Source organism: Methanospirillum lacunae, assembly GCF_003173355.1.
Taxonomy (GTDB): Archaea; Halobacteriota; Methanomicrobia; order Methanomicrobiales; family Methanospirillaceae; genus Methanospirillum; species Methanospirillum lacunae.
Window position 1 is genome coordinate 1 of record NZ_QGMY01000015.1, and the last position, 42873, is coordinate 42873.

Here is a 42873-nt window from a genome sequence, read left to right on the forward strand (position 1 = left end):
GAAAGGTTCACGTACGGTTCTTAGAAGGGGGGAAGAGAGTAATCTCTTCTTCCTATTCGACTAAAACAATCTTCAAATGATTACTTTAAATTATCAGAATATCTATATGATCATAATTATGGGGATGAATGATAGTTTTAATGATGAAAAGATTCAGCTCTCTCATATTTCAATAAAAGATCTATTTGGAATATTTAACCATGAAATACCAATAAACACTCGAGATCATATAACGATAATAATTGGCCCAAATGGCGTCGGGAAGACTATAATTCTTAAAATATTAATCTGGATATTTAAGTTCAATTTTGCTTCATTAATGGAAATTCCATTTACTTCTCTAAAACTTGATTTTAATCCAAATTATTCACTTACAATTAAAAAAGAGAGAATAAAAATCAATTCTGAAAAAGAAGTCCATACAATTCTAAATTTTTACTTAAATTCTCCAGATAGTAATAGTCCTCGTCATTGGCAATATAATCCATCATCATTACTAGAATCAAATAGATATATTAAGGTCTTTAATGGTTGGGAATTCTCAGATGAGGATATTGATGATAATATTGAATGGATCGGTTTAAATAATAAAAATTCAGGTCGGCACAGAGTTGTTCATACACGAAGAAAAAAAGAATCACAAATTGAACCTTGGCTCATCTCTTTTTTACAAAAAATAGACATTCACCTAATAGAAACTCAAAGATTGTTAATTATTGATCGGGGTTCAGATAATGAATATAATCAATACAAGAACGTTACCTCGAAGCGCAATTTAAAATATGTGGTAGAAGCTAATTCTCAGGATTTAGTAGAAAAAATAAAAGAGATTAGTTTAGAGAACAATGCGATCTCACAATCACTTGAAAGGACATTCCCAATTAGATTAGCAAAATATCATAATGAAGGGAATATATCTGTATCTGACATTCAAAGAGAACTGGTTAATCTCGAGCAAAAAAGAAATGAACTTGCAAAAGTAGGGTTAGTTAAAAAAGAAGAGATTAATCTTGAAGAATTATCGGAAATTAATCCTGAAAATATTTCGATCTTATCTGTGTATATTTCTGATGTTAAGGAAAAATTAAAAATATTAGATAAATTTTATGAAAAAGTACATCTTTTTACTGACATCATATCTAGTCGATTTTTATTTAAATCAATAAGTATCGACCAGAAATTGGGCTTCTCATTTAAATCAAAAAATGGAGCCTCGATCCCTTTATCGGCATTATCATCCGGTGAACAACATGAATTAGTTCTAATTTACAATCTATTGTTTAAAGTAAATAATAATGCATTAGTTTTAATTGACGAACCAGAATTATCTTTACATGTATGCTGGCAAGAACAATTTATTAATGATATTCAGAAAATTGCCGATATAATTGGTTTTGACATAATTATTGCAACCCATTCTCCCGAAATTGTCAGTAATAAACTGAATCTAACTGTTCAATTAAACGGTGATTAGGTTGGCATCTCGTCAAAATGCTGAAGTGATTTACACTTCACTTGTAATGAAGAGACAAATTGATAAAAGGGCGATAATCGTTGTTGAAGGAACAACCGATGAGAGAGTTTTCTATCGGTTTTTTGGAGATGAAAAAGTTCGATATGAGATTACTTATAATAAGGAAAAGGTTATTGATGTCGTAAATTTTGCTAATAGAGATTCATTTTGTGGTTTATTTGGTATAATTGATTGTGATTATGATTTTATATTGAATATGTGTAAAAATATTCCCAATTTACTGTATACTGACTCTCATGACATCATAACAATGATTTTTTATTCTAATGCATTTGATTTATTTTTAAGGGAATATGGATATGATCCTGAAATTCTTAAAATAAATCCAAATGTTCTAATTACTCTTTTAAACATTGTTATGCCTTTAGGGATATACCGACTATTAATTGAACAAAATAAGAGTTCCATCCAAGTTCAAATTAAAAATGCAAAAATTGAAGATTTTCTAGACTTTAACAATTTTTCTTTCAAGATAGAAGAATTTATTAACAATACATTAATTCCAAATAATGATGAAGGAATTAATACTATCTCAATAATGAAGAAAATTAATGAAAACCTTAAAAACACATCGGTAGATATTTGGCATATCTGTAAAGGTCACGATCTGATTGTAGTATTATCTCAATTTTTAATCTTGAAAATTGGAAATAATCGAAAAGGAAAAAAACTGGATAATGACTTAACAGAAGCAGCACTAAGGGCTTATTATGAAATGAATTTTTTTATCTCAACTAAATTATTTAAGTCTATAGTTGATTGGAATCTTAAAAATAGGGATTATTTATTTATAAATAATATTGAATGAGTGAAATAAATCTATTGTAATGGTAATAATGAAGATATGTGTTTGAAATATTTTATTTAGAATATCCATCTAAAATGAAAAATTACTTAATATTTTTTTACCTATTTTAACATAAAAATGGCTAAATATTGAATACATTATTTACTTTATCTGAACTTTGTTCTATGAATAGGTTCTACAAAAAAATGGACAAATAATCACAAAATAATTAATTTTTTTGAGAAATTTATATATTATTATGCAGGCATTTTAAATAAAACAAGATTTCTATTTGTAACCAATTCAAGACTGATTTTTGTTTATTGTAGATATTAACAAATATTTGCATTTTGTGGTTAAAACGCTATTCCCATATGTTTTATTATTCCTGATGTATTAGAGATTAAAATTCAAGAATTATATTTTTCCATGCATGCATATACACGTCATAAACATATTCAGGGAGAGGTGACTTGTAATGAGCCCATTGAACTCCTGATACTCCGTGGGTGAGGATATATGATCGGTTAGAATCATTCCAACAGATAGCATCACCATGTTGTTCCGCAAACTTTCGTAAATCCCCAAGAATGAAATGATGCTGACATCGGGATAAAGGAAATTTTTTATGTTTAAGCCACATGTTGATGGAATGATAACTAGATAGCAACTCATCATTTTCCCTCCCTGATATTAAACAAGACAGTGGCTCTATCAAATGAGGATGAATGGGAACATAATGAGCCATCCTGATTTTATCCTTGTCCGATGGAATAGACATGCATGGCTTATCTGTACCTAATGCTTTCCTAACATCACCAACTGTAATTTTTGATAACGTGGCCTCACTCCTTTGACCTGTGTATGCTCCAAGCAGAATTACGGTCCGATATTGCATAGCGCGGTCTGAACTAATCTCATCAGTTCTTTCAGCTTCATTGATCCTCTCAATCATTGTACTGATATCGTCAAGGGTTACAATCCGAGATGTAACACATTTCCGAGTTTTTTTAGTTTTTGGTAGTTCAAGATATACTGTAAATGCAGAGTATTTCGGATTCATCGTTACCCTTCCAAGGTGATTGAGAAAAGATATAGCAAATCCCAAGGTTTTCACATGAGAGTCATAGGATTTGTATAAATTTAAGACAAAATTTCGATATTCACACAACGACGTATCGTTTACCATTCCTTGCGTATGATCCCAAAATTGCTTTGCAGCCCTATCAAGCCAGTCTATCGACTTGGGTGATAACCCGTGACATCGATTATCAAGATATAAAGAGAGATCTTCTTGCAAATAATATAATTCAGATCTAATATTATCCTCGTGCGCCTTATTTTTTAAAATAGGCTCAAATTTTACACGGCGGAGGTCCGGAGTTCGAATCTCCGTGGGCCCATAAAATTCTTTTTTATAGAAAAGTATACGTTTGTCTTCCTGTATTTTTATCGAAGATTTTTTTAATCAACGAATTTATTTACCTCATTACTCCCTACTGAATTATATGACTCGATGGATTGTTGTGTTATTATTGTTTCTTCTTTTTGTGGGAATAGCATTCGCTGATAGTGATAATAATACACCTACGACTTCAAATGCATGGAATCAGAAGGCCTTTTCATTACAAAATTTAGGAAAATTTCAAGAAGCTCTGAATGCTTCTAACCAGGCAACTCAACTGAATCCCAACAGTACCCAAGCTTGGAATACTCAAGCGTCAATTTTGATACATCTTGAGCGATATGAGGAAGCTCTTGCTGCAATAAATCAAACACTTCAATTGAACCCAACAAATGCCTATGCTTCCACAACAAAAGACATGCTACTTGAGAAATTAGGTATAACTGATGAATCATCAGATACCGATCTCGTCCAAAAAGCAATAAAATTGTCAAATACAAAGAAAATGGATGAAGCATTAACAACGATTAATGAAGCAATAGCGCAAGATCCCAATAATATCAAAGCATGGGATGCTAAAGCAACAATAATGTTAAAATTTGGAGATCGGGAAAGAGCGGTTGATGCACTTAATCACTCTGTCCAACTAAATCCAGATAGCACATTTGCATGGCATACCCTGGGTTACACGTACATTAATTTAGACAGATATGAAGACGCTATTAAAGCATATGACGAAGAATTGCGATTAAATCCAACATCAGGTGATACTTTAAATAACAAAGCATATGCTTTACAAAAACTTGGGAAATATAACGAAGCGCTAGAAGTAATTAATCATGCTCTTGAGTTATATCCAAATGCATCTATTGAGTTACAAACGAAGAACAGTATATTGTCTCACTTAAAATGAGAACCCGGTCTATTTTTTTAACATCTCATCAAGGATCTCTGCCGCTCCCCGGACCAACTCCGGACACACCTTCTTTGCAGCTCCAACCCTCTTTGATTCTGCCAGTTCTTCCGGGATCGCCATATTATACCCCAGGAGATCAGGACACTGAATAGATCCAAATCTAGAGATAAACTTCTCTATAAACTCTTTATCAAGAGAATAACTCTTCTCTCTCCATTCTGGCTCCTGGAGAGAATTCATCCCGTTAGCCAGACCAAGAACCAGTATGGCACCACTGACTGCCCCACACATATTCCCGGTCCTGCCAATGCCTCCTCCAAAACCAGTCGAGATCTTTCGTGCCAGAGCCGGGTCGAGTCCATATTCTTTTGCATACACTGAAAAGACTGACTGGGAACAGGAATATCCTTCAGCTAGCAGATCAACTGCCTCTTGTGCATGATCCATATTCATGTATCCTCTCATACCGGGATATCAATATCGAATAGGTCCGAAATATTCTTATCTCAAGAATTAGGACAAAATGTCAATCTAAATCTGATAAAAAACCTGGGTCTCTGATAGATCCATAGACTTAACTTCTTTTCAGATACATACTCACGAGCGCTATAGGGTAGATTTTTTACATTCTCTCCGTTGCCGAATTTCCAGGATATTCCCGTCCTTTGAGAGACTGGCCTTTCTATCTGGTAGTGCAGGAGAGTGGAATCACATGAAACAATTTCTGACAATCCTTTCTATCCTGATAGCCTGCCTGGTAATTATTGGGATATCTACCGGATCATCACAGAATGAATCCCCATCGGCAATAGTAAAGACAGACGCCGGTTTGATATCAGGTGTTCAGCAGGATAATCTCCGTGTTTTTCACGGCATCCCATTTGCTGCACCACCAACCGGAGAACTACGATGGAAACCGCCAGCACCCCCGATACCCTGGGATGGTGTGAAAGAGACAAAGGAATATTCTGCAACCTGTCCACAGCGGGTTTCCACCGGTAAGACTCCCTCATCAGGATCACAGCCGCTCAACATGAGTGAAGACTGCTTGTGTCTCAATGTCTGGACCCCGGCACAGAGTGATGACGAAAAGCTACCGGTTATGGTCTTTTTCTATGGAGGGGGATTTGCTGATGTGGCTGGATCCATGCCGGTCTATAATGGAACCACTCTGGCAGAAAAGGACGTCATCGTGGTCACTCCAAATTACCGGCTTGGAGCGTTGGGTTTCCTTGCCCACCCTGAACTTGATGCCGAATCTATCCATAATAGTTCAGGAAATTATGGAATCCTCGATCAGATCGCTGCCTTGCAGTGGGTCCAGCGTAACATCGAATCGTTTGGAGGTGACCCATCCCGGGTGACACTATTTGGGCAGTCAGCGGGAGCGGAAAGTATTCTCGTACATCTGGCAAGCCCGGAGAGTAAGGGTCTTTACCAGCAGGCAATTGTTCAGAGTGGTCCTTTCTGGGCGGATGGGGCGATTATCAATGCCACCCATTCCAAAGCGGATGCTGAACAATTTGGTGAATGGTTTGCACAAAAACTCGGATGCTCCGGGCCTGATGCCATTAAACAGATGCGAAATATCAGTCCAGAAGACCTGATCAATGCTACACCCTGGACACCGTCCTCATTCTGGAGTACCCACACGGTCATGTTTGAGCCAACGGTTGACGGTTGGATTCTCCCTGACACCCTGGATACTGTGTTCCGTCTCCACCAGGAAAATCCGGTCCCTCTCATTATCGGAAACAATGCCAATGACGGAACAACCCTTTCGGCTGATGCCAATATGACGGTTGATGAGTACATAACGTTCCTTACAAACCGGTTCGGGGATAAAGCAGGTGCGGTTCTTGAAAAATATCCTGCTAATACAACTGCTGACGTGCAGCTCAGACTGGCAGAGATCATGACTGATTACGATTTCAGTGACTCGGTGAAGTTTGCAGCTGGATCCATGGGAGATATCAGCCCTAACACGTTCATGTACCGGTACTCGTATGTCCTTCCCGGGCAGCCATTAGGTGCTTTTCATGGAAGTGAGACGTTACTGTTGTTTAATGTTCCAGGAGTTCAATCCGATCCGGCAGTGGCCGCGAATGTAGTAGATCTCTGGACACGGTTCGCGAAGACCGGAGATCCAAATGGTGGAATGAATATTACCTGGCCGAGTTACACCCTGAAGAAAGATCAGTACCTTGATATTGATACGGTCCCGGTAGTGAAAACCGGGAATTCAACGATTGCTCTATTACAAGACCTGGAATCATAACCTGATCTCCGGGACTTTTTTTTACACATTATTTCTCCGGCATAATTTATTGAGATCATACGATTATCTGCGATTTAAAGGCGAATCCGGTATGAGTATATGAAAAATCGGGAACATGAGTAGTACATCATTTTAAATAGAGATTGTTTCAAGTAGAAACATGAAACCATTGGTGGTACCAGGAATAGTGCTTGTATTATTCCTTATTGGCGGCATCGCTGGAGCCTATCCTATAGATTCCACGGTTGTTACTACCCTGAATCGTACTATCATTCCCGTTGCCGTGCCTCTGACATCACCTCAGATCCTTCCTGATGATGTCTCCAACTACTCGGTATATGGATATGGGGTATGGAAGTTCGGAGATGGACTTGGTTATGAAAAAAGGATTGACCTGATGCCAACCGGTTACTCCTATGCATCGGAGAACGGTTCTGCAAAACTGCTCCGGTTTTTTGACATGACAGATGTTCACATCACTGACAAAGAGACTCCCACACAGGGTATCTATTTTGGGTACAAAGGGGGTCAGTCATCAGGGTATTCACCGGTAATGCTCTCATCCACTCAGGTTCTTGATGCTGCTATCCAGACCGTGAACGCCCTCCATACTGAAGATCCGTTTGACTTTGGTATCGCTCTTGGTGATGTTGCCAACAACGAACAATACAATGAAATCAGATGGTTCATTGATGTCATGGACGGGAAAAGAATAAACCCTGATTCAGGTGTCAAGGATGACCCGGTTCCCGGACCACTGAATGATTACCAGGATGTGTACCAGGCAGCAGGACTGAATAAGTCGATACCCTGGTATGAGGTTCTTGGCAATCACGATCACAACTGGATCGGAACAAATCCCCCTGATGGTTACCTGAAATCGAACTATACCGGAGCCTACATCCTGAATATGGGTAATATTTTCACCAATCCTCTTGGTATCAAGAGCCGTGGATTCTATATGGGTGCAATCGATGGAAGAACGGTGAATGGAGATATCATCGGAGTTGGGAATGTATCTGATTTCAAAACACCTCCAAAAGTTCTGGCTGCCGATTCAAAACGCCGTGTCCTCACAGTTCCTGAATGGATGGGTGAATTTTTCAATACGACTTCAAACCCGAAAGGTCATGGGTTCAATAAATCTGACGCAGATTCAGGTTTTGCATGTTATTCGTTTGAACCTAAATCAGACATTCCGATAAAGGTCATTGTGCTTGACGATACCCAGAATGCGAACGATACTGATGTTGGCGGGTACGGGCATGGTTCACTTGATAATGAACGGTTCACCTGGCTTGTAAACGAACTGGATCAGGGTCAGGCTGAAGGCAAACTGATGATCATTGCTGCTCACATCCCGATAGCAACAGAGGCAAGTGGTTCTTCTCTTGATGAATATACCGGATGGAGCTCGGTTGCTGAGATATCAGAGCAGCAGCTGCTTGATACTCTGCATACCTATCCAAACCTGATCCTGTGGATAGCAGGACATCGACATGTCAATGCCATTACTCCGCAGATATCACCGGATCCTGATCACCCGGAACTCGGATTCTGGGAGGTTGAGACCTCATCATTGCGTGATTTCCCACAGCAGTTCAGGACTTTTGATATTGTCAAAAACAGCGATAATACGATCTCTATCTTTGCAACAGATGTTGATCCGGCAGTAAAAGATGGAACGATTGCTGCAAAGTCACGTTTCTACGCCGTGGCAGCAGATGAAATATTTAACAGTTCTATTCCGTATAAGCCAAGCGGGTCATATAATGCAGAGCTCGTTAAACAAGTAACTCCTGATATGCAGGAGAAGATTCAGAATCTGGGAACCCCCCAACTCTCCTGATTTTTCCGAAAATGTATCATACCTCTTTTTCACGGATGAAATGGTCTATGGGTGAAGTTCTGGTATAACTGATTGTCAGGCAACAGGCTCCCTGTTTCGGCCAGTTCAAAAGGAAAGCAGTACGTACATTCATTCACTCTCCAGAATGAACCGATGAGAGAGAATGAACTGAATATGAAAAAGAAGAGAGTGTTACAAGTCACTTTACAATTGGAGCAGCCCCGATATCAAGATAGGCTCCATCTTCGGTGTACTTCGGCCAGGAGACATTCATTCCACCATTCGGATCCCCGGTCTTTGCAAACCGGGTCCAGAGATCGATCATGTTCTCTCTGACTGAATCAGTTACCGGGTTTTCAGGTAATGGGACACCAAAGAGGAGCATGGTCTCGCTGCCATGGAATGCTCCGTAGGGTTGCCCGGGAAGGACATACGAGTACTGGTACCGGTATGTATCTGGGCTTATATTTGCCATGGATCCTGCTACAAATTTAACCGGGTCAGTAAAGTCATAATCTGTCATGATCTGTTCCAGTCTGAGCTGTACTTCTGCGGTTGAATTTGCAGGATATTTCTCTAAAACCACACCGGATTCATTCCCAAACCTGCTCTGAATAAAGGTGCTGTACTCCTGGACACTCATGTTGGCGCCAGCTGCAAGGGTTGTTCCATCATTAGCATTGTTTCCGATGATGAGTGGAACCGGATTCTCGCGATTTTCACGAAATACTGTTTCCGGTGATTCCGGTATAACCGAGCCGTCGATTGTCGGCTCAAAATGCGGAGTATTCACCATCTTAAACGAAGAATTCGGCCAGGGTGTTGCATTGGTGATATCCTGGTAACTCAGGGTACGCATCTGCTTTATCGCATCAGGGCCTGAGAAACCAAGGCTCTTTGCATATGCCTCTCCAAGCTGTTCAGCATCAGCCTTGGTGTACAGGGCATCAATCTCTGCTCCCTTTGTCCAGAAGGTGCCACTCTCTACGATTGCCTGTTGATAAAGCTCTTTCGTCTCTGGATTTGCCAGATGAATGAGAATACTTTCTCCTCCGGCAGACTGCCCAAATATTGTCACCCTGGATGGATCACCGCCAAAAGATTCGATGTTTCTCTGCACCCACTCCAGAGCAGCAATCTGATCAAGGAGCCCGTAGTTACCAGAACTATTCTGTGAAGACTCTGCATCCAGTTCAGGGTGAGCAAGGAATCCGAGAGCTCCTACCCGGTAATTGGGAGTGACCACAATGACACCCTTTTGTGCAAGAGCCGTCCCGTTATAGAGAGACATAGAACCTGCAATCTTTCCAAATGCTCCACCATAGAAAAAGACCATGACCGGGAGCTTTTCGTTGTCACTCTTTGCCGGGGTCCAGACATTGAGATACAGACAGTCCTCGCTCATGGAAAGATTCGGATCTGCAGCAATCGGCTGGGGACATGCCGGTGAAAAAGCCGTTGTTTCCTTGACCCCTTCCCATGGACTCACCGGCTCTGGTGCTCTCCATCGAAGTTCTCCGGTAGGGGGAGCAGCGAATGGAATTCCAAGATATACCCTGAGTCCATCCTGTACTAATCCTGAGATAAGACCAGCATCGGTTTTGACCACCGCTGATGGCGTCTCATTCATGGATGCTCCTGCAGAAATCCCGATAAATAACAGGCAGATTACCAGGAAAAAACCAACGTTCTTGTGTATGTTCATATGATCCTCCACTTTTTCCCGTCTGTAATTGGTCTTCCTTCATCTGAAAAGGATAGATTACTGAAAAACATCGGGATTTCTTTACAATAATGCCAGAAACCAGAGCACTTTTGATATCTATTCGGCTATGAACGATTAAGACTTTGTATCACAATGATACAGAAATCTAAAGGTTATGAAAATGAAGTTCAAGACCGTAATGTGCTCAGTCAAACAACAGAACGTGGAATGTCAGGGATACCTAAGCAACTTAACCGAAGTTTTCAGAAACTTTTTTTTATACTCCATGGCTAAGTACCAACCATGAGAAAAATTCTCATTGTCGTGGGTATCGTAATGGTACTTCTTCTTCTGGTGACCGGGTGTACAAGTCAGACTGAATCAAAACCAGTTTCCACCCCGGCCACAACAGCCCCTACAGCAACAATCACTCCAAGTCAGACTGAAATCGTTTCTGCTCCGGTTAAGGCTGCAGCTTCAGACTCTTCCCTCCTGGGAACATGGTATCTGAAACTCATGTCTGATCAGAATGGTACCGCTCTGGTTCAGACGATAAATCCGGAGACAACAGTCATCTTTGAGGATAATGTAAACCTGACCGGGTATTCTGGCTGTAACAATTACATGGGCAGTTATACTCTGACTGGGAAACCAGACGCAGATGGAAAAGGAATAACCATTGGCCCTCTTGCGTCAACGAAAAAATACTGTCAGGATGGAGCCTCTACAGAAACAACCTATCTGCAGATCCTTGAAGGTGCAACATCATACCTGGTAAATGAAAACAAGGAGTTGTCGATTACTGACAATGCTCAAAATACACTCGTATACCAGAGGACCCCGTATAGCACTACATCAGTGCCAATGGGCTCCTAATATTTTTGAATAGATTATTGATTTACCGTCCTATTCAAAAAAGGACGTTCGGTTTCTTTTTTCCTATCGATTGAATATCAACACAAACTATTCCTTCAGATTGCTTGTAGCATTTATACGATGAGAAAAATCCTTTTATTAACATTCACAGTTTCAGCGTAAGCATTACATGTTATGCTCATCTTTTTGACATAGTTTTCCGTACCCATAATGTTTTATAAAAAAAGACCGGACTTTCTCAGACTCCACCCATCCATGATCGAGCCGGGATACAAGGTTGTTGATATGATCTATTTGCTCTAATACAATTCTGCTCTCCTCGTCATCATGAAGGGATATAATTGACATAATGACTGCAAGAGGGTTCCTGATTTCATCATTTAGTATCTGGAATTGCTCCATATTTTTCTCAATCTGAATTATCCCCTGCTTTTCCATCTCTTTATCAAATAAGACCTGTATGGTAATATCCCGTGACAAGGCGATAATCTGAGTTATATTATTTGTGCGGGATAAAATTGGAACAAAGATAGTATCCAACCAGAACTCATCTGAATCAAGTTTACCCTGCAGAGTAATGCGCTGGTACCTTCCTTCACTGAGAATTGAATCAAGAGATCGTTGTACCTGATCTACCAGTTCCTGTGGAAATATATCAGATAACTCAATTTTGGATTTTCCAATTCTCTCTTTCTTGAAGAATTGGATTGCATAGGAGTTTAAATATGCAATTGAATAATCACGGTCAAATATTATTATAGAATCCTGGGCGAGTTCAGCAATAGCCCGATATCGTCTCTCACTTTCCATCAGTTTCTGATCCAACTCATGTTTGTAGAGAGCCATCATGATACTGGTTTTCAGGTTCTTTTCTTCAAACGGTTTGATGATATACCCGAAGGGTTCACTCTCTATCGCCTGAAATATGGTACTGTCATCTGCCTGTCCGGTGAGATAAATCACAGGAATATTAAATTGCTCTCTGATATGGGTTGCAGCAGTAATGCCGTTCATCTCTCCGTTGAGAACAATATCCATCAGAACGATATCAGGCTTTAATTGTTCTGTTGCCTTTATTGCTCCCTCACCAGTATCTTCAACTCCAACAATCTCAAATCCCATCCCCCCAAGAAGAAGATTTAAAGCTGAAGCGGTGATAAACTCATCTTCAATAATGAGGATTTTTTTATTCTGTGGTATTAAATTCACAATGAATCCCTTTTAAGATCAATTGATGGAAATGAGATAATAAAGTGTGTACCATTATCTTTTATTCTAGTAACTGTTCCTTTCAATTGTTTGGTCAGGCCATATATAAGTGATATCCCAAGAGTCGCCGGGTGGACAACGTCTACATGTTCAGGAATTCCAACTCCATCATCCCGGTAATCAAGAGTATATAATTTATCAGCAGTATTAAGGCTAAACCCGATTTTTATCTCACCTTTTTGATTATTTGGAAATGCGTATTTTAATGAGTTAGAGATCAACTCATTTACAATCAAACTGCAGGGCACGGCTTTTTCTATTGATATCATTACCTGATGTGCATCAATAATCATTATTACTTGTCGAACATCTACTTTATACGATTCAAAAAGAGAACCAAACATCTTTCGTAAATAATCTCCATATTCGATCAAACGTAGATTATTAGAACGGTACAACTGTTCATGTACCAGGGAAATTGATCGAATTCTATTCTGACTTTCATTAAATAAATGACGAGTGTACTCATCTTTCACGGTTTGTGACTGAAGATAAAGGAGACTTGAGATCACCTGCATATTATTTTTCACCCGGTGATGTATCTCCTTGAGAAGCATCTCTTTTTCTTGTAATGACTCAACGATATGGGCCTCCATCATGGTACGTTTCGTCACATCACGAAAATTCCATACTCGCCCACTCACAATACCTCCAATCTTATGGGGTTTAGAATACCATTCAAAAATCCTGCCATCACTTAACTCAATACGATCAAAGCCATCTGTATCAGATTCACAATTCTCACTTTTGATATGAGAATTAATCTGGTCTATATCCTTTACCAATCTGAAAACAGAATCTATTGCAAGAAAGGATTGATTTGGGAGAAGTATGGATTCAGGTATTTTCCACATTGATACAAACTGATGATTATATTTAATTATTTTACCTGTTTTATCCAAAGCGAGTATCCCATCATCGCTTGATTCGATAGTAGCATCGAGAAGGGAAACCGTCTGTAGTATTTTATCTTCAGCGATGCTACGTTGATCGATCTCTCTTTTAAGCTCACTATTGATATCTGATATTTTTCGGGCTTGATCTTCTGTTCTTACTCGTAATTGGTATAACTCAAGATGAGTTCTAACCCTGGCTAATAAATCTTCTTTCTGAAATGGTTTGATTATAAAATCGACAGCTCCGTCTTTTAATCCTTTTACCCGAAGATCCACATCGATAACTGCACTGAGAAATATTACTGGAATACTCTTTGATTCTTCTGATGACAATAATTGTTTTAAAACTTCAAATCCATCCATATCAGGCATTCTGATATCCAGGAGAATCAGTTCAGGCGGCGATCTCTTCACAGATCTGAGGGCAAGTTCTCCACTATCTGCTGATCGAACGGTATATCCTTCAATGGTAAGGAGTTCGGTCAGGAGTTTTAAGGAAGCGTGGGTATCATCAACCACCAATATTGTTCCTTTTCTACTCATGATTTTTCATCTTGTGCATGCTGATCACTACTATTCAGAGCCCTGAAAATAACGGTATAACTGAATCTGTCCGCATGATTCTTTAGAACAGAACCCAAATCAGGATTTATTTCAGATATTCTGGTTATTACATCTTTGATCTGGTATGCGTCCAAATTTTCTATAGCAACGAGTAATTCTGCCTTGATATTATCTGGGAGAGTCTGGATATCTGAAGGATTGAGATGATGATAGGTTTCTTTCTTATCTGGTGTAGAAGACTCTTCGACTATAAATTGGACTCCAAGGAGGCTGGTTATACATGTAAAAACCTCTTCCGGACGATAGGGTTTTCGAATAAAATCATCCATACCAGCAGCCATTACATTGTCCCGTTCCTCTTTGAAGACTGATGCAGTGATGGCTACTATTTTTACGTCCTTGCCTCCTTCCATCGCACGAATATTTTGGGCTGCTTCAATGCCATCCATTACAGGCATTCGTAGATCCATAAAGATCAGGTGAGGGTGCCATTTAGAAAATAATTCAATGGCTTCTTTTCCGTTTCCGGCTACCTGTATTGATAGTCCTACATCTTCCAGAATTCGCCGCAGTAACAACCAGTTCTCGATCTGATCCTCAACGATAAGTATCCTGCATTCATCCTGACCAGGCTCCATTCCGATAACACGGCCGTGATTAATATTTGTTGAATCAATATCTGATTCGTTTGCAATTTCTACCGGTATCTCAACAGAGAAGATGGATCCCTCGCCTGGACTACTTTCAACCTGTATTGTCCCATTCATCAGTTCTACATATTGTTTGGTAATTGTAAGGCCAAGACCGGTCCCTTTTTGATATGTGAGATTGTTTACCTGAATAAAGGGTTCGAAGATACGTTTTTGATCATCGTGGCTGATACCAATTCCTGTGTCCTGAATTTTAAAAATGATAACACGATTTTTAGAATCATCTGATGGTTTTGCATTCAAGAATAACGTTACTTTACCTTTCAGTGTAAATTTTATTGCATTTCCAATGAGGTTGATTAAAATCTGCCGTATTTTTGTATAATCTCCCCTGATAAACCGGGGAAAATCTGATGTCTGGTCAAGAGAAAGGATAATTTTTTTTTCATCTGCCCTGACATGCATCAGATCCAGTACATCGTTAACCATCCCTCCCAGATCAAAAGGGCTGATATCTGTGACGATTCCACCAGCTTCTATCTTTGACATATCAAGGATATCATTAATGAGATTGAGAAGATGTTCCCCACTTCGACTAATAATATCAAGAGTAATCCGTTGATCTGGTGAGGTGTTGATGTCATTTCGCATGAGGTTTGAAAACCCCAATACCGCATTCAGCGGAGTTCGTAGTTCATGGCTCATATTTGCGAGAAAAACACTTTTTGCATTATTAGCACTTTCTGCTTCTTTTTGGGCCTCTTTAGCGCGAATGTTCGCCCTTCTCATTGCTTCAGCGACCCCGGATATCATAACACCGGTCACAAGAAATACTACCAGCCCAAGAAGATCGGCAGAATCATAAATAAAAGGTTGAGTAACGATGAATGGCCAGAAAAAAAATGCTAATATACAGGCCATCACTGATGCCATCAATCCAGCAGAGAATCCCCCATAGATTGCAGAGATCATAACGGCTGGATAAAAGGTTAACCACACAAGTCTGGATTCGAGAATTTGAAGAGGCCATATCCGAAGAGATGCAGCCAGAGTTGTTAAAATAAAAGAAACTAGAAATCTATTCCATTTCCATGGAATGAGACGAAATTTCTTCATCTCACCGACGCCTCTTCATTTTTTATTCCCTCCACAAAACTATTAGTTAATGCACTAAATTATTGGCGTTTCAGGTTACTTCTTCAATAAGTTATTGAACTGGCAGTATCCCATTTCAGTAAAAAGAAACAAAATAATCTCCTGATAATTTAGTGCCTGATCGCACCATTACGATTCAGATACGCAGTTTGTATATGACATCGATGGTACTTTCAAATATAATAGTGTTTCGTAAGAAGTTTGAAGATGAATGAATCTGATGCAAGATAATTCTGAATTATAAAAATGGGTGATTGTCGTTGAACTCCTCTATACAGGAAACCTGATCCGGTATGTTGTCCCTTCCCGCTGGTCCAATTCAATAGTCCCTTGTAATTGTTTGGTTAGCCCTTTGATCAGTTCAACCCCGAGAGTGGTTGGATGTGAAAGAAAATCTTCTTCAGATATCCCTGTACCGTTATCTGAATACACAAGGAGATATTCATTGTCTGTGCTTGAGAAGGAGATAGTAATAGTTCCTTTTCGTTGATCCGGAAATGCATGTTTGAGAGAGTTTGAGAGTAATTCATTTATGATAAGGCCACAGGGAACAGCTTTAGAGATCGTAATCAGAACATCTTCATGAGATAATTCAAGTTTGATCCGGGAACTATTGACCTGGTAGGAATCAAACATATTTTTGGAAATTTTTCGCAAATAGTCAGAATAGTTGATACTGTTCAGGTCCTGAGATTGGTACAACTCCTCGTGAACGAGAGCAATAGATTTTACCCGGTTCTGGCCTTCCTTTAGTATTTCTTTCAGTTTCTCATCTTTCGTAATATTTGATTGAATATAAAAGAGGCTTGAGATTACCTGCATGTTGTTCTTAACACGGTGGTGAATCTCTTTGAGTAATATCTCTTTCTCACGAAGAGAACGTTCTATCTCATTCTCCATCTGGGTTTTCTGAGTGATATCCCTAAAACTCCAGACCGTTCCAACAATCTCTTCTCCGACCTTTTGAGGCTTGGATACTCTTTCAAAGAGTTTACCGTCTAAAAGTTCTAATACGTCACATGTTTCCCGGGAGGGATCCTTATAGACTTGATTTATTTTTTCAAGAAACTGATCCGGATTTTTGACCAGATGGAGCACTGATCCTAATGTAGTGATATCATCATCTGTTTTTATAATCGAATCAGGAATATTCCACATGCTGAGAAATATCTTATTATATGTAACGATTTTTCGTGATTTATCTACTACTAACAGGCCATCCGCTGTAGATTCCAATGCTGCTGTGAGTAATGATAATGCCTTTTGAATTTCTTCTTCTGCTAATATCCTCTCTTCAACTTCTTCCTTGAGCTCAATATTCATCGATTCAAGTTGATTTGTTCTTTCAAGGATTTTCTCTTCGAGTGATTGGTTAAGCTTCTGGATCAGGTCTTCTTTCTCTTTAACCCTTGAGATATCGAGGATAAATGCAACAGATTCGTCCTTTCCTTCTCCTGTGAGGACGTATCCTATTAAAACCCAGATTCTGGCTCCATCTTTTCTGAAGTACTGTTTTTCATAAGGAGTACAGCTTCCCTTCTCCTGAGCTTCAATTATTGAACTCTGATCCAGTTGCAGGAATTCAGGAGGTGTAATATCATCCCATCTGATTAACCCTTTTTCGAGTTCATACCGGGAATATCCAATAATTCTCAGGAATTCATCATTTGCCTGGAAAATATTTCCATAAATATCACCCATCAATGTTCCAAGAATAGGAGAATGGAAAAAAGCAGATAATTTCTCTTCCTGTTTTCGTAATTGAGATTCAATATGTTTTCTTTCTGTAACATCCTGAAAGATCCCGATTACTTTTATTGGATTTTTTTCTTCGCCTTGAATCAGTTCAGCTATTGATGATAAAATACGGGTCTGCGAACCAATTGGTTGTATGGTGAATTCAAGTTTAAATGGAACTTCATGTTCAATCAGGTCCATAAGCGCCCGATATACATGATCCTTATCAGGCACACATGAGAGTACCTTTTCCAGCTCAATGAGCCCCTCCGGATTTACATCCAGTCCAAATAACCGGAACCCTTCATCAGATAGCCAGACTTGCCCTGTATTGATATAATACTCCCAGGATCCAAGGTGGCCTACTTTTTGGGCTTCAATAAGGCGGTTTTGTAACTCCTGCATCTGGATTTCACTCTGTTTAAGAGTATCCATCTGATGCCGTAGTTCTTCTTCCTGTGATGATAATTCCTCGAATGAAGCACCTAATTCCTCATTCAATGAGTAGAGATCTGAGTTCCTCTTTTCCAGTTCCGTCTCAAATATTATTCTTTCAGTATAATCCCTGATTATTGCCTGATGATATGTTGCACCGTCAATATTGATAGTCCGAATACTACTTTCCGTGGGGAAGACAGATTTATCCTTTCGGCGGTGTTCGGTGTGTACGATTGAGCCGAGAGGATTATTCATACGTTCCAAATCTTCTGAAAGGGTGGCCTTCCCCTTGTCAGATCGAAGATCAGCAAGACTCATTTGCCTGAATTCATCAAGGCTATATCCATACTGTTCCGATGCCCGGTCATTAGCTTCAATTATCTTCCAATTAGAATCAAAAATAAAAATTGCATCATTTGCCTGTTGCATCAGAAGACGGACACGATCAGCAAGAATGAGTTCCTTTTGTTTTAATTCAAAATTCTGGCTGATAAAGTCATTTTCCCGTTTTACCCAGACAGCCCAGATTGCGATTCCTGATACCGCAAGAAGAAGGAGGAGTATAGCCATGACCAGGGATACAAAGAATCTGAACGGTGCATAGATCTCATTCTGATCTATTTTCGCGACAAGATACCAGGGAGTGCCATTTATTCTCAAGATATCTGCTATGACCGGAACACCCCGGTAGTCATTCCCATAAACAATGCCTACCTGCCCTTTCACTGCCATGACCGCAGGTACGTCATCCTTACTTAATGGGATCCGTAACGAGAGACTTGCATTCGAAACGTGTCGCAGGTCATTAATAAATAAAACATAGTTATCCTCCGGACGAATGAGGAGTGATTCTGAAGTCTCACTATTCGTTGGCCACGATTGGATTAAAGGAAATAGGTAGCGCTTTGGGTCTATCTGATATACCAGGACTCCAATAACGGGCCCATCTGTTTTTTCTTTGATCGGACACCAGTATTCCATGACCGGGTTATGTGTATCAGGATCCCGGAATAGATCAGTATTAATTGGATCTGAAGAGTTCAGGGCAGGAGAGAGATATTGGTGTATGCTGTCCTGACTTATCAAGGCATTTTGAGGCTCTTTAAGCAGGACTTCACCGGTTGGTGAGAGAAGGATGATCCCCTGATAATCATATTTTTCTAATGTGGTATTCATCCACTCAAGTAAAGATACCTGGATGTAATCTGATGAGCCAGGGTTATTTCGAGAATTGATATATACTGGTATAACCAGGTCTTTTGCCAAAATTTCCGCATCTAAGTCCCGTTCATGATACCATACCGATATCTGGGATGACTTAAGGTCTGCGATAGCGCTTAACTGGCTTTTTATCTCCTTTTCATTAATATTTTGCTGATAATTAACAGCAAAATATCCAGTTCCAATGATAAGGCATAGAATTATCAGGTAAATGAACAAGGGAAGACGGAAATTTTTTGGGATATATTCATCGAGTGTTTTCATACCATCGACTCGTACTGGATATTTGTTGAGAAAACAGGCATAAGACACTCTGGTCCTGAATCAATTCTTCGTAAGGAACGGAGATTCATGGAAAAATCCTAGCCTTTTGGACATCATATGCTATCGGCGCTAGAGTATAAGTTTGCTTCTACAGGTTCAAAGATATTAAACAAGAATAAAATTACTCTTCACATTTAAACTCTATATCTTCATTCATATGCTCATACCCCCAATCACAGAGTTGGTCAAGAATCGGCATCAACGAATCCCCTTTTTCAGTGAGGGTATACTCCACTTTCGGAGGGATTACTGCGTACACCTTTCGTGTTATGAGGCCATCTTTTTCAAGTTCCCGAAGTTCCCTGGTCAGCATTCTCTGAGAAATTTTGGGTTTTACTCTCTCCATTATCTGACTGAACCGCATTGTTCCTTCTTTAAGCTGATAGAGGACCAGAGGTTTCCATTTACCACCAATCACATCCAAAGCCGCATCAATTCCCCAACTATATTTGAATGTAGCAGTATTCTCCATTAGTTTCATCTATGTAAGTTTGTATCATATATGTTTGAACTCCCTATTTAGGTCATACCTGCGCTATGTATATTTGAATTATTACTGTATCCTTCGCTTGAAAGATGATAATCCTGAATCTGAATTCAAGTATCAATACTCAAAATTTGAGTAAATAACCCTGAAAAACGCTGAATCTACAATACGTTTGAAACTAAGGTGAACGAGATGTTATATAGAAAAGTACCTAAAACCGGAGACGAATTATCGATCCTCGGATTCGGATGCATGCGTCTTGCATTGAAAGAAGATGGTTCGATAGATGAGGAGCGAGCTGTAAGACAGGTTCGGTATGCAATCGATCATGGCGTAAATTATCTTGATACAGCCTGGCCGTATCATATGGGCGAGAGTGAACCGTTTGTTGGTCGTGCTCTTTTAGATGGGTATCGCAAAAAAGTGAAAGTGGCAACAAAACTCCCATCATGGCTTATCGAGAGTCGGGAAGATATGGATAAAATCCTGAATTCTCAACTCGAAAAACTCCAGACAGACCATATCGATTATTATCTCGTTCATGCTCTTGTCGGCGATCTGTGGGACACTGTGGAAAAACTGGGTATTGCTGATTTTCTTAATGAGGCCAAGGCTGATGGCCGCATAGTGTATGCGGGTTTCTCTTTCCATGGTGATGGAAAGGATTTCAACCGGATTGTAGATGCATATGACTGGGATTTTTGCCAGATTCAATACAACTATCTGGATGAACAAAACCAGGCCGGAACAGCGGGACTTGAGTATGCTGCATCAAAAGGCCTTGGTGTCGTTGTTATGGAGCCTCTTCGTGGAGGGAACTTAACAAACTCTGTACCTTCTTCTATCAAAGAGATCTGGGATATGGCTCCGGTAAAACGAACTCCGGCGGAATGGGCTCTTCGCTGGATCTGGAACCGCCCTGAAGTCACTGTAATTCTTTCAGGGATGAATGAGGAGGCTCATATCGAAGAGAATCTCCGCATTGCAGACCAGGCATATCCAAATTCCCTTACTGATGAAGAACTTCAACTGGTGAAAAAAGTTGAGAAGAAGTACCACGAGTTGATGAAGGTTGGGTGCACCGGATGCAGGTATTGTTTGCCATGTCCGGCAGAGGTGAATATTCCACTCTGTTTTGAAATGTATAATAATAAATATTTAAGCGGAAATTCAGAAGAATCCAGATTCTATTATGCAGTTCGGCTCAGTGGTCTGCTCACTACAGGAAAACCTGAGTTTGCATCACAATGCATTCAGTGTGAGAAATGCCTTGAACAATGCCCTCAGCATATTGACATACCAACCATGCTCAAAGCTGTTGAAGAAGAACTCGGAGGACCAGATATGGATCAAAGAATTGCAATGGCCCGGGAAGTCTTCAAGAAATCATAACATAACCACTAATAGTTTTGATTATCCCTGCATTGTTTGTATAAAACTCTAACTCCTTTTTTGGGTTCTGGTTAAGAGTCAGATACCGATTTGGCTCTTGCCACACAAGAAATTCGGTTTTTATTAACTGTTGAAGAGTAAAAATGGGAATTGAAAGATATTTTCCCAATCTTCTTATTCTGAAGCCGTGTTTTAGTATGTCGAGGGTTGATATCGTAATGCAATTTCTCTCTTTTCAGATTCATCTGTAAATGCTTTAAAGTAGTCGAGAATTTCTATTGAAAAGTCGATAAACGCGACTCCTTTCGCTGTAATAACCGTCCCGTCTCGTACAACCGGTTTCTCGATATAGGTTTTTTCAGGAAAGGGAAATTCCCCGGAACCAGAAAACAACTCCTTATGAGATTCTTTTGTCATTGTGGTTGTGTAATGCGTATTTTCAAGCAATCCAGCCCGGGCCAGATATTGTGGGCCGGCACATATTGCCGCAGTTAATTTTCCGGTGTGATAGTAAGCCTGTATGAGATTGGTTAACTCTTCCCGTTGTTCAAAGTGAAATCCACCCGGGATTATGATACCATCTATATCTGAATCCTGTGAGATTTCAGAAATAGTGAAGCGGGGAACGTATTGAAGACCTGATGATGCTGTTATAATGGCATTTTCATATGCAACAGGGATAATCTCCCAGCCATATTTACCAAGGAGATTACATGTTAAACTGATCTCAAAATCAGCCATTTTGTCAGCTATGTATACTAGCATTTTTCGCATTATTTCACACCTCACTTTGTATCCAGAGCAAACTTTGCACCCATGGAAAATGCATTCTGGCAATCTATTGGGAATACTTCTTTTTTTCTCTGGTGTTTCCCGACACTATCGAAGTACTTCATTCTGTACTTTGAATAATCATCAACATGGACCGTGTTGGTTACGTAGAGCGATTCGCATGTACCAAAAATATCTCTGATAAATTGTTCGATTAAGCGAAGATGTGGTTCATATGACATCAGTTTCATCTGCTCTTCTGTTGCACCCATGTTGAAAATGACCCCTACCGGGATCTTTCTCTCAACCAATGAAGACCAGGTGTCCCAGGATTTTCTCGGGAAAAGAAGCCGTTCTAAAAAGGATCTCATCTCTCCGGTTGCTGAGCCATAATAGATAGGTGTTCCAAGGATGAGTGCATCTGCATTCGTGATTCTGTTTAGAATTGGTTCTAACTCATCATGTATGGCACATCTTCCATATCCCGGTCCATCACGTTTACAGGAAAAACAACTTCTGCATCCTTTATAATCAAGTTGATAGAGATTGATACATTCAGTATGTGCACCATGAGATCGGGCTCCCTCAAGTCCATGTTCAAGAAGTGTTGCAGTATTCCCATGTAATCTGGGACTTCCGTTTATTCCAATTATATTCATAGAAGACCACTATCGCGTTTTCTGAATAATTTCTGAAGCATCTTTGATACGTCCGGGATTTTAATTGATCAGATTATGTTGAAGAGTAATTTCTCACTATAAAATAGGAAGTAGTTTCATTAATAATGCACAGATACTTTATGTAAAGTATTGGTGAATTTTGCATTATCTCCTTGAATGGGGATTTAAAATACGTATACTATCTTCAACTGAAGGTCTGGATATCCGGTGATGTATAGGATGAAACAGAAAAAAATGAGATCCCAATTAATCCTGTAATATTATTGCCAGGATGCAGTTTCAATTCTTTAATGGATGGAATTCTTGACGGGAAACATCAAATATGTACAGAAGAATGTGGAAATGAGCTTACGTTTTCCATTTCTTCTCCGGGAAATAGTATGTGTTATCCGTTCAATCGAGACATTGACTCCTCAATCCGGGTAGCAATCACTGAAAGATCGCTGATTATCGTAGAGACTTGATTTAACGCTGCTGAAGATTCTTCTGAAGCTGATGCAGAAGATATTGCTTCTTTGGCAGTCTCCACAGCCATGGTTTTGACTTCAGACACATTCGACGTAATCTCCTCCACCGCTGCTGCTTCCTCTTCTGAAAGACTTGCAATTTCAGTCATGTGTGTAGAAATTTCCTCAACCTGGTTAGCAATTGAATTGAAATACTGAATCGTTTCAGTTATTGCGGTTGAGCCTCTTGACACTTCATTGGTAGCCTGATTCATTGCTTCTCCGGCCCTCAATGCCTGACTCTGGAGGGAGTTGATGATTTTTGCAATATTATCAGTAGATCCTTGTGATTCCTGTGCCAGGGTCTTTACTTCTTCAGCAACAACCGCAAATCCCCTTCCTGCATCCCCGGCACGTGCTGCCTCAATTGCAGCATTTAATGCCAAAAGGTTGGTCTGGTCTGCTATTCCCCCGATAATCTCAACGATCTTGCCAATCTCCTTCATCTGGTCATTAATTTCAGAAATGATTACCCCAACGTCATGTACTGACGTGTTAATAGCGTTAATCCCATCCTCTGCAACAACTGCCTTCTTGACACCATCACTCGAAATGGCATTTGCCTCAAGTGAAAGTCTGTTTACCATATCCACCTTGGTAGCAACCGTTGTGACTGATGAATTCAACTCCTGCATGGCCACCAAAACCTGCTCAACTGCCTGAACACTATTATCGGCATTTGCACTCACAATGTTTGAACTTTGAGCAATTGATGCTGAACCTGCTGTAATCTCCTCAACACTCGCTGCTGCTTGCTCTGAAGAAGCAGTTAGGGTGGCTACTTGTTCTGAAACATTAGTTATCGCAAGAGAGAGTTCAGAGCCGATCGTATTGAGTCCCTGTTTAAGAGCAATCAAGTCTCCGTTTGTCATCACATTCTCATCAAAGCGGGCCGAGAATTTCGCATGTGAGAAGAGATCTGCAACCCGGAGTGCCTCATTAAGGGGAGTTGTAATTGCGTCAAGCATATTATTAATTCCTACAATAATATGCTGATACGCTCCAACAAACAAGGTTTCATTTCCGCGATTCTGGAGCCTTCCTTCTTCTGCTTCGGTAATGAGATAACTAATCTCCTGGATGATATTTTGGAGGCTGGAGATCAATTGTATGAGAGTAAGCGATATCTCGTCCTGTTCATCTTTTGGAGTGATTGTAACTGAAAGATCACCCTGAGAAATCTGCTTTACTGATGCAACTACTGAATACTGGAGATCATCTGAAAATGTATCCATCACTGATGTCAGTTCTCCAATCTCATCATTTCTGGTATAATTAAGCCGGTTCCCGAGATGACCAAGACTCATTTCTCTCATCATCAGGACTGCTTTTGCTAGAGGGATGGTTATACTGCGACTTATGAGAAATCCAAGACTGATAGCGATGATAGCTCCAATAATTATGGCACTAACAATTACTACCAAAATAACGAGCACAGTTTTCTTTGTGTTTTCAGCAAGGGAATTAGCGTATTGTATTTTATATGCAACTAGGTCCTGGATTGCCGTTGAGGCCTCAGCACGAGAAGTAATCAGATCCCCTGTTGTCATGGTGGTAACTATTTCTTCTGCGTTTCCGGAATCTATTACCCTGTTAAATGTATCTATTGCGGCCAGATACCGGTGCCAGGAATCCACAAAGCGTGCATAGATAATTTTTTCTTCATCAGTTTCTGCATATTTCTGATAATCGGTTATGTTTGCATTCATTGATGCAATGAGTGCTTCACTTTGCTTGCGAAGGTTTTCCCGGTTCGTTGGTAATGCAACATATCCTGCAGTATTCCCCCGAAGACGCCAGATATCCGCATTTATTATTCCGAGTTTCTGAGTTGGAATGAGTTGATTCTCGTTGATCTGATCAAGGTATGAACTCAGGGTAAGTACACTGTATACCCCGATTATCCCAACGACCAATAAAATTCCTACAATCAGGAGAAAGGAGCCGGTCAATTTCGTTCCAACCCGGATATTATCTAAAAAATTCAACCCAAACAACTCCTAAAATGTGATCTGGTTTGTATCTTCCCTTCAGCATTTCAATGTATGGTTGAGTTTTATGGGTGTACCCGTATTGAAATAAAAATATTGAAAAGTCTGAGCAATAAAATGAGTCCTGAATTTATCACATGAAACCTGATAATCCAATTCGAAGTTCATTCACTAACGGCGTGGCATAATCGAATAGAATTTGAGATACTCTCCAGGCTTATAGCCAATCTTCACTCTTACCCCTTGAGTAAAAGCTCCAGGGTATTTCAATCTGTTTTACCTGAAGCAATCTGGCTAATTGAGACTAATAGGACAGCCATCCGGTTTGAGAAGATAAGCCGTATACTGACGTGATGATTGGCCTGAATACCTGGGTGCTGGAGTAAATTATCCCGGAACAGTGAATATACCTGAACAATAATCCTTAATTCTTGGTTACATAACCGAGAAATCTGCTGTTGATCTCGAATTTAGGATTATTTCTTGAATTCAACACTTATCCCGTAGTGTTTTTGCAGGAAACGGATAGTTTTTTCTGATTCGACCCATCTTTTATCCAGATTATTGATGATATCATCAATATCCTTCACACAGCGATTGACAGGCTCTTCAATCTCCGGAGCATGCATATCAACGAGTGATGCGATAATAGCAAGAGGATTTCGGATTTTATCATTTAAATATGCCAGTTCAACCAGATTCTTTTCCAGCTGGATGAGAAGGTTTCTTCGCTCCGTCTCTAATGTTTTTTGTTCGGTTACGTCTATGGCGATACCAATCGTACCTGTGATCTTTTCTTTTGCATCACGAATCGGAGATGCATAGAGCAGGAACGTCCTGTCATGGTAATATCCTTCTATGGTTGAAACCTCTCCCTGTAATGCTTTTATATGAGCATCCAAAAGGCTAGCATCAATAGATTGAAAGATATCCTTTATGTTATGGCCAATTCCCGTATTCGGGGAGAGACCCATCTTTGCCAGCACAGCACCAAAGATACTCTTCACGTTCAGGTCGGCATCTGTTGTTATAACAAGACCCGGGATATGATCTACAATTATTTTGAGTTTCTTTTCATTCTCAAAGAGGACATGTTCCTGCTCAACGAGTTTTTCATAATTCTGTCTGAGTTCTTCTTCTGTTGAGATTATCTCCTCATATGCTGCAGCGATATCATCATTCTTCTTTAATAATTCGCGTTCTGCTTTTTTCCTGTCAGTAATATCTGTCAGATATATTCTCGCAGTATGATACTGGTTTGTAACATAGATATATTCAATAAAAATCCTATCTTCAATATTTATTTCCCGATAATATGTCGTTTCTATACTATTGTGAATGGCATCCAATATCTCATTGAGATCATCAGGAATAAACCGGTAAATGTCATCAGTTCCTGTCAGATCCTGAATGACCTTCACTGTTGAGTCATTACACAGCGTAATGGTTCCTGATTCATTTATTTCAAATATCGGATTTGGGTTTAATTCAATAAATGAGGCTAGGGATTTTAATTTTTCTTCATATTGCATAAGTTGGGTTACATCGAAAGGAATTGATAACATGTAGGGAGAATTATCTATGGAAATTATCCGGGCCGAAAAGAGGATATCTCTCACGGCCTTATCTTTCCTTTTCATTTTTACAGGTACCAGGTAGCATGAACCTTCACGTTTTAACAGGTTCATTATCTTGATCCTTTGATTTATATCGACCCAGAAGTCCAGGTCAATCGCACTTTTTCCGATTACTTCTTCGCGGGTATATCCCCACCATTTGTTGAAGTGTGCATTTACTTCGTAAAATGTACCTGTTGTGAGGTCTGATATTGCAATACCTTCAGGAATCAGATCAAATATGGTCTTAAATAACCGTTCTGATTGTTCAGAGCGGTCAATGGTTGAAACGAGTTCTGAAATGCCCTTACATATCCAAATTCTTCCAATGCACTCGTGATTTGTATTTGTTATCGGCCTGGAATCAAGGTTAACAACATGTCCATCAGGAAACCTGAGATCCATCGACCCGGTCCAGGAGGGTTCTGATCTGATTCTTGTCAAGGTACTCAGGAGAGGTTCTGTTTCAACACGACTTTCAGAAAGAGATTGGATAAATTCATTAAAATGTGGACACGTCCAATCTACAGAAATATTGAAGTATTGTTTCCATGCCTTGTTGCATGAGAGGACAGAGAGGTTGTTATCAGTGATTAGCACCCCCTCGGTGAATGATTCATAACCGAAAATGAAAATATCATTCTGTTCTGACATAATTACCTGAATTCACTGAATATGTAGACATATGCCCACACAGGTATTAGAATATTAGCTCAAAATAATCATCTGTTACTGGATTATGAAGATATTTAGTATTAAATAAAAGAGAGGGACACCTGACTGAATTGAATATCCGGTACCACTGAATTGATGAAAATATGAGTAGTCGGGGATTTTAAACAGGTTATGAGTCCTGGTCACTGAGAATATTGGTCTTGGATCAGCATTACGATGATCTAGGGTCCACTCGGTACTATCTCCTGTTAATTATTGGCTACATGATGTTTCTGATGATATGTATTGATGGGATTCCTCGATACTTCTCACAAACAAAAACTCAGATCGAAATTCTAATCAGTGTCAGAGATTGAAGGTGGATTATACCACTGATCCTGTTCTAATAGGGCATTTTCCTGTGTGCTCACATGAGCGGATATCCCAATATCTTAAATTATGTCCAATGCCGTGATATCGTATATTGATACAATTTTTGGTATTGCTGCCAAAGGGAGCAATATCAGGACCGAGATACTGGCTGGTCTGACAACCTATCTCTCAATGTGTTATATCATTGTAGTAAATCCGACCATTCTTGTAGTGGCCGGTGTCCCTTTTGAGGATGCATTCTGGGCAACTATTATTTCAGCATGTGCCGGTACCCTTATTATTGGGCTATATGCCAATCGTCCGTATGTCATAGCTCCCATTGTGAGTCAGAGCACCCTCGTTTCCTATGTTCTCTGTGGGGTTCTCCATTACCCATGGCAGAGTGTCCTTGGAGCGAGTCTTATTGCCGGGTTCCTCTTCTCTCTCTTCGTCATTTCTGGTTATTGGGAGATTTTTATCCTGAGTATTCCAGGTACCATCAGTCGTTCCTGTACACGAGGCATCGGGTTCTTTATCGCTTTTCTTGGATCATCCAATTCCGGAATCATTCTTGTTGGAGTTATGACGGTTTCGTCCCCATATCTTCGTGATATTCAGCCATATAATCTCTTTGTGCTGTTAGCCGGGATTACTGTGATTGGGTGTATGATGATCAGAAAGAGAAACGGAGCTCTTATCTGTGGTATCCTTACCTGTGCCATACTCTCTTATGCCCTTGGAATAGAAGACCTGCCAACTGCAATATTTGCGGCTCCTCCGGCATTTCCTGGTTTTCAATTTCATCCTGATATTGAAGCTGCCCTTACCCCCACAATGGTACCGGTTGTAGCAGTGCTCTTCCTGTTCACGTTGTTTGACTCGATTGCATCAATCCTCGGCCTGTCAAGCCTGATTCATCGTGATGGATATCCTGAGAAAAGTACGGAACTTCGCAAGTCATTTCTCACCACTGGCATCTCAATGATGATCTCTTCTCTTGTCGGATGTTCCACTTCAGCGATATTTATTGAATCTGTTGCCGGTGTTCAGGAAGGAGGAAAAACCGGACTTGTGGCCGTGGTCGCAGCCGTACTTATCGCAGCCTCCCTTTTCTGTCTCCCTCTTGTGACTGCATTCCCAAATGTTGCTACCTCTGCCGTTCTGCTTGTGATCGGACTTCTTATGCTCGCACAATTCAGAATATTGTCTTTATCCAGCCGCGAAGAGATGCTGACAGCATTTGTTCTGATGGTCACCATGAGCATCACTCAGAATATCGGCCTCGGTCTGAGCATAGGGATTATCGTTTACCCGGTATTCATGCTTGCAGCTGGAAAACTGGCAGAGATTCCAAAAGCATTCTGGGCTCTCGTTGTATTTGCTGCGATATTTCTCATGATTTTTCCATACTGAAGAGATACTCAATATGAGAACTGCGTTTATGATGGTGGTGTTCGGTAGGGTGGCTGATGTTATCTCGTGTCAGTAAAAAAAATCCGAATGTTCAGTCTGTGCAGCATGAAAAATCCAGGAACTGAAGTTGTCACATTTTTGTTTCCTGTCCTGAAATGCGGAGCAAAGCCTGTCGGTCTATTATTATCGGAAAGTGAGTTCTCAAAAAAATAAATCGGCGCGATTTTTGAATTAGTGAATAATCTCTCCTGTAAAAGGAGTCGAAGTTATGAACACTGAAATCTCTCGTTTCAGTTTTTGTCAAAAAAAGCCCGATTTATAAAGAATGCCTGCATTAATGCTGGATACATTTTAGAATCTGATAAAAAGTTAAGAACTGATGTCATAAGAGACCGAGTAAGAACGATGCGTAAACTTGTGAAGCGATAAAACCCATGTATCTGGAGAAAATGAAAAAACTGCAGGTTTTAAAAATCCTTTGATTATCACCCATCTCTTCAGCAACCCAATAGTACTGTTATTTTTCGATTGATTATTCAATTTAGGGGTAAAGCCAGTTACATAATGCGCATTCAACTGATCTGACATAAAAATCCAAAATATATGTTTTTTCTCTCTTCTTCGTCAACATGGAGTTGGATACATTTCAATAAACTCCCCTATGGGAAAAATCATTTTACTCATATATTGGATTTACCTGGAGAATAATTTCATAAAATTAATTAATCCTCATCCTAACCGTATTATGGATGACACTACCCTGGTTTCTTGTTCTATTAAATCTGGGATGTGGAGTGTTCTTTTTCTATGTAACCTTGTTTGCATATAAAAAGAAAGATAACGGCGGTTATTCTGTACTATGGGTTACATTCTTCCTATATTCTCTTATATGCCTCACAATTGGCATTGATAACATTAGTTATGTGTTCCCGACACTCTGGAAACAATCAGCCCCTTTTTTAATGATTAATACGACCTGTTATTTTTTGCTTCCAATAACCTGGTTCCTGTTTTGTATGAATTATTTAGGGAAGCAAGAATTTCTAACAATAAACGTTCTCGCTTTGTTACTGTTCACCCCATTGTTTTTAAGGTTTTTCAGAATTATTTCCTTTATAGATCCTTCCCTTGGATATTCTTACGATCAGTTTCTGACTGATTTTAATTATATCTATGATATTATGAGGTACGGGTACCTCTATGGCCTCCCTATTATCGGAGAGGCATATTTGCTGAAACGATTTCTATCTGTATCAAATATCTTTAAGGCACAGATCATTTTTCTCGTTGCTGGTTCAAGCATAGTCTTGATTACTGAACTAATTGTTGATAGCAATATATTCCCATGGTTTGAACCTCTTGGTCTTGATATTATTATTTCAGGATTTCTCATTTCATATGGAATTCTTAGGTATGATATTCTTCAGTATTCTCCAATTTTCAGGGAGAACTTTTTTGACATTCTGAACTCAGGGCTGATTGTTCTCAATAAAAATTTAAAAATAATTGATGTAAATCCCATTGCAGAGAAATTAATGAATGTCCCACTCGATGAATCGTTTGGCAGACATCCTTCAGAAATTCCATCGCTAAACCCTAAACTGCAAAATATCCTTGAGTCACCTGAAAAAATATCTGATCAGATCCTCACCCTTTCAGGTGATGGCATACGAGGGTACAGTGTATCGGCAAAATGGATAAAGAATAAAATAGGGACAGAAGGTGCCTATCTGGTTGTTCTCACTGATATTACAAATACCATCAATCTTGAAAAGCAGGTCCACGATGCACATATTCAATTAATAAAAGAAAAAGAGAAACGACAACAAAATCAAAGATACAAGGAATTTTTCCTCTCAAACAGGGATCCAATACTGATTATATCAAATAATACTATCATCGAATGCAATCCTGTTGCACTGGAGGTATTTAGTGAATTCTGCGATAGAATTATTGGGATGGATCCAACACTCCTTTCTGCAAATAACCAGAGAAATATTGATGATATCACGGAAAAATTCAGATATTACTTAACTCTTGCCGAAAATGACAATCAGGTTGATTTTTCCTGGGTATTTCAATCTGGAAATAGAATAATAGATGCTCAGGTTAGATTGAGCCATATTGAATATGATAATCAGGTTATGATAGAAATGAGTATCAGAGAAAACTCTGACATCTTTTTGCAATTACAAAATGAATCTGAAAAAAACCGATATCTCATGAGTATTCTCACAGAAGAAGCACATCTTTGGAATGAAATATCAAAAGTTGTGCATTCTGATTCAGACCTGATCAATCTTACCCTTGAGGGTTTGGATCCAATAATATCAAAAGCAACCAGAAATTTAGATCAGGCAAGCAGGTACTGCCTGAGCGATAAGGTGGATGAACAATAAATCAAGACCTGATTTCTGTTATAACCCTCGATCTTTCAGATACTGAATGAGTGATCCAGGCAGTGATTCGGCAACAAAAATAAAGAAATCCTGTATAGATGCACTTCTGTTTTTAACGAGGTGCCATATAAGTGGGACGGCGTGACTGGTATCCTGGATACCAAGTTCGTGATTATTAATGTCAGACAAATCTCCCTCATTCTCAATGAGCTTCATCATGGCTTCTGATATTTCATGGTTAAAAATATCCTGTATTGATGGATTTGACATGAGAGCCATCCGGTATGATTTAAAAATTTCTTCACCAGTCTGATTTAGATCAATAATCGTCCCACACCTGTTCGTTATCATAACTGGAATCTTTTGCATATCCATTACCATAAAAAGAATATTTTTCATGTGGTTTTCATTCATGGTATGGATTTTCTCTTCTTTTGTCTTCTGAGAGAGTAAATTGTATATTTCCTTGTAATGTGATTGATAATTGTTTATATTCTCCTGTAACGCTCTGTTTTTTTCTTCAAACAAACCAGCTGCAAAAAACAGATGCGAGATTAAATGAAGCAACTTTGAAAAAACTTCTGGTTGAATATTCTCAGTTTTTACTCCTATTACAAAAATTTCCGCTAATTTTTCATTTTGTAACAATCCAATAAGGAAGACCGAGTAAAATTGGAAAATGTCTCGTATATTTTCCAGTTCCTGTTGATTCAAAACATTTTCCAGGAAAACAGAAATATCTTCAAAAAGGTATGGTTTACCGGTTTTGTACCGCATGAGGGTGAGCGGAGGTATCTGAAAGGGTGTTTTCTGGAGAAAATCAATGAGATAGTGTACCCTCTGGAGCCTTGAATGTGGTAATAATATCTTTGTTATGTGTCCGGATAGTTCAGATTCATCAATCCTGATGGTACATACAATATTTTCAGGGTAGGTATTGTGGATTATTTCTGCTATAAGCGAAGATATTTCTTCAGGAGGTTTCTGGACAATCTTTGTAAGATTGTCAAGCATGCTCTCCAAAGTCTTGCAGAGGGTATTTATGTTCTGATCTGTTTTAACTTCTCCATGATGAGCCTGGATTACTATAAGAATGCCTCTCATCTCTCCATTAAAACTAATTTGTAAACAAGAATACCGTTCGTATCCGTTTTTTGTATCGTATATTTTCTTTTCTCCTTCAATTTGTGAATTCATTATTTGAAGGAGATCTTCCTGTCTGAAAGGAAGAGTCAGGTTGTCTGTAATTTCAAAGTAGTTATTTCCTAATATTTTCGTAAGTTCAACTCGGTTTTTTTCCAGGAATGCTTCACTGGCTTCAATAATACGAAACTCGTTGTCCAGAATGAGCCAGGGGTCAGTAAGCACTTCCAGAAGAGGATGGATTGATGATCTTACCTTGAGTGAATATATTTTCGATGAACCCTTCTGGGTACAGGTAATGATTCCATCATTGTGAAGATCCTGTGAGATCTGAGCAACTTTATTTCGGTGAATGCAACTCTTTCTTGATATCTCTGATATGGACAATCCCTGGAGATTGTTTTTAAATACAGACATAATAAGCACAATCTCTTCATCTGATATTTTCATTTCATTCTCCGGATGTCAGATTTATGATTTGTCGAAAGAATGTATCCTAAACAGATATTCCACACCTGTTTCTATCGGCGGTTTTAGTTTTCACCCATAAACAGATCGTGTTTTAATCATCAACTGGCTATTACCATGTGAAAATGCAACATCATCTGCACAATGTAGGGAATACTAAAAATTTGGCCGTCCCATTTTTATTTTATCAGGCACATATTCTTGCAGATCCAGGTGTGTTGCATTTTTCACCTCGTTATGATAATTAATTCAAATTTGGATGCTAGTTTCAATTCTACTTTGATTATCAACCAGAATATTATCTGAAATAATAATGCATCACCTAATGGTTAATTTATGAATAAATCATCATTTCGATTTTATTTTTCTAAGAATCTAAAGTAAATTAATAAAAAGGCTTATTTTATCGTATGTGTTGCACTTTAAAACTTTTTTTTTAATTTGGAATATTTAATGTTTTATTTAATTTTTAAAATTTTTAATAATTAAGATATTTGGTTTTTATAACTGGTCTTTTGCCATCCGGGTAATTTCTCATTCTTTTTTTTGTTGCACTCATAAAGATGGTTTTTCACATGAATGGAAAGATTAGTTCGATCAGATGGGTGTTCATTCTTTTACTGACTACAATAATGATATCCACCGGAGTTGCAGATCCCGGGGGTGATTTTTATGCAGCTGGTGATTATCCTGCATCTATTGCATGGTATGAGCAGGCTCTTCGTGGGTCGACAGGACCAGACCAGGTGCCTATTCTCAACAATATTGGAACCGGCTATATGGCTCTTCACCAGCAGGAAAAAGCTTTCAATTATTACTCACGTGCTGTGGAAATTGATCCTACATATGGCCGTGGGTGGATAAATCTGGGGGTCACTCAGGAAAAACTAGGCAGACCTGATGATGCACTCCAGAGTTATGACCGTGTTTCAGCTGTAAACCCAGAAATTTTTGCAGAAGCAATGGTTAAAAAGGGGACTCTTCTATCCTCTCGGGGAAAGTTAACAGATGCTCTTTTCGCATTTCGCCAGGGTGAAGCAGGAGCAAGAGGACAGGTTCTTGTCGACCTCTATACGGGCATTGGGGCCATAGAGTTCATGCAAAAGAATTTAGACGCCGCTGAAACGAATTTTCAAAAAGCAATAGATGAAGATCAACAGGGAGCTGCTCTTGCATGGACAAACCTTGGTGTGCTCAAAATTTCCAAGGGAGAGTATACTGATGCAAAGCATGCTTTTGAGACTGCTATTCTTCATGATAAGGCTGGGAAAACAAATGCTGTAGTTTATCTGAAAAAAATTCAGGCAATGGGGGTGGCATAATGAACTATCGCATCATTTTATCGATATGTGTAGTTCTTTTTGGTGTGTGCATCCCCGGGATTTTAGCTGATGGAAATTCTACCAATTCTGGTGATATGACGGTCACATCTCCAGATATGCAACTTTCCTCCGAGCCCTCAACAGAGCAAAAACCAACTCAAACCATAACTGTAGAACCTACGGTGACGATGACTATAGAACCTACATCGACGCAGACCGGTGAAGAAACAATAACGCCTGAGGTTACTTCAACTGTCACTATTGAACCTACCTCTACACAGACTGGTGAAGAAACATTAACGCCTGAACCAACTCCAACCGTCACTGTAAAACCTACTGATACGAGTGCATATTCTCCTGATGCGTCTATAGAGACACCTAATACAAATTTGACTACAAATTCCAATGATTCAATTGGATCATCTGAAACAAATAGTTCGACTAAAGACGAAACCTCAGAACAAACATCAGGAAAACAGAATACATCCCAATTAGGTACTCCGGTGATGACCTCGTTTTCTTCATCTTCTGAAGAGGAGGAGAATTCTCAAGTCGTCACCCTGGGGACAGTGATAGTTAGCAGCAGTGGATCTTCGAATGTCATTTCAATCAACCAGACTGGTGGAATTGCAGGCAATGCCGGGTATACCTGGACTTCTTCAGATTCATACATCATTTCAAGCCCTGGTTCCTATCGACTTGATGAAGATATTTCTACATCTGCCACGTATGCGATTCAAATCGTTGCTTCTGATGTTTCTCTTGATGGGAATGGTCATGCCATTACTGGTGATGGATGGTCAGGAACCGCTGGAGTAGAAGTTAATTCCGGAGCTAATAATGTAGTAATCGAAAATATCGGATTGGTATCAGGATATTATTTTGGTACTGGTATTGAATCAGGGGCTGATGATACCACGATTCGCAATAACAGTATTAGTGAGAGTTTCCGTGCAATCCATACTACCGGCTTAAATTCTACAATCGACGAGAATTCAATAGATGGTGGTGGATATTACGGGTGGGGAGCAAAAGGAATAGAAACATCGGGAAATTATGCAAAGACCACCAATAATTCAATAACCGGGACTGCAATGGGTATAGAATCCCATGGGAAAGGTGCTGCCATCTCTAACAATACTATTGATCAGAACTATGACACCGGGATCTATTCAGCCAGTGGCACGACAAATACACAGACCATCATATCAAACAATTCTATTAGTGGTACTGGCGGAGCAAATAATGGAATTGACTCAGAAGCTGACAATACGAGTATTCTAAATAATGTTGTAAAAGGATATTCGGTTGGGACACTAAATTCTGGCACTGGTATTAATTCAGAGGGAACTAATTCAGTTATTGAAGGAAATAATGTTTCCGATAATGTTCAAGGAATAGCCACAACCGGAAATAATGTCATAATAAGTCAGAATACGGTCTATGATAACTCTGGCGACGGAATTTCATTAGGGTCTGGAGATAATAGAACAATTACCAAAAATACAATCACTGAAAATAAAATCGGGATCAATATTTCTGACAATTATAAGTTAACGGATATAAATAGTAATATAATTCGAAACAATGATGAAGGAATTCACATTACCAATGAAGGCGGTGATGGTGATGGATATATTTTCAATAATTATCTTGGTAATGAAGAGAATATTGGAGGAGACGGGGATGCAAGCGTCTTTAAATGGAATGTATACCCGACGTTAATGCCAAATGTAGTTGGTGGTCCGAACTTAGCAGGAAATTACTGGAGTAACAAAACTGAAACCGGGTGGTCTGACCAGCAGGAGCAAAATGAAAATGGATACACTACGACGCCCTATCAGATTGCTACGGAGGTATTTGATTTCGCCCCATTGGTAAAGACAACAACCCCTCCTACTCCAACTACTTCTCCATCGCCAACGCCAACTGTTTCTCCTACTCCCACAATTTCTCCCACACCTACTATAACCTCTACACCCATTCCTCAGTCTGATATTCCTAATCGTATATCCGAACCCTCGTCATCCAACCCCGGGATCCATCTAGGTATAGTGACTGTATCACTCCCACCGGAGACAAAACCCGGAGATGTTGCAGAATTACAACTCACATTAGAGAATTCGGGCTCAACCACTCTCTCCAAGGATGCGAGAATTATTCTGTCTCCAATAAACCCTCTGGCAAAAATAGTAGGTGAACAACCTGCAATATATGAAAACGGAAAGTATCTTCTCACATTTGAGATTCAGATTCCTAAAGATCCTGGCACCTATATTTACATTTTTAATCCTGTGTATTTCGCAAAAGATCCAACAACAGGAGAAGATATCCGTATTCCGATAGGAGATCCTGTTAAGTTCACGGTAACTGTGGGATCGGATGGATCTGTGGTGGTGACTTCTTCATGAGGTGGAGCTATCCTCTTATTCTTCTTATACTAATGGCAGGTGTATCTGCAGACCGGCTCCCACCAGGTATGCCTGAAACCCAGGTCTTTTCTATTGGATCTACTCTCAGTGTAACCGGAATCACTGATCAATCTACACAAATGGATTGGACTTCATCAAGAGGATCTCCGCTTGAAAGCACTACCTTTAACAGTTCGGATCTCATCTCACTCGTTCAGTACCATGACTCGCTTATGGGTAACGGTGGAACTGTTGTTGAAGTAAAAAATTTCGATTTTGGTTCAGGTTCACAGTCTCGTTCGATGTATAACATCGAGAGCGAAAAAGTACTCACATATAACAGCCGCGAAGGTTCACTTCTCCTGGGCTCTGAGACTCTGATGATGGATAATATGGGTAATAGCACGAGTGATTCACTCCCTATCAGGTGTGTTTTCTCAGATCAAAATGCCATTCTGATGCCTGCGTTCTGCAATATTGTCCAGGCAAAAAGTGATCTTATCAACATAAACCAGGCGAAAGTTTCAACCAAGGGCGAGATCAGATCAGCAGGCGGGTTCAGCACTTCAGCGGCTATGAATTACCGGATTGCAGTCACGGCTGACAAGAATGTGCCTGCACATGGCACCGTCAGAACTGAGTTTGCAGGAAGTATCATGGAAGCCCGGGATACGAATCTGTCAGAAAACACCTGGTACAAGACCGCTGCAACTAATTCATGGAAAGATAAAACCGAAGTGGCCGGGGAGGTTAGGAATCTGCAGAAGACGTTCGGGTATGTGTCCGGGATGAGGGTGTGAAAAAAAGATGACATTCGATTACTATTCATAGTTTTCTTTTTTTCCTACTGCTACCACGCAAATAATCAGTCGATCATCCATAATTCGATATGTCAGGCGGTATTCCCCGATTCTCATCCGATATCGTGGTTTATCCGGAGGGCATCCTTTAATCTTCCTTACATTATGGTAATGAAATGGATCACTCGCAAGATTTTCAAGAGCGATCTCAATTCGTATTCGGGTTGTTATGGGTAGTTTGATAAAAGATTTTTCAGCCCGATGGGTGAATTGTACGCGGTACTCCATTAATTCCCCAGGGATTTTCTCACCTGGTCATCACCAAGATCTTTCATAATATCCCGGAGATTACGGACACGACCTGCTTGAATGTCTGCTTCACTAGCCTTGATATCATCACGTTCATCCTGAGTAAGTGGCTCATCATCATATGCAGCATCAACCAGACGATCAATGAGAGCATCAAATGTTTCTCTCGGATGAAGTTTGAGAGCTTGTAGTTTTTCTTTGGTCTCTGACCTGAGTTGAACGGTGGTCATTGCCATAGTGAGTTATAGTGTACTATAACCTGATAATCATATCCACGAATAGAAGATCATCAAAAAGAAAAGGGCTATATTATCCCTTTATCCGAACAGATTCGAGAATCCAAGGAAGTGGAGTGTGAAAAAACTGAAAACCTGAAAAAAACCGGATGGTTCTAAATATTTACTTTCAGACTGTTCCTGGTTTGTATACTTATTTACATTCTTACAACCTGCCAGAGATCTCGGCACATTTCCGGATTGTCTATTCAGGAGATCAGTTCACCTGGTTGCTGAGAAATAATCCTTCAATTCGCTTGGATTCCCCATCAGCCAACGATTTTTCTTTCGTCTGACACCCCGTTAAAATTACTTTTCCCTCCCGGTCGACATTATACATAGCCGTGAAATGCGGCAGGGAATCGAACAATGGCAGACTTTACAACCAAGAGTGTCACCAAGTCAGCTGAGCGGAAACTCAGCTCACCCATCGACACCGTAGCAAACTTCCTGGCACTTGTTCAGGATGTGATCGAGAACAACCCCTGGGGATGCACATCGTATACATCTAACAACCAGACTGTTGCCGGGGTTGTCAGGGGATCTGAACACTACACCGGAAAGATCGTGTATGAGAACGCAGAAGCAAAGACGGTAGGGCAGATATCAGTCCGGGCTCCAACTTCTGCAGCTTTCAACACCGATATCAGCACGATAGTTGCTGCAACAGCAATAAACACCGCAATGGGGGGAACACCGTCACATGACAGTTCTGAAGACTCCTTCAGCTGTGCTCTCAAATGCCACAACGCAAACGGAGAGATCTTCTCTGTCACATTCAAGCGTGACAGTGTTGTGGTATCAGGATACGAAGCAGACAGCATTCTCACCGGGATAGAAACCTGGGCAGATACCGTTGCTCTCCTGGCATAATCTCCAGGAGAGAAGAATGCGATGGAATTATCTGGCAACCGGATCAGTTCTTCTGATCCTTGCCTCTCTTACCGGAGCAGAGTGCCTTGGCACAACCATCAGCACTGACGGAACAGTCCATTTGTTTGGATCTGGTGAGGATGGCAACGGGTCGTTTGTATCCCGGGTTATGACCGTAGGGTCTTCCGAACTCTCCCGGATAATTACCGGTGAAGATTCAGGAACCCTGATGTCAGTTCATGGAACAGGTCCGGTGCTTTTCTCTGATTATACCACAAAAGACCGGGTATCTCCTCCTCCTCTGGCCTGTGTCTTTCTTGTTGACAGAGACAGTTCAGAACGTCGTTCACACATGTCTGCATCAGGTATCCTTGAACGCGGATCATATACCATGAGCCGTGAATCAGAACCGGATCTCCTTGGAGAGAGCCTGATCAACGGGAGCGGGTTCATACTCCTGGAGTCAGGAATTGAAGGAAATATGACATCAGGATCAGAAGACTTTGTATCAGGAAACATGACAGTTCATGATACTGTCAGACTGTGATCAAATCGATATGGTTTTATAGGATCATTTGATTCTTTGAAAGTGAAATCTCACACCTGTGAACAGGAATAAGAGATCCGGGGATGAACCGATGAAAGTCCAGATCCCCCTGATCACTTTCGCACCGTTTACCTAATCTTTAGATACCAGGGTGCTGAATCACCATGTGTCATACGCAATCTGACCATGGCTCAGCACCTCTTCAGGCCAGATAAATCACGAAAATTCCCCGGTGTCGCAGTATTAAAAACAGCGTTCCTCATCAGGAGAATTTCTGTGATCCTGATCGTATCTGATGACCTGAACGCTTCGAATCAGGAGATCCTCGGGCTGAATTCATGGACAATATGCCTGATCCGGTTCAAGAGGAGACGGAGCAGTATGGCATCAGATCAGATGACATGGAGATGATAGTATACTAAAAATTGAAAAACCCCGCACAACACTTCACATTCTTGACCGGACGAGAAGATTGGCGGGGGTAAACTACCTGTATAATCTTAAGAGCGTTTGTATTTTTCTGTCATCATGGGGTCTTGCTCATGGATCGTGACTCTGTTCCCGGCAGATGGATCTCCGGGTCCGGTATCCACGCTCCTTCAGTGGGCTCTATACATCTCTCATTCAGATCAGGGGGTGGTCACGATGGCAGGAACTAGCCTCACTGCCCGGACTATTCTCTTTGATGCAGCAGCAGAACTTGATAAAAATGGTTACGTGTTTATCAGGGTTGCAGGCTCATCACGTCTGTTTGATCTTGTAGCCTGGAACAAAGAAAAGACCCTCTTTATTGCAGTCAGAAGAACCTGCAGCGGTGGAATATCCCGGTTTGCACGCGATGTCAGCCTGCTTGCATCTCTAGTCAAAGAGAGGACCCTGCCCGGGATTGTGCAGATTTGGGTCTTTGCCTCAAAAGAGTGGCAGAGATATCAGATTCTCCCTGGTGGAGCCTTGCTTATCAGAGGAGGGTTTTTATGAATCACCCGACACGTTCAGCCTGCTCTATTCTCTTTGAGCCCGGTCAGACAGTCGAGGTAAGACTGATTGGAAAGCGGGGAACAGCATCCGGGTATTACAACAACTTTGACCGGCTCAGTGCTGATGCAGTCTCGTTTGACAACCGGGGCGAGTATGCAGGGGCTTATGTCACCCTCAACCCGGTGAACCCTAATCTGTTGGCACGTCGTGCCAACAGAATCGAAACCCGGCTCGGCAAAGACGAGAAGTCTGCTGGAGATAATGATATCCTCTCCCGGAGATGGCTTCCGATAGATATCGACCCGGTTCGACCCTCCGGAGTATCCTCGTCAGATTCAGAGCATGCAGCAGCGATAGAGAAAGCAGCACGGATTTCAGCATATCTTACTGATCTCGGATGGCCTGAGCCGGTCATGGCAGACTCAGGCAATGGGGCACACCTGTTATACCGGATAGATCTCCCAAACGATACCGAGTCCCGGGATCTTGTCAGAAGTATTCTTGAGACCCTGGATATTCTCTTTTCAGATGAGTTTTCAACCGTTGATACCTCGGTATACAACGCTGCCAGGATCTGGAAACTGTATGGGACAACCAGCAGAAAGGGAGACAATATTTCTTCACGACCGCACCGGAAAGCAGCGATACTCTCGGTTCCTGATGAACTGGAGATCGTCTGCCTCGATCTCCTATCTTCCCTGGCTACAATGCTACCACAACAGGAGTCAGAACCAGAAAAACCCGATAGTAAAGGCAAAGGCATGGGTCGAAAGACAGAGGGTGCAATAGACCTTGCATCATGGCTTGATCGGAATTCTCTCGGGTACCGTCAGAAGGCATACGCAGGAGGATCGCTCTTTGTACTTGATCAGTGCCCATTCTCATCAGACCATAAAAACGGTGCATATGCTATCCAGTTCTCAAACGGAGCCATCTTTGCCGGATGCCATCATTCTTCATGCGGAGGAGGAACACAACGATGGCCAGAACTCAGGACGATGTTTGAGGGTCCTGAATCATCCCGTACCCGGAGTACCAATAAGACCAACAAGAACTCCGAATCCTCGTCCGTTCCTCTGAAACAGGATGATATTCACGAAGTATCTGATGAGATTTCTAAAACCGCATCAGCAATTCTTCGAGGTGGCGATCCCCTCGCGTACATGCTTGAGACCTTTGCACTCGATCATATCGGAGACCCGGTAGTGGCCGAATGCCTGGTGATGTCTCTTGCATCCAGGAAGGTGATAAATGCCCGGGGTCTGCATGTCTCGGTGACCGGGGAATCAGGTAAAGGGAAATCCCATGCCTTTGAGACGATGATGAACCAGGTACCCCTGGAGTTCAGGCTTGAAGGCAGGATGAGTGAGAAGGCCCTCTTCTACATCAAGGGAATGCAGCCGGGAAGTGTGATTGCTCTTGATGATGTTGCACTCTCCGACCAGATGCAGGAGATCCTCAAAGGTGTCACAACCTCGTTTCGTCGTCCGTTTACATACCGAACTGTGAGCAAGGACCGGGTAGGTGAGACCTGCATTATCCCTGAAAGGTGTGTCTGGTGGATTGCCAAGGTTGATGGGACAGGAGACGATCAAGTCTGGAACAGGATGCTGACCTGCTGGATTGATGATTCAGAAGAGCAGGATGCAGCGGTTCTTGAGAGAACTCTTTCTGAGGCTGAAGGACTCAGGCCGGACAGGATAGATATCAGGGATGAGGCTCTGGTATGCCAGGAGATATGGAGACAGATATCACCTGCCTGGGTTGTTGTTCCATTTGCAAAGAAGATAAGATTTTCATCGGCACTGAACCGGAGAAATCCTGATATGGTGCTCGATCTCGTGAAGGCTCATGCAACGCTC

General features: G+C 40.5%; 31 protein-coding genes and 1 pseudogene. 17 read left to right on the plus strand and 15 right to left on the minus strand.

Annotation, left to right across the window (positions count from 1 at the left end; translation table 11 throughout):
* Positions 1–106: 106 nt before the first annotated feature.
* Complete coding sequence (locus DK846_RS15095; protein ID WP_181391821.1) at positions 107–1474, plus strand: AAA family ATPase; 1368 nt, start codon at positions 107–109, stop codon at positions 1472–1474.
* 1 nt (position 1475) lies between these two features.
* A complete protein-coding gene (locus DK846_RS15100) occupies positions 1476–2342 on the plus strand; it encodes a DUF4435 domain-containing protein (RefSeq protein WP_146201245.1) in 867 nt (288 codons plus the stop codon).
* A 382-nt stretch (positions 2343–2724) separates the two neighbouring features.
* Here DK846_RS15100 and DK846_RS15105 read toward each other — a convergent pair whose 3' ends face one another.
* The gene (locus DK846_RS15105) at positions 2725–3384 is read right to left on the minus strand and encodes a site-specific integrase (protein ID WP_146201246.1); all 660 of its coding nucleotides are present in this window, start codon (positions 3382–3384) and stop codon (positions 2725–2727) included.
* Between the two features lie 445 nt (positions 3385–3829).
* Here DK846_RS15105 and DK846_RS15110 point away from each other — a divergent pair, with 445 nt between their 5' ends.
* A complete protein-coding gene (locus tag DK846_RS15110) occupies positions 3830–4639 on the plus strand; it encodes a tetratricopeptide repeat protein (RefSeq protein ID WP_109969838.1) in 810 nt (269 codons plus the stop codon).
* Between the two features lie 9 nt (positions 4640–4648).
* Here the strand turns inward: DK846_RS15110 and DK846_RS15115 are convergent, their stop codons facing one another.
* Positions 4649–5095 (minus strand): C-GCAxxG-C-C family protein, encoded by a 447-nt coding sequence (locus DK846_RS15115; RefSeq protein WP_181391822.1) that lies wholly within the window; start codon positions 5093–5095, stop codon positions 4649–4651.
* A 259-nt stretch (positions 5096–5354) separates the two neighbouring features.
* Between DK846_RS15115 and DK846_RS15120 the strand changes: the two genes are divergently transcribed.
* Both DK846_RS15120 and DK846_RS15125 read left to right on the plus strand, forming a co-directional pair.
* Positions 5355–6920: a carboxylesterase/lipase family protein gene (locus tag DK846_RS15120; RefSeq protein WP_109969840.1), complete on the plus strand. Its 1566-nt coding sequence runs from the start codon at positions 5355–5357 to the stop codon at positions 6918–6920.
* Positions 6921–7080: 160 nt separating this feature from the next.
* A complete protein-coding gene (locus tag DK846_RS15125) occupies positions 7081–8769 on the plus strand; it encodes a TIGR03768 family metallophosphoesterase (RefSeq protein WP_109969841.1) in 1689 nt (562 codons plus the stop codon).
* 199 nt (positions 8770–8968) lie between these two features.
* Here DK846_RS15125 and DK846_RS15130 read toward each other — a convergent pair whose 3' ends face one another.
* The gene (locus DK846_RS15130) at positions 8969–10474 is read right to left on the minus strand and encodes a carboxylesterase/lipase family protein (RefSeq protein WP_109969866.1); all 1506 of its coding nucleotides are present in this window, start codon (positions 10472–10474) and stop codon (positions 8969–8971) included.
* 303 nt (positions 10475–10777) lie between these two features.
* Here DK846_RS15130 and DK846_RS15135 point away from each other — a divergent pair, with 303 nt between their 5' ends.
* Positions 10778–11350 (plus strand): META domain-containing protein, encoded by a 573-nt coding sequence (locus tag DK846_RS15135; protein ID WP_109969842.1) that lies wholly within the window; start codon positions 10778–10780, stop codon positions 11348–11350.
* 165 nt (positions 11351–11515) lie between these two features.
* Here DK846_RS15135 and DK846_RS15140 read toward each other — a convergent pair whose 3' ends face one another.
* The 5 genes from DK846_RS15140 to DK846_RS15160 form a co-directional block, all read right to left on the minus strand.
* Positions 11516–12559, minus strand: coding sequence for an ATP-binding response regulator (locus DK846_RS15140; protein ID WP_109969843.1), 1044 nt, complete (start codon positions 12557–12559; stop codon positions 11516–11518).
* On the minus strand, positions 12556–14058 hold the full coding sequence (locus DK846_RS15145) for a sensor histidine kinase (RefSeq protein WP_109969844.1): 1503 nt from the start codon (positions 14056–14058) through the stop codon (positions 12556–12558). Before DK846_RS15145 ends, DK846_RS15140 begins: the two co-directional genes overlap by 4 nt.
* Entirely contained in the window at positions 14055–15845 is a 1791-nt protein-coding gene (locus DK846_RS15150) for an ATP-binding protein (RefSeq protein ID WP_109969845.1), read from the minus strand. The genes DK846_RS15145 and DK846_RS15150 overlap by 4 nt, the downstream gene beginning before the upstream one ends.
* A 309-nt stretch (positions 15846–16154) precedes the next feature.
* Entirely contained in the window at positions 16155–19544 is a 3390-nt protein-coding gene (locus DK846_RS15155; protein ID WP_146201247.1) for a PAS domain S-box protein, read from the minus strand.
* 181 nt (positions 19545–19725) lie between these two features.
* A complete protein-coding gene (locus DK846_RS15160; protein WP_394339602.1) occupies positions 19726–20085 on the minus strand; it encodes a winged helix-turn-helix transcriptional regulator in 360 nt (119 codons plus the stop codon).
* Between the two features lie 198 nt (positions 20086–20283).
* Between DK846_RS15160 and DK846_RS15165 the strand changes: the two genes are divergently transcribed.
* Positions 20284–21483 (plus strand): aldo/keto reductase, encoded by a 1200-nt coding sequence (locus DK846_RS15165; protein ID WP_109969848.1) that lies wholly within the window; start codon positions 20284–20286, stop codon positions 21481–21483.
* 192 nt (positions 21484–21675) lie between these two features.
* Here the strand turns inward: DK846_RS15165 and DK846_RS15175 are convergent, their stop codons facing one another.
* The 4 genes from DK846_RS15175 to DK846_RS15190 form a co-directional block, all read right to left on the minus strand.
* Positions 21676–22257, minus strand: coding sequence for a DJ-1/PfpI family protein (locus DK846_RS15175; protein WP_109969850.1), 582 nt, complete (start codon positions 22255–22257; stop codon positions 21676–21678).
* Between the two features lie 11 nt (positions 22258–22268).
* Positions 22269–22913, minus strand: coding sequence for a flavodoxin family protein (locus DK846_RS15180; protein WP_109969851.1), 645 nt, complete (start codon positions 22911–22913; stop codon positions 22269–22271).
* A 406-nt stretch (positions 22914–23319) separates the two neighbouring features.
* A complete protein-coding gene (locus tag DK846_RS15185; RefSeq protein WP_181391823.1) occupies positions 23320–25428 on the minus strand; it encodes a HAMP domain-containing methyl-accepting chemotaxis protein in 2109 nt (702 codons plus the stop codon).
* A 479-nt stretch (positions 25429–25907) separates the two neighbouring features.
* Positions 25908–27701: a PAS domain S-box protein gene (locus DK846_RS15190; RefSeq protein WP_109969853.1), complete on the minus strand. Its 1794-nt coding sequence runs from the start codon at positions 27699–27701 to the stop codon at positions 25908–25910.
* Positions 27702–28160: 459 nt separating this feature from the next.
* On the opposite strand from DK846_RS15190, the gene DK846_RS15195 reads away from it, so the two are divergent.
* Positions 28161–29486 (plus strand): NCS2 family permease, encoded by a 1326-nt coding sequence (locus DK846_RS15195; RefSeq protein WP_109969854.1) that lies wholly within the window; start codon positions 28161–28163, stop codon positions 29484–29486.
* A 749-nt stretch (positions 29487–30235) separates the two neighbouring features.
* A complete protein-coding gene (locus tag DK846_RS15200) occupies positions 30236–31885 on the plus strand; it encodes a histidine kinase N-terminal 7TM domain-containing protein (protein ID WP_109969855.1) in 1650 nt (549 codons plus the stop codon).
* A gap of 18 nt (positions 31886–31903) precedes the next feature.
* Here the strand turns inward: DK846_RS15200 and DK846_RS15205 are convergent, their stop codons facing one another.
* Entirely contained in the window at positions 31904–33478 is a 1575-nt protein-coding gene (locus DK846_RS15205) for a hypothetical protein (RefSeq protein WP_109969856.1), read from the minus strand.
* Between the two features lie 593 nt (positions 33479–34071).
* Here DK846_RS15205 and DK846_RS15210 point away from each other — a divergent pair.
* Genes DK846_RS15210 through DK846_RS15220 form a run of 3 tightly spaced genes read left to right on the plus strand, consistent with a single transcriptional unit; the run spans position 34072 to position 38029 of the window.
* Complete coding sequence (locus tag DK846_RS15210) at positions 34072–34818, plus strand: tetratricopeptide repeat protein (protein ID WP_181391824.1); 747 nt, start codon at positions 34072–34074, stop codon at positions 34816–34818.
* The gene (locus DK846_RS15215) at positions 34818–37229 is read left to right on the plus strand and encodes a NosD domain-containing protein (protein WP_109969858.1); all 2412 of its coding nucleotides are present in this window, start codon (positions 34818–34820) and stop codon (positions 37227–37229) included. Before DK846_RS15210 ends, DK846_RS15215 begins: the two co-directional genes overlap by 1 nt.
* Positions 37226–38029, plus strand: coding sequence for a hypothetical protein (locus DK846_RS15220; RefSeq protein ID WP_109969859.1), 804 nt, complete (start codon positions 37226–37228; stop codon positions 38027–38029). The genes DK846_RS15215 and DK846_RS15220 overlap by 4 nt, the downstream gene beginning before the upstream one ends.
* A 21-nt stretch (positions 38030–38050) precedes the next feature.
* On the opposite strand, the gene DK846_RS15225 is transcribed toward DK846_RS15220, so the two are convergent.
* Together DK846_RS15225 and DK846_RS15230 are read right to left on the minus strand one after the other, a co-directional pair.
* On the minus strand, positions 38051–38317 hold the full coding sequence (locus DK846_RS15225; protein WP_109969860.1) for a type II toxin-antitoxin system RelE family toxin: 267 nt from the start codon (positions 38315–38317) through the stop codon (positions 38051–38053).
* Positions 38317–38568, minus strand: a complete 252-nt coding sequence (locus tag DK846_RS15230) for a DUF7557 family protein (protein ID WP_245926575.1) — start codon at positions 38566–38568, stop codon at positions 38317–38319. Before DK846_RS15230 ends, DK846_RS15225 begins: the two co-directional genes overlap by 1 nt.
* A gap of 414 nt (positions 38569–38982) precedes the next feature.
* On the opposite strand from DK846_RS15230, the gene DK846_RS15235 reads away from it, so the two are divergent.
* From DK846_RS15235 to DK846_RS15255, 5 genes and pseudogenes are all read left to right on the plus strand, one after another.
* The gene (locus tag DK846_RS15235; RefSeq protein ID WP_109969862.1) at positions 38983–39486 is read left to right on the plus strand and encodes a hypothetical protein; all 504 of its coding nucleotides are present in this window, start codon (positions 38983–38985) and stop codon (positions 39484–39486) included.
* A 16-nt stretch (positions 39487–39502) separates the two neighbouring features.
* Complete coding sequence (locus tag DK846_RS15240) at positions 39503–40033, plus strand: hypothetical protein (RefSeq protein WP_109969863.1); 531 nt, start codon at positions 39503–39505, stop codon at positions 40031–40033.
* A gap of 186 nt (positions 40034–40219) precedes the next feature.
* Positions 40220–40444: a hypothetical protein gene (locus tag DK846_RS15245; protein ID WP_109969864.1), complete on the plus strand. Its 225-nt coding sequence runs from the start codon at positions 40220–40222 to the stop codon at positions 40442–40444.
* 138 nt (positions 40445–40582) lie between these two features.
* Complete coding sequence (locus DK846_RS15250) at positions 40583–41011, plus strand: hypothetical protein (RefSeq protein ID WP_146201248.1); 429 nt, start codon at positions 40583–40585, stop codon at positions 41009–41011.
* Positions 41008–42873: pseudogene (locus tag DK846_RS15255) on the plus strand (hypothetical protein); the annotation flags it as partial. The gene DK846_RS15250 and the pseudogene DK846_RS15255, both read left to right, overlap by 4 nt.

Bases quoted from the DNA above. Each gene is read 5' to 3' on its own strand.
- DK846_RS15095 (WP_181391821.1), top strand. From the start codon at position 107: ATGATCATAATTATGGGGATGAATGATAGTTTTAATGATGAAAAGATT.
- DK846_RS15105 (WP_146201246.1), bottom strand. From the start codon at position 3,384: ATGAATCCGAAATACTCTGCATTTACAGTATATCTTGAACTACCAAAA.
- DK846_RS15110 (WP_109969838.1), top strand. From the start codon at position 3,830: ATGACTCGATGGATTGTTGTGTTATTATTGTTTCTTCTTTTTGTGGGA.
- DK846_RS15115 (WP_181391822.1), bottom strand. From the start codon at position 5,095: ATGAATATGGATCATGCACAAGAGGCAGTTGATCTGCTAGCTGAAGGA.
- DK846_RS15120 (WP_109969840.1), top strand. From the start codon at position 5,355: ATGAAACAATTTCTGACAATCCTTTCTATCCTGATAGCCTGCCTGGTA.
- DK846_RS15125 (WP_109969841.1), top strand. From the start codon at position 7,081: ATGAAACCATTGGTGGTACCAGGAATAGTGCTTGTATTATTCCTTATT.
- DK846_RS15130 (WP_109969866.1), bottom strand. From the start codon at position 10,474: ATGAACATACACAAGAACGTTGGTTTTTTCCTGGTAATCTGCCTGTTA.
- DK846_RS15135 (WP_109969842.1), top strand. From the start codon at position 10,778: ATGAGAAAAATTCTCATTGTCGTGGGTATCGTAATGGTACTTCTTCTT.
- DK846_RS15145 (WP_109969844.1), bottom strand. From the start codon at position 14,058: ATGAGTAGAAAAGGAACAATATTGGTGGTTGATGATACCCACGCTTCC.
- DK846_RS15150 (WP_109969845.1), bottom strand. From the start codon at position 15,845: ATGAAGAAATTTCGTCTCATTCCATGGAAATGGAATAGATTTCTAGTT.
- DK846_RS15155 (WP_146201247.1), bottom strand. From the start codon at position 19,544: ATGAAAACACTCGATGAATATATCCCAAAAAATTTCCGTCTTCCCTTG.
- DK846_RS15160 (WP_394339602.1), bottom strand. From the start codon at position 20,085: ATGAAACTAATGGAGAATACTGCTACATTCAAATATAGTTGGGGAATT.
- DK846_RS15165 (WP_109969848.1), top strand. From the start codon at position 20,284: ATGTTATATAGAAAAGTACCTAAAACCGGAGACGAATTATCGATCCTC.
- DK846_RS15175 (WP_109969850.1), bottom strand. From the start codon at position 22,257: ATGCGAAAAATGCTAGTATACATAGCTGACAAAATGGCTGATTTTGAG.
- DK846_RS15180 (WP_109969851.1), bottom strand. From the start codon at position 22,913: ATGAATATAATTGGAATAAACGGAAGTCCCAGATTACATGGGAATACT.
- DK846_RS15190 (WP_109969853.1), bottom strand. From the start codon at position 27,701: ATGTCAGAACAGAATGATATTTTCATTTTCGGTTATGAATCATTCACC.
- DK846_RS15195 (WP_109969854.1), top strand. From the start codon at position 28,161: ATGTCCAATGCCGTGATATCGTATATTGATACAATTTTTGGTATTGCT.
- DK846_RS15200 (WP_109969855.1), top strand. From the start codon at position 30,236: ATGACACTACCCTGGTTTCTTGTTCTATTAAATCTGGGATGTGGAGTG.
- DK846_RS15205 (WP_109969856.1), bottom strand. From the start codon at position 33,478: ATGAAAATATCAGATGAAGAGATTGTGCTTATTATGTCTGTATTTAAA.
- DK846_RS15210 (WP_181391824.1), top strand. From the start codon at position 34,072: ATGAATGGAAAGATTAGTTCGATCAGATGGGTGTTCATTCTTTTACTG.
- DK846_RS15215 (WP_109969858.1), top strand. From the start codon at position 34,818: ATGAACTATCGCATCATTTTATCGATATGTGTAGTTCTTTTTGGTGTG.
- DK846_RS15220 (WP_109969859.1), top strand. From the start codon at position 37,226: ATGAGGTGGAGCTATCCTCTTATTCTTCTTATACTAATGGCAGGTGTA.
- DK846_RS15225 (WP_109969860.1), bottom strand. From the start codon at position 38,317: ATGGAGTACCGCGTACAATTCACCCATCGGGCTGAAAAATCTTTTATC.
- DK846_RS15230 (WP_245926575.1), bottom strand. From the start codon at position 38,568: ATGACCACCGTTCAACTCAGGTCAGAGACCAAAGAAAAACTACAAGCT.
- DK846_RS15235 (WP_109969862.1), top strand. From the start codon at position 38,983: ATGGCAGACTTTACAACCAAGAGTGTCACCAAGTCAGCTGAGCGGAAA.
- DK846_RS15240 (WP_109969863.1), top strand. From the start codon at position 39,503: ATGCGATGGAATTATCTGGCAACCGGATCAGTTCTTCTGATCCTTGCC.
- DK846_RS15245 (WP_109969864.1), top strand. From the start codon at position 40,220: ATGGCTCAGCACCTCTTCAGGCCAGATAAATCACGAAAATTCCCCGGT.